We start from the raw sequence: 45,507 nt of genomic DNA on the forward strand, positions 1-45,507 counted from the left end.
CAGGTCGACGACGCTGCGGTGGGTCGGGCTCTCGGTGGCGGTGGTGACGGTGGCGGTGATGCCACGCTCCTTGGCCAGCGCCGGGGCGTTGACGAAGGTGACCTGGTCCTCGACCAGCGCCGAGAACACCCCGCGCAGCGCGGACAGCTCGAGCACGGCCACGTCCTGCGAAGACAGCTCGCCACGGACCTGCACCTCGACGCTGACGGGCAGCTCGCTGGCGATGGCGCCCAGCAGCGCGCCCTGCTTGCGCACGACGTCGAGCCAGGGGGCGACCTCGTCGTTCACGGCGCCACCGGTGACGTTCACGGCGCCGGGCACGAACTCACCGGCCAGTGCCAGCAGCACCGACTTGGCGACATCGGTGCCCGCGCGGTCCTGCGCCTCGGAGGTGGAGGCGCCCAGGTGCGGGGTCACCACGACCTGCGGCAGGTCGAACAGCGGCGAGTCGGTGCACGGCTCGGTCTCGAACACGTCAAGGCCCGCGGCCCGCACGTGGCCGGACTTGATCGCGTCGGCCAGGGCCTGCTCGTCGATCAGCCCACCGCGCGCGGCGTTGACGATGATGACGCCCGGCTTGGTCTTGGCCAGGGTCTCGGCGTTGAGCATGCCCTTGGTCTCGGGCGTCTTGGGCAGGTGGATCGAGAGGAAGTCGGCGCGCTCGAGCACCTCGTCCAGGCTCAGCAGCTCGATGCCCAGCTGGGCGGCGCGCGCGGGCGAGGTGTAGGGGTCGTAGGCGACGATCTTGGTCTCGAAGGCGGCGAGACGCTGCGCGAACAGCTGGCCGATGCGGCCGAGGCCGATCACGCCGACGGTCTTGCCGAGGATCTCGACACCGTTGAACTTGCTGCGCTGCCAGGTCTTCTCGCGCAGGGTCGCGTCGGCGGCCGGGATCTGCCGCGCGGCCGAGAGCAGCAGCGTGACGGCGTGCTCGGCGGCGGTGTGGATGTTGGAGGTCGGCGCGTTGACGACCATCACGCCACGCTCGGTGGCGGCGGGCACGTCGACGTTGTCGAGGCCGACGCCGGCGCGGGCGACGATCTGCAGCTTCTTGCCCGCCTCGAGCACCTCGGCGTCGACGGTGGTGGCGGAACGCACGAGAATCGCGTCGGCCTCGGGGACCGCGGCGAGCAGCGCCGGGCGGTCGGGACCGTCGACCCAGCGAACCTCGACACCGTCACCGAGTGCGTCGACGGTCGACTGGGCGAGCTTGTCGGCGATCAGAACTACAGGACGGCCTGCTTGGCTCACTGTGGGGTACTCCTGGGGAAGAAAGGGGGTCGGCAGTTACCGCCGCCCAGGATAGTCGCCGGACTTCGGTTGCCCTAACCCCCCCTGCCCGAAAACGGGGTGAACTCGGGTGGGTACCCCCTCTACGCTCACCCCATGTCCGTACGCGCTGTCCCCGACTCGATGGACCCGACCGTGGTCGCCGCCGTCGACGCCGAGCTCGACCGGGTGTCGAGCGAGCACACCGTCTCGATCCGCCTCGCGATCGAAAGCGGCAGTCGCGCATGGGGTTTCCCCTCCCCCGATTCCGATTACGACTGCCGTTTCGTCTATGTCGCGAGCCTGGAGACCTACCTGTCGCCCTGGCGCACCCGCGACGTGATCGAGACGCCGCTGATCGGCCTGCTCGACGTCAACGGCTGGGACCTGGCCAAGGCGCTGCGCCTGCTGGTGGCGGGCAACGCGGTGCTCGTGGAGTGGTTGATGTCGCCGATCGTCTACCGCGGCGACGAGGCGTTTCGCACCCGCCTGCGCGAGGTGGCGACCGAGGTGGCCGATCGCGACCGCATCGCCCGGCACTACCTGCACCTGGGCGCGCGCCAGTGGGCGTTGCAGGCCCAGAAGGGCGGGTTGAAGAAGGTGTTCTACTCGTTGCGTCCGGCGATGGCGTTGCGCTGGCTGCGCGAGCATCCCGGCGCCGCGGTGGCGCCGATGCACCTGCCGACCCTGATGTCGCAGTGCGAGCTGCCCGCCGACCTGGTCGCGTCGATCGCGGAGCTGACCGAGCTGAAGTCGCGGACCAGGGAGATGGGCACGGCCACCCCGCCCGCGCTGATCGCGGCCTTCATCGGTGCCGAGTTCGACCGCGCAGGCGTGGAATTCACCAAGCGCGGCCCGCGCGAGACCGCCTCGGCCCGTGCGGTCACCGACGAGTTCTTCCGCGCCGAGGCGCTGCGCTGACCTACCCCCGGATAGCAGAAACTCCGCACCATCAGGTGCGGAGCTTCACATTCATACGTTGGTCAACGCAGAACTAGATGACGCGAACGTCCTGAGCCTGCGGGCCCTTCTGACCCTGACCGACCTCGAACTCCACGCGCTGACCCTCTTCGAGGGACTTGAAGCCCGAGCCGCCGATGGCGGAGTAGTGAACGAAGACGTCCGGGCCGCCTCCGTCTTGGGCGATGAAGCCGAAGCCCTTTTCGCCGTTGAACCACTTAACAACACCCTGTGCCATTTCAAAAACCTTCTGTAGACGAGCTAGGCCCTAATAGTCCGGTCCTGGTCTCGATGTCCACCATGCCACGATCTTGCGAATTCCTCCACATCCCACTGTGCAAAGTGTGCGAACTGTGAGGAACGCAACCCTGCGATGGTGCCAGTTGGTGCTGTCGGGATCGTGACTCACGCCGCTTTCGACCCGATGCTGACGGTATGCCGCCGCAGTTGCTGGTCGGATGCCGAATTTTCCGGCGTGGCGAACCGAACCGATTGGCACGCTTCACCATAGAGAACTCCATCCGATAGTGACACGTCATCGTCAGCAGCCCTTTACATTTTCCCGGAATCCGGCACGGCAAATTCCCTACCAGCGTATTTTCCGTGAACGCGAGGGTTCGCACGCCTCGCGAAAATCCGCACGAGGGAGCAACGGTGCTCAATATCAACCATTTCACCTACGGCTGGGTGACCCCGCTGTTGGCGTATCTGATGTCGGTCCTCGGCTCGATGCTGGCGCTGCGTTGCATGGTTCGCTCGCGCGCGTCGGGAAGCCACGGCGGCTGGCTCACCGCCGCCGCGATCGCCCTGGGTGGAACCGGAATCTGGGTCATGCATTTCATCGCGATGCTCGGCTTTTCCGTGCACGGCGCGACCATCCGCTACAACGTGCCCGTCACCCTGTTCAGCGCGGCGGTCGCGATGGGGGTGGTGTGGCTGGGGCTGTCGATCGTCGTGCGCCGCGGCTGGGACAGCGCCGCGCTGCCGGTGGGCGGCACCATCACCGGCCTGGGCGTGGGCGCCATGCACTACTCGGGCATGTACGCGATGAAGACCGACATCGCGCTCGTCTACGAACCGATCGTGGTCGCCCTGTCGATGGTGATCGCCGTCGTCGCCTCCACCGCCGCACTGTGGTTCGCCCTGCACGTACACGGCTTCCTCGCCACCGTCGGCGCGGCCCTGCTGATGGGCGTCGCGGTGTGCGGCATGCACTACACCGGCATGTTCTCGATGAGCGCGCACACCACCGCGCACGCCGCCCACGCCACCGGCGCGACCGCCGCGCAGCTGCTCACCCCGCTGATCATCATCATCAGCATGATCACCATGATCCTGCTGGTGCAGGTCGGCATCACCGAGGCCGAGGACCCCACCCTCGCCCGCCCGACACACGGTCAGCGCGCGAGCCGGTTCTGGCCCAGCGGACAGAATTCCGGCTGAGCCCTACGCGGCGGACACGTCGTGGGCCTCGGGCCCACGCCGGGTCTGGGTGACCGAGTACTCCACGCGCTGCCCGTCGCGCAGCGTGCGAAAGCCCTCGCCGATGAGTTCGGTGTACTCGACGAACACCTCGGGGCCCCCGTCGTCGGGCGCGATGAACCCGAAGCCCTTGCCGCTGTCGAACCAGGTCACGATCCCGCTTGGCATCAACCGACCTTCCGATTCCTGTGTCTGCCGGCTAGAACCGCCAATTCTCCCACGCCCGCGCGTCTTTCGCGGCCCCCGCAGGCCGGATCTGCACCCATATCGATACACCGTCACCCCTCCTTACCGAATTTGCCCACCCGTAACCGCGAGACACCGACTGCCGCACCGGTTTCGGGGTACAACCTGTTCATGAGTTTCCCGGTTTCCTTCGGGTTCGCCCAGGCCGGCCTGCTGGCGCTGATCGTCCTCGCCCTCGCCCTGCTCGTCATGGCGGTCACCTCGCGTCGCCGTGGCGCCAAAGCTGTTCTCGGCCGGGCGGTTCCCGGTTTGGCGCTGCTGGTGGTCGCGGTAGTCCTGCTCTGGATCGCCACCCTGCTGCAGACCTATCTCGGCCTCACCGGCGAGATCAAGGCCGCCCACGTCGTCGCTAAACCCGTTGCGGGCCAACCGCACCACCTCGACCTCGAACTCACCGAGTTCGACGAGGACGGCACGGTGCACCGCTCCACCCATCGCATCGTCGGCGACCAGTGGACGTTGCAGGCCAACATCGTCGAGCTGGAACCGTGGGTCAACGCGCTGGGTTTCCACTCCGGCTACAAGATCAGCCGCCTCTACGGTCAGCGCACCGACGGCAAGGCCACCAACCAGGACCACGTCCTGCTCAACGGCGGCGACCGCGACTTCTTCGAGGACATGAACGAAGACCGCTGGTACACCTCGCCTTTCGTGCGCTCGGCCTACGGCAACGCCGTGATCGCCACGCCCGGTGAGTACGATGTGTTCATCTCCCGCGACGCGATCAAGGTCCGTCAGACGGACTGAGCGCCGATCGCCGGTCAGGGCGTCGCGAAGACCTGCACCCATTGCGGCCCCTGCGCACCGAACCCGACCCCGATCCCGGTGTCGACCAGCTGACAGTTCACGATAGTGGCCCGATGTCCCTCGCTACCCAGCCAGGAGGCGACGACATCGGCTCCCGCCGACTGCCCCGCGGCCAGATTCTCCGCGACCTGCGCGGGCACGTACCCCGCCGCCGCGACCCGATCGGCCGTCCCCGCGCCCTCCGGCGAACTGTGCCCGAAGTATCCGCGCGCCGCCATGTCGTCGGCGTGCGCCTGTGCCGCGGCCGCCAGGCGCGAGTCCTCCAGCAACGGCGCACAGCCCTGCTGCCCGCGCGCGGCGTTGACCGCCGCGAGCGCCTGCGCCCGCTCCGTGCCCACGTCGGGCGTCGGCGCCACCTGTGGCTGTGGCTGCTGTTGCGGTTGCTCGGCCGACCCCGGCGGAATCTGATCCGCCGACCCCGCCCCCGCTCCCGCCGATCCGGCCCCCGACGAACCCGCACCGGCCGAACCCGGCAGCAGCGGAATGAGCGGTAGCGGCAACGCGGCCGCCGTAGCGGCAGGTGCCACCAGCGCGGCCGAAAAAGCCGCGACGACAAGGGTTTTCCGAAGACGCTGCATAACTCTCAGTCCTAGTCCCGACCCAGGCTGACATTTCCGGCGATCTTGTGAGACCCGTCAACCAGGGTAGAAGCCCAGCACCACATCTCAACCAACCAATCGGTCACGATCACCCCCACCACCCCCGAGATCGTGACCTCCACGGCATTGACTCCCCACGTCCCCCCACCGCGGAAACCGCTCAGTCGAACAGCTCGCCCGCCCGCGTGGCAGTCACCGCTTGCAACAACCAGATATTGAGCTGATCCAGATCGTCGGTCGCGACCAGAAGCTCCCGCTGCGCGGCCGACAACTCGATTCCCCGCCCGGTCAACACAGTCAACACAGAGCGCGCCACCCCCTGCGCGACCCCTTCCTCGATCCCCTCCTCACGACCTTCCTCACGCCCCTGAGCCCGCAGTCTCCGCGCGGACTCCGACCGGAAGAACGACAGATCCGTATCCATGTGGTCCCTCCACAGTTGCGCAGCGTCGGTATGCGAAATTCCCTGTTCGATCAGTTCGGCATAGAACTCGGTCTCATCGTCGCACCCACGCCTGCGGAATGCCACGATGATCGACTCCAGTATCTCACCGATCTCCGGCTCGCGAGCGTGCGTTATCGCCGACAGCGCAGCCAACGGCAGGTCGGCGAGCACCTCGGTCGGGTCGGTGACGGCCGGGACGTTGTGCGGACCGAGGACCACCGGGTACAGCGCGAAGCTGGTCCATCCGCGATACGCGAGCTTCAAGGGCTGACTCGCCCAGGTCGCGGTCTCCTTGTCGTGGCAGACCACCACGAGCACGACCGGCAAGCCGTACTTGTTGTGTAGGAAGGTGACGTAGTACGACCAGGCTGCGAGCCTGGTGGCATCTCGACTCGACTGCGCCTCGACAACGAGCAGGAACTCGTCGTCGGCGGTCGTGACCCGCAGGATCGTGTCCGCACGACGTTCGACGGGCGTTGTCGAGGTGAGATCGACCGAAATCTGTTCCACCGCAACCGGGGTCGGGAACGGAAGGTCGAGAACCCGGAACGCGTGAGCTACGGCGGCGGCATTGTGTGTGAAGATCCCATGCATCGCCTCGTGCGATGAGCTGACCATGCGCGAAGGCTATCAATTCTCGAACAGGAGTTCGAATCAGGCAAATACCCCATAGTGCGCCGATGAGTTTCGCGCGCGGAGGAGGTCTACTCGAGTATGAGAAAACTGGTTTATGGGTTCGGTGTGACCGTTGACGGCTTCATCAATGATCGTGACGGCAAAATCGACTGGACCGATCCCGACGAGGAGCTGCATCAGTTCCACAACGACCGGTACCGCGAGATCGAGGTCTCGCTGCACGGTCGTAGGCTCTACGAGCTGATGGCCGACTACTGGCCGGACGTGCCGGCGGACGCACCGCCCATCATGCGCGAGTTCGCCGAGCTGTGGACCAGCAAGCCCAAGGTCGTCTTCTCCCGCACCCTCACGGAGGTGGGTTGGAACAGCACCCTGGTCAGCGACAACGCGGTCGAGGCGGTCCGCCGGCTCAAGTCCGAAGGTGACGGCATCATCGAAGTCGGCGGCGCGAACCTCGCCGCCTCCCTCATGCCCCACCACCTCATCGACGAGTACCAACTGTTCGTCTCCCCCATCGTCCTCGGCGGCGGCACCCCCATGTTCCCGCCGCTGCCCGCACCCATCCCCCTGCGCCTGGTCGAGACGAAACACTTCGCCCAGGTCGTCATGATGCGCTACCTCGCCGACTGATTCCGGACCCGACCCATCACCCGTTCTGCGGGACCCAGGGCCCGTCCCCCAACGGCAATTCCCCACCGCGCACCCCGAGGTCCGCGCGAGCACACTCGTAGAACGCATTGCGCTTGTGCCCCGCGGCCTCGTACGCGCGCAGGTACTCCTCATGACTCATCGGCGCGCCCAACGCCACGAGACTGAGCTCCCACACCGCCTTGTTCCACACCCGCGCCGCCGCAACAGCTTCAGACGATCCGAGCAACAACACCATCTCCCATTTCAGCGTCTTCACCGAATCGGCCTCAGCCAACATCGACGGCCCCTCCGCCGCGGAGATCGGCTGCGCCGCAGTCGGAAACCCCTTCTCCGCCGCCATCCGCTGCGACACCACCGCGAAATCCTTCAACGCGTGCGCGAACTCGCTGTACGCCACCAACCGCCGATCATCCCACCGACTCCCCTGCACCCGCCGCCACTTGGCCCGCTCCGTCAACGCGGCCCCCGCAAACGTAGCCCCCGCCCCGAGCAGAACCCCGACTACCGTAATCACCTGCTGCACAACGGCATTCATCCACCCATTGTGCCGCCGACACCGACCCGACGCCACGAACCCGAGAACGTCCCCGACGCCCCTCACCACACACGCGCCCGGCGGCACGCCCGGACACCGCCAGCTGATGAACACAGCCACTCCCATCCGCCGGTTCAGTGATAACAGACCCACGATTTGGTAGATTGACTACGAAATAGAGGTTTTATTCGCAAGGAGGCGGCTGATGCTCATCCGATTCGAGGTGGAGAACTTCCGCTCGATCCACGAGCCCGCCGAACTGTCGATGGTCGCCATCGACGACCGCGTGGAAGCCCGGTCCTTCCCGAAGTTCGCCGCGTCCCTCGTGCCGGTCGCGGGCATCTTCGGCCCCAACGCTTCAGGCAAATCGAACATGCTCGCCGCACTGGCCTGGCTCCGGTCAGCGGTTCAGAACTCGCTGCGGTCGTGGGACGACGAGATCCCGGTCGAGCCTTTCGCTTTCGGCGATGCCCGCGACCGCGATTCGTCGTTCGCACTCGAACTCGAGATCGACGGAATCCGCTTCGAATACCTGCTCGACGTCGGCAGGCACCGGGTCAGTTACGAGGCACTGTTCCACTATCCGGAAGGACGACGTCGACGGATTTTCGAACGTGAGGGCAACGACCTCACCCTGCAACGCGGCCTGGGCGCCGTCTCCGGCACGCGTGCGTTGTTGACCGACCGCTCGCTGGCCCTGTCGATCATGCGGCGCTTCGACGAGCCGACAACCTCCGCGTTCACGCAGGCCCTGCTTCGCACGAGCGCACTGGGCAAACCTCTGGACCGGTCCCGACGCTTCCCGATCACCCGGCTGCACTCGACCCTGCAACTCTTCGACGCCCCCGCCGAGGACGGCTTTCTCGATGCCGAGGACGGGCCGGTCGACGAGTCCGAGTGGAGAACTACCCGCCGTGAGGCGATGGCGCTACTCCGACTAGCCGATCTCGGTGTGGCCGATGTGGTGATCGAGGAAACCCGGATCGAATCCAGCCGGGGCGAGCCGGTGGTGCGCCGAACCCCGAAACTCGTCCATCTCGCCGACGCCGATCGGCTGCCCTTCGAGTACCACGACGAGTCCGCCGGGACACAGACATGGTTCGAACTCATCGGCCCCGTGCTGTCCGCCCTGCGCGACGGCAGCATCGTCCTGTTCGACGAACTCGACGCCAGCCTGCACCCGACACTCACCGCACAACTCATCAAACTCTTCACCCTGAACTCGTCCAACCCACACGGCGCCCAACTCCTGTTCACCTCCCACGACACCAACCTCCTGAACCACCTCAACCGCGACGAGGTGTGGTTGACCGAGAAGACCCCCGCCGGATCAACCCGCTTCGCCGCCCTGTCCGACTTCGCCGGCGAACGAGTACGCCGCTCCGCCAACCTCGAAAGCAGCTATCTCAGCGGCCGTTTCGGCGCTCTACCGGACGTCTCCCACCCGGAATTCCTGCGCGACCTCGGGCTGATCGGGTGAGCGCCAAGGATCGCGGTAAGAAGTCGAAGGCTCTCAAGCGAACAACGGCAACGAGACCGACTCGAACGACGTTCCGCGTGGGCACCGAACCGCGACTATGCACGATCCGGTGAACCGTCACCCTTCGTGCAGCGGCCCCGTCCCACGTGTTGTTCAGCCGGATGCCCGACTGGTCATGGCTGGGCGGCGGCTGTCCTGATCTCGGCGAGCACTCCATCGAGGAGTCCACGGACCTCCATTCCGCCCAGCACAAGTTGTCGATCAAGGAGGCGGTTCGCTGTCTCGCAAGAAGTCTCACTGACGAGCGAGCACCCGTGGCAAGCCGAGAGGTTCAGTTGGGACGAGCCTTGGCTGTCACTCTCGATACAGACTGGATCATTCGAGCAGAAGTCTGCATCTTCGAGCGCCGACACAAGCAGCGGGATAAACTTCTCGGGCTCACCAAGTCTGACAAGACCGCCAAGCGTTCCCTGCGCGTCGCCCGCGGCCGTGTAGATCAAGATGCCAGCGGTCTTGTCTGCGCGGTCGGTGCTCGCATATATGCGCTCTTGGAGGGCTGCAGACGCATACCCGCTCTCAAAAGCAAGCCGGCGGATAAGCAGGTGGGCGATCGTGTGTAAAGCAATGTAGCGGGGTTCTGGAACATCCAATCGATTCTTTGCCCATTCGAGGCCTGCACGACGCCGTTTGAGGATGCCCGCGCGAGCCTGAACATCAGGCAACGACTCCCAATCGGAAAGCCGCTGCTCATCGAACCGCAAGAAGATGCCTTCGCCGAACATCTCGATCGCCGGATAGGTCGGATAGCGATGCTCGTTCGGTCCGATATCTGCACGGATTAGCGCCGCATCGGCGTCGTATCGACGGAAACCTCTAAGTACCCGAACTTCTCGAACTCGACGGACCTGCCCCACGCCAGTGATGATGTCGAGGGTTCGGGGCCCATCCGTCTCCCGAAGCGAACGGCCGTCCACAACGAAGTCTTCACCGCTCGTATCTCGCCGGTTCGGCAGCTTCTTGAGGAACGCCGCCCACTCGCCGTCCTTGAGGTCGAGCAGTATCTCGTCGGCGGTTGAGCCTTCACCAGCGGCCAACGCAAGAACGGCTTCGGGAGCGACCCCGAACTCTTCAGCGATCCACCCAGCCACAATTTCGGCCTGAGGTCCACCATTGTCAGCGATGATCTTCGCGAAGTAGACGTGTCCTCGGATCTTTTCTGCGACCTCGGCTGACTGTGGTCGTTCCTCTGGGATGTCGAGTGCCGAAATTCGCTCCGCGATGTAGTTGCCGGTTGCTCCTCGCTGCACCCCGACAAGAGGGTGCGGACACGGCTTCCTGTCCACCGCGTTTTCGGGCTCCCATGGCTGGCGGCTGCTACACCGGATACCGTCACGACCGAGGGATCCCTTGCCGACAAGCTCGGCAAACGAACGAGAGTTTCCGCATCCATGACAGGTGACGATCAGCGATCCCAAGCCTTCACCATGTGAAGCAATCTTGCGGAACCGCAACTCCGTGTAGGCACGGCAGACCCGTATGGCTTCGTTCAACTCTGCCTCTCGCCCGCGGTGAACCCACTGGAACCAGGGAATGTCCTGGATGTGGCTGCCCTTCGCACAGATGGCGACGAACCTCATTGGAACAAGCAGTCCACCGCACTCGCAGTGGTTGTCCCACTTCCCTTTCTTACGCCCGGTGAGCTTCGAGAGCTTGCCGCATCGTTCGCAGAAGCGCCACGCCGGAAACCTCCAGTAAAGAAGTGAGGCCGTGTCCTTGCCTACACGTCCAGAATGTGTAGGAGGTTGTCTGAGGACACCTGCCCCAAGCCTTGCGATGAGGCGCTCACAGACAACTTCCTGCGCGAACCTGGTATCCCACCAGGATGTGTCAGGAGCCATGAGGGACTCCCCGCGGATATCAGTAATCGCTCCTACGCCGAACGGCGTGATCGTCTCAGAAAGTCTGAGATCATGCATGATCTTCTCCACGAAGCACCTCCTCTTGCGGTTCCTGAACCGCGACGGCCACATTCGGTTCGACAGACCGCATTGAGTCACCCACTAGCCAACCTTCCCCGGAATCCCCAAACCTCTTGAGTAAGGCGCCCGCCTCAGATTTTGAACGGTGCTCGTACTCGAGTCCCTTCTTCTCTTCCCGCGCTCGATCAGCCCGTCGGTCCCAGTCGCGCAGAAGTCTCCAGACCGTGTCTTCGGTCTCTTGGAGCTCGAGCGACTCGGATTTGCGTACGTAGGAAAGGAAGTTCCCCACAGACCGCTCCACCGCCTGGCGGAATCGGTTGTCCTCGAGGTCAAACCGGACGGCACCGTCGTTGGGAGCCAACGGAGGGATCGTTTGTCGCAGCAACGCGACCAAGGCTCCGGCGAGGGAACGGTCTCGTGAGGCCAACGACCATGGGGTCACGCTAGTCGGTTCAACGCTGCGGTAGAGCGCTTCGTGGTAGCCGCGGAAAGTTTCGAAGTGGGAGCGATCCCTCGCTCTGCTCGAACGGAACAACGTCACGACGACGCCACGGACATCGCCTCGTCCGACGCGGCTTGTGGCCTGGATGTACTCCGCTGTGGTTTTGGGTTGTCCAACCATCAACATCGCTGCCAGGCGCGGAATATCAATTCCCACAGAGAGCATATTCGAGGAAAGCACGACATCCACAGCATCGTCAGACTCGTCAACTCGCGTTCGCAATGCGCGGAGATCCTTGGGCAGTTCCTCCGCACCGCGCCTGCTGGTCAATTCGAGAACCTTGCCTGCCCTGACCTGCCGGAATGGAATGCCGAGCCGCTCGGCTCTCGGGTCGAGACGGCCATTGACGTCATCGACAACAAGGGTGCTGGTCCGTCCCAATTCCCGGAGGCTGTTGTGATACAGAACCACAGTCCAATAGGCGTCCATAGTGGGCGTCACTTCGCCGTTTCGCGCCAGCACATGAGGCAATTCGAACAATGGTGTGACTGCAGAAATTACCGCAGACGGTTGCGACACGGACTGCGGCATCAAACCGACGTACAGGCGCCCTTCTCCATTTGGAACAGGCCGAGAGAAGAACGTCCGGTCATCGTCGAGTCCAGACGGCGGGTAGAGAGCTACCTTTCGCCCGTACAGTCCTTGCACCTGGTCGTCGGAGGCTCTGATGGTGGCTGTCGAGGCAACGATCTTCGGAGTCGTACCGGAGCGGCTGAGCAGCACCTGGATTACCGCATCGAAGACGGCCACCGTCGTGCCGAGCGGGCCCGACAGAAGGTGCAGCTCATCCTGGATAATCATCGATGGTTGTTTAAAAGTCGTACCGATACCAAGGAGCCGCCCTGCTTCGGGCTTGAATTGGAGTCGCGCAAATTTGTCAACTGTCGCGAGCAGGATCGTCGGCGGATCGTCATAGATGGCCTCATCGACAACCTCAAGGGGAAGCCGGTCGTGGAACTCGCACTCCGCGTTCAGACAGTACAGAACTGTGCCATTACCCTCCCGCCGAACGCCATAGTCGGACGGTTTATTGCTCCGATGGTTTGGCACCAGAGAGGTTTGACACCAGGGACAGCTCTCGACTTGAAACTCGTTGGCCTCCTCAGGGCGCGCTGCCTTGGTCAGCCGATCGAGGGATGCCAGCGCATTTCGGCGGGTTCCCGGGGTCACTTCATTGCCCACCCACAGCCCGATCGAAAAGGGCGACATGCCATTCACACACGGATGATCTACACGCATGAGTTCCATGGCACAGACGAGGGCAGCAGCACGTTGGAACTGCTGCGACGTCAGCAGGCGAAGGGTATACCTGGTCAGGATAGCAGTACCGCCTCCAGCCAATCCGTGAACGAGCCGTCTACGGAAAATCTCGATTGATGCAAGACCCAGATACGCCTCGGTCTTGCCGCCACCGGTGGGGAACCAGATGAGGTCGACCAGGTCCCGGTCGTCGTGTTCAGGGTTGACAGTGGAGGCCAGCGCCACGAGTAGAAAGCCGAGTTGGAACGGACGCCAGTGAGGCTCGCGTGGATCCTGTCCGCGTGCCTTCTCCCCTTGGCGCATCTGGAGCCGCATGGCTGTCATACCAAGCGCAAAGGCGGTGCGCACCTGAACCTGTCGAGGATCCCTCAGAAGTTCGACGCCCTGCATCATTCGCACAGCAGCACGCTCGGACCGTTCGACGATACGACGTGCAACCGGGGCATCACGCCCGAATTCTTCTACCCGCCCGCTCTGCTCGTTGCTCCATTGTGCGAATGCTACGACAAATGCATCCAGCGAACCGAGCACGGCCTCAGGGCTTTCACCAATGGAAGCGAGAAACCGCAATTCCAGGGCTTGGGCTTCTACACTCGCCGCATCGAAGCCTGTCGTCTCGACCGCGGGGACAACAAAAGCCGGAACCGGATCGAGTGATACTCGGGTACAGCCCTCGTCACCGAGTTGCCAGTCGGCGGCCATACCGTGACCGACCGCGAACACCTTACGGTCCCGGTAGCGGACACGTAGTTCTGCGGCCTCGGGATCGGCATCGAACGCCCGAGATGTGTCGTACTCCAGGATGTGGCCCCGTGTCACGCACACTGAAAGGCCTGTTTGGAACACCATCAGTTGCACGTCGCGCTTCTCATCATCGGTTGCCCACGTCAGCACGCGGACATGCACCGTCACAAGCTGAACGCCCTTGAACTCTCGCCATCGAGCGCCGATCTCCATCGGCACGTCGCCAGCGCTGATCTGGTGTGGACCAGTCCCCTTCGAGAGCGCAAGATCAGCGAAGGCATGTGGGGTTCGCTGCCACCGTGGTGGACCGTCACTTTCGACCTTGGCATATGTCCCGCAGGCGAAGTCGACGCTCACCGTATCGGCATCAGTGATGAAAGAGATCGCTACCGACGACGGGCGCCAGTCCTCTGCGAGAGGAATAGCAGCTCCGGACTCTTCGACGTCTCCATCAATGACGTCTGCCTCAGTATCTTCAACTTCTTGTCCTCGCCCTTCGCCGCTGCTCGGTTTCCCTTCCCGCGGAAATAGCATGCCGACCGCATACTGTTTGTGCGGAAGATTGCGGACGATCTCATGAGCACCCGCCTCCGGCCCTACATAGGAGTCCCTGAGATGGTCGAGGGCGTCCTGTTGCGCTCCGGTGAGATTCATTTCCCGGCCCGCTTCCGGACAAGGCCTTGTAGTCGTTTCCTGTCCTCTGCGGAGACAAGTATGTGCAGAGTCACTCGCGCACGGGTCACTGACACATAGAAGGCTGCGATGCCTCGATCGTCGAGCTCCGGAAGGCCACATACCACGACGTGTTCAGCTTCGAGTCCCTTGGAGTGGCGCGGCGAGGTGACGACGAACTTTGCATCTCCCAACCGTGGTACTGCATCTGAGCAGACATCAATGATCCAGATGTCGTCCCGCCGTACCCCATCGCTGACCAATACTTTGGAAATGTTCTCTGCAGCCGTTACGTCAGCTTCTCCGTCAACGTTGTGCCAGTGCACTTTCTCGCCATTGACGATGCCCGGGTCCCCCACGTCAGCACCCAAGTATTCCTGCACAATGTGGACGATCGCGCGGGTGTTTCGTACGTTCTTCTTAAGATGGAGCTGAGTCGCCTCGATCTTGACCAGTTCGCACACGTCACGGTCGAACTCCCCATCGACGTGGGCTTGATTGTTCGGGTCCAGGAACATCCTCCAGCGCCCGCCTGCGCGTCCGCCTCGAATCACCTGGTCCAGTGCATCCATGCCGTCCGCATTCATGAGGTCTTGTGCCTCGTCAACGAAGACGACGTCGTACTGCTTACCGTTCGCGAGGTCTGCGAAAGGTATCAGGTCGATACCCCAACCTTCGATTAGAGGGCCGAAAAACCGAATCAGAGCTGGCGATCGGAAGGTAATCAGCACTGCGTTTCCCTCACCTGCCTCCTGCCTCGCCGCCTCGGCGAGAATGAGAGACTTACCGGTACCCGCTCCGCCGAAAACCAGCATGCGCGGGTTCATCGCGAGTGCTGAAAGCACCTGTGCCTGACCCTCGGTCGCCCGGTTCTGCTCCTCAATAAGAGCACCACGCTGAGCATCAATGGCAGGAAGACGACTGAACTCACCAAAGAGACGATCGCGCAGAGCATCCGAACTCGCAATCTTCTGCCGCGGTGGAGCCTTGCGCGCACCCTCGGCCACGGACTTGATTGCCGTTGTGATGCCAGCGACACTCATGGTTTCCTTCGCCCACCAGTGGCTGCTCTTCCACTCCACGGACAACGGAGGCGCGTCGATGTCAGGAGTGACAACGACAGCTTCGTGCGCAAACCAGCCGGCCTTCTCCTCGTCGAGAATGTCCCGCAGGGCGAATGTCGCAGTCTGTGCCTGCTGCATGGGCGACTCCCGAAGCTTGTGCCAATCGCCGCGGCGGTCGATGCTGTACCAGGTGCCCTCATATTTGCGCACGCCACCGCCCTTGACTTCCAAAACGATGATAACGCCATTCCACAACAGGACGAAATCAGCTTCTGCCTGTTGCTTAACCGAGTGACTACGAAGCTTGACGGAGTGAAATGCCACTGCGTCTCTGGGTCCCTCAACCTGCTGCAAGAGCCTCGCAACGAGGGTTTCTCCACGACTGGTGCTCGATGTCTCGATATCCCTGAGACTAGGAACCAGGATCACGCGTTCTGTTCCTTCCACAGATCCTCATACTCGCGGTAGCTGAGGAAGTCGTTGACCGCTCCGAAATTGTCTGCGACATCGACGATGAGGCACTCCTCCTTGCCGCCGTTCTCTGTGCCACGCAAACCACGTCCAGCCATTTGGATGTAGGAACCGGGGCTGAACGTGGGGCGCGCGATGTAGAGCGCGCGGACACCTGGAGCGTCGAAACCCTGGACCAGCAGGTCACAATTGGTAAGAATGCGAATCTCCCCGTCCTTGAACCGCTTGATCACGTCTCGCCTCTCCTGGCGTCCCGTCTGCCCACTGACTGCTGCAGCTTTGACCCCCCGGTACCGCAGTGTTGCTGCAAGCACCTGTGCGGAAAGGATACTCGGCATGAAGACCAAGATCGGCCAATCGTTGTCCTGCGACAGGATGTGATCGACCAGCACTCTCATTCGTGCCTGATCTCGACCGATACGTTCGAGGAGGGGTCGATCAACCTTGCGTTTGTCCTGGATCTCGCGCAGCTCTCCTTCGCTCAGCACGACCTCGACGCCAGGCAGCACCTCATGTTTGACCTTGGCGAGAACGCCAAGTTTCTGCAGCTGGCTATATGCATCGACTTCGAAGGCGACTAGCTTTTTGTTACCGAATCTACCGGCAAGCTCCTTGGTCTGCTGGCCGTCCTCGGCCCGACCTTTGAACGGCGTCGCTGACAGCCCGACGAGAGGACGCTCCCAGTTGTGTCCATCTACACCCAGCCAACTAAAGATCTGCCTGTACCGCTTGGAGCTTCCAGCTCGATGCGCTTCATCAACAAACACAGCTTGTACATGACGGAGCCATTGGTATTCGGGCTGGTGCAGAATCACCTCAAGCTTGGCATCCGTGGCGACGACAATGCTGACCTCGGTATCCGGTTCATGGATGGCGTTCCCCTCCCATAGACGTCCAATTGACAGTGGACGTTCATCAGCGAGGTAGCGCCAGACTGTGATGAAGGTCTGAACAGCCTGCTCGCACAGCTCGACGGATTGCGCGATCCACAGGACCGTCCCGCTCATGACCTCGTCCTGGAACAGTTTCAGCACCGTCTGTGTGGCTACGCGAGTCTTTCCTGCGCCGGTCGGAAGCTCGACCATGGCTTTCTGTGCCAGCCCCTTGTCGGAGCGTTGAGTGAGAACACTTCGAAGGTCCTCGCTGATCTGTTTCTGGTACTTGTGCAGGCCGTTCAACTTCACGGCACCCGGAACGATGAACTCTTCCGGCTGTCGCTCTTCTTTACGTCCCGCGTATTTGGTGCCGAACCCCATCTTACGAAGCCAGTCGATCGTCTTTCCACCTCCGGTCCACCCGGTCGGGACGTCCGGGTAGCCCTCGAGACGGAACTGTTCAGCTAGCTGTTTGACGGAGTCGCTGCCATACACGGTAAGGAAGAGCTCAGCGACCGACGATGAATTGTCGACAAGGTTCTGCGCCTCGAGCGCCTGCCACAGGCCACGCGGCAGGTTCTCCTTCAGAGTGTCTTCACCGAAGAAGACTTCGAGTCGCTCAGCATCATTTGTGGCCGCGCGCGCCTGCTGGCGCCCCTCTTCCAGTCGCTGGTCCAGAGCCACCTGTTCAACGTTGTTGAGGTCCGCGTTGGAAAGTCCGAGTTCAAAGGCTGTGTTGACCGTTTCGAGGACCTGACGCTCGCTCAGCTCATTGGGTACCACTAGAGTCAAACCATCGAGGTGCCAAGACAAAGGCCGATCCTCGACACCATCTTCGGTTGTCACTCGCTTTGCGATGTACAGCGCCCGGGCAACCATCGCGTGGACCAGCTTCCCGGAGTCGAAAAGCCATGATTCCTGTAGACCAGGGTAGAGATCGACAACTGGGTCAGCATCCTGTCGCCCCTCGACAATCGTGGAAAATGCAAAACTGTCTTCGAACCGCTTGCATCCGACAATCGCGACGAAATCGTCGACGTCCGTCTCCTCGACGCGAAGGTGGGGTTTCTGCTTCTGACTCAGTAGTAACTGCTGTTCGTTGTTGGTTGCCAGGTACACCATCCCAGGTCTACGACCCTCAACCGCACGACCGACCCGCGCAGGGATCTGATTCGGGTGGCCGTCAACATAAGCGATCCTGCTAGCTTTCAGGACGAACGATGCCAGGGCCACGTCTTTGACGCCCGGCTTGAAGATGTCCTGGCTCAGTGCCTCGCGAAGAACATCTGCAGGCACGTCGGCAATATCGCGTGGAAGGTCGAGCTTGTCCTCGACAGATCGAGAGCCCTGGTACAGCGGGAGAAAGTCCTGGAACTCCAGCAGCGAAGCCGAAACCACCTGTGACGGGGGCAGTGAGCCTTGCGATGAAATGACGAGCCCCGCCATGGTGACTGCCCAGCGCACCGGAGACGGAACCTTTCTCGGTCGCTGAGCGTCGATATCCTCGCAGGTCCAGACGGGATCCTCGTCTAGTTCGAGCAGTTTGCTTGTCCACTCGGCCCGTATTGATTCCGGCGCGCCTGATTTTGCCATCAGCAACAAAGCCGAGAACGGCCCTGCACCAAGGTACTGGTCGAACTCGATTCTCTCGACGGGACGTTCTCCAGAACCGAGCCTGCTGTTCAGATGAGCGAGCACGAAGTCGTGGTATTGATCTGCGCAGACCTCGTCCTCGAGCGGGTAATCGTGGGTTGGCTTGTGGATGACGCCTGCAGCACGCGCGACCTCAAAGACACATCGGTCGCGGTCCAGCCTTCGATTGCCGAGGCCAGCACTTAGACCGTCAATGTCGAAGACACTTCCAGGAGTAGCCCAGCCTCCGTCTACTGTCGGTACTTTGAGGTTGCCTTTGTCCTTCTGCTGCACGATTCGCGATGCTTCCTCCAGGCGAATGTCCAGCACAGCATCCCAGAACTTCTCATGGTCCTCGACACCCGCAGTCGGCGACAGCTTGTCGATCCGGGCATGGAGGATTGCCACTGGGTCAAGGTCACGAAATCCCTGCTCTCTAAGGATTTTCTCGATCCCACCGATAGCCAGGAATTCCGGAAGGACGAAACTCGATCCCTCGAACTCGATGTCGTCCACCCGTTTGAGGAAGACTTGCGCCCCGTCTCCCAACGCTTTGAGCCCATCAGTTGTCGGAATGATATTGGCCCGTCGGATTCCTTCGATGTTGGGATGTAGACGAACAAAGTCGAGCGCGCGAGCAGCCGAACGCACGTCTCCCGCAGCCCACTCCCGGAGCCACGACCGGATCCCCCGCACCTGCACTTGCTCGAGGGCCTTGTTCTCATCACGACTCTGAATTTCAACACGCTCAGGCTCCACGCTGAACGCGTACATCTGACGGAGTCGCGCGAAACGGCGAGGAGTCGAGTAACAGCGCCAATGAGGAACATCGTCGCCAGTGCATGGCGATTTGATCCAGGCCTCGTGATCCCGACTCGCGACATCCGGTACGAAGAAGCTCAACGGCACCAGTTCATCAGGTAGACAGAGCCGTCCCTTGCCGTCCGGCACCAGGCAAGACTGTGCCGCGAGCTTGGGAACGTGAGCCGAGAGCAGGTCGTCACCGAACGACAGAATCTCTCGTCCACGGGCAGGCATGTAGTCCAGGTGGGCTGCGGGATCATCGACCTGGACCACCCGAGGCAACAGGTCGACGAACATCTTCGAGAGCGTCAGCACGATCTCTCTGTTGTACTGGTTCTTCAGCAACGTAGTACGATCATCGTTCACGCTCCAAGGAGCATTGAAGAGCGCCGATGCAGTGGTCTCGTCTTGGAGAGGGAAGTAGGACCAGAACTCGCCGGTCTGGCGGTCGGCGTAGCGCTCAGGCATCGCGACTGTCACCTTGACCTTCTCACGTGAGACCGCTTCACCTACCTCACGCCGGGCTTCAACACTGGGTGAGTGCATTTCGCTTTCGACATGCCAAACAGTGTCCTTGCCGTCGGGCCTTTCGATCTGGAATTTTCCGTTGCCAAGTGTGCGCGAGATATGGCTGGTTGCGAATTCGTCGCCTGGGCCCACCACACGCAGGTGTACCTCACGAACGGCTTCGACGAACAGCAGGAACTCCGACCGGAACCCCTCGATCTCCTTACTTAGGCCAGCCAGCTTGCGTACATTCGGCAACTTGACCACCGTCGCCGCCCACTGTGAAAGCTCATTGAGAATCGGGTCCTTCGCGAATTCCCCATCGACATCCGGAATCTGGGTCGCAGTACGAAGAACGGGAAGCCTCTTCGCGACACTTCCGACACCCTCCAGTGCTCGGTTCGCCTCGATCGAGTTGAACTCGAACGAAACGGACCGGCTGAACACCTGCGGCTTGTCGGTCACTGCGAGGACCGACTTGAATCCGAGCCCGAAGCGGCCGATCTCATCGCCCCGCTTGCCGCTGAGATGCGCATGGGCAAGTGCCGTCAGGCCTGTACCAGAGAACGGGCGCCCCGCATTGGCGCAATAGAGCGTGCCGCTGTGTAGATCAAGAACGATCTCGACGCGACCGTCGGTGCTGGAAGCAGCATGCATCCCTGCCATGGCGTCAGCCGCATTCTGCACGAGCTCGAGCAGTGTCCGGTTCGCGTACCCGCCAACCCTGATCGACTCCTCATGGTTCGCATGCTCCGCAACCAGGTTCGGGTTCGCCCTATACGAGTCTATTGCCCGCGCGAACAGGCCCTCGAGCTCCGCAATGAGAGCACGGTCCGGCACCCACTCGCTCGTCGTCATTTCGACACCTCCCACTTGCGCACCACCCATCAGTCGGCGATAGGAGGTCTCACTCCCCCGCACGGGGTAACAGTATCGATTCCGCCTGAACATTCCGAACGGGAACGAAAGTTGTTACCTGGCCGATGTGTGTCATCGGCGGGCAGGACGGCTTCGCTACAGGTCAGACGAAGAGATGGTTCATGTGCTGGGAGTAGTCGAGGGGGGCTGAATCACGCGTATCCAGCCACGGGCGGTCTAGCACCTTCGTCGCCTCCTCGGGGTCCACGCTGAAACCCAACGCCGCCGAAAGCACATGCAGTGCCAACACGGGTGGAATGGCGTTGCCGATCTGCTGGGCGATGTCGCTGCCCGACCAGGGGTAGTCGAGCGGAAAGGTCTGTAGGCGGCCCGCCTCGGCCAGGCTGAACCGCGAGCAGGGGGAACCGGTGCTGTCGACGATCTGGTTGCGCGAGACCTTCCCGGTGATGGTTGCCGAGGGTTGCCGCGAACTCCGACGGCCGCGCAGTTTGGGGTCGCCACCCGTGCCGTAGTTGGAGATGACCTGGAAGTCGTAGCCGCGGTTCAGGGCATCGCCCATCGTCTCCCATGGCAACTGTGTCGCTTTGCCCTGCGTCCGGTCGACGCCCTTTCGATAGGGGCGATGCGTGGCGTCCGGCAACTCGGGATCGGATACGCGACTCGCGACGAGGATGGCGCGTTTGCGCGTTTGCGGAACGCCGTACTGCTCGGTGCGCAGGACGCGGGCGGTGGCCTCATAGCCGATCCCTGTCAGGACGTCGCGCATCCGTTGCCAAATAGGCAGCACGGCCGGAACCTGTTCCAGCACGATGAATTTGTACGGATCTCCGCGACGGTGCGCTTCCAGCGCCCACCTGAGCGGCTCCAGCACCAGCCCTGTTCGCTCATCCTCCAGCCCGGCCAGGTCTGCTCTCACGTCGTCGTTCGCGGCCATGCGGTCGACGAAGCCCAGCACCTCGTCCAGAGCTCTCCGTCCCGCGCCGGATCCCGCGACAGTGAAGGTCTGGCATGGCGGACCGCCCGCGAGAATCCAGGCGCCCGGCACATCCGCCGGGCCGAAGTCGCGCACGTCGTGCGGCTGATCGTTCAAGCCCGCGGCACCCCTGGTCATACAGGCGTTGCGGTCCCACTCGAACCCGTAGACATCCAAACCCAACCACCGCGCGGCCACGTCGAGCCCACCCGGTCCGGCGAACAGGTCGACCATGTCCGCTCGGCGTGGGAGCGTCGGCTCGTGGTCAGTGGGCATGACACGAGATCTTAGCCGGCGCGCGGGGCCCGTGACACCGGCAGTCAGCGGGCGGACAGGGCCGTCTTCAACGCCGCTCCCAGAGCGTGCGCGAACGGGGGCGGTGTGGCATTGCCGACCTGGCGATATCGCGCGGTCTTTCGTCCCTCGAAGGTCCAGTACGGCGGGAATCCCTGCAGGGCCGCGACCTGGTCGACGGTGAGTTTCAGCATGTGGTCGACACCCTGCGAGGGATTCCAGACGAAGTCGGCCGACGGCACCTCGTCGGCGAGCGCGCGACCGTTGACCCCGAACTTCGCCCATGCGCGGACCGAGCCCTGCGGACCCAGGTCACCGCCACCGCGATCCCATGAACCTCCGACGATCGTCGGCGAGATCCCGTCCGCCTGTGCTGCCCATTCGGTTGCCTGCGGCCAGCCGCGCGCACCCATCGAGCCACGCAGAACCGCGCCGACGGTCATGCCGAGCGCGGGCGGTGTCGGGCGCAGGTTCGTGGTGAAGTCCTCGACCCCGCCGTCACGGAAGGCGACCATGACCGCGTACTCGCGGTGCTGCGGGACGCCGAAGTCGCAGGCATCGACCAGCAACCAACAGCACTCGTACCCCGCGTCGTCGAGATACTTGGCCACGCGGGCCCGACTCGACTCGTACTCGTCCCGTTTCAGCAGGTCAGGAACATTTTCGAGCAGCAAGGCGCGTGGTCGCAATTCCGCCGTCAGCCGTGCGGTCGTCTCGAAGAGTTCGAGCTCCCAGCCGCTGCCCCTCGGCCGCGAGGCTGTCGCCGCCGATTTCACCCGCGGCAGCCCGGCGGCGAGAACGTCTATCTCGTGGTGCGCAGGCAGATCGGACCTGGGTTCGAACCGGAGCAGGTCTTTGTGCAGCACGTTCCAGCCGGGGCGGTTCGCTCGCAGCGTCTCGCACGCCACATCGCGGTTGTCGAGTAGAAGGACGGGGTCGAAGCCCGCCTGTTCCAATCCGAGCGCGAGTCCGCCCGCACCGGCGCACAATTCGAGCGAGGTGAGGCGCGTCGTTCGAATCAGGCTGTGCGGAGTGTGATCTGGTTCGATCCCCATCGCTGTAAGGATAGCGCCCAGGGCAAGGCCGCGTCGGCGTCACTGGGCACACTGGGGACCATGACCGATTGGGTGCCAACGCGATACGTGTCCCCGGAAGTGCTCGCCGCGAACCAGACGCCGAAGGGTGGGTTCACGATGTGCGCCCGGGCGAGTTGTGCGGGTGATGCGCCTTACTCGCGCAGTCGTCGCCCGTCAGAGCGGCCGCTGCAACCATTCCGATGACACAGGGTCGGCCGGTAAAGGCGGACTCGGACGGCCCCCACCGTAGGCTCCCCTGGGCGTTCCCGACCCTGTGCAGAATCCCAGTCCCGGCCCTGCCGAGTAATGCCCGGCGGGCGTGCATCACCGAAACGACCGTAGCGATGACCGACCGGCGGACCTCGCGTCATGGGTGCACCCGTGCCTCGCGGTACCGGGGTACCCCTGCACTCCCTTCGCCTCCCCCCTCCCAGCGGGTTGGACGAAGCCGCCTGTGAAATCCGAATTGGCAGTAGGACAACAACTTTCACGACAGCGATGAATCGCGAACGCCCTGTTGCGAGTGGTGATCGGCGGTGTAAGTTCGCTGGCACCGCGACATCGTCGCCACGCGAACAGTTCATCCGACACCGACATCAGGGGGACAGTTATGCACGGAGCCGACCACGACACTCTCGGGAAGATGTGGCAGGGCCACGCATTCGAACCCGCGATCCGCCACATCCGGTTCCCCCTGTTCAGAAACCTGTCCACGAACCTCACGATCGAGTTCAAACACCCCATCACCGCGATCACGGGGCCCAACGGGTCGAACAAGTCCGCGATCCTGCGGGCCCTGCAGGGCAGCCCACGGGGAAACGACCTCGGAAAGTACTGGTTCGGTACCGCCGTCGACGAGATCCCACCCGGCGAGCGGCACCGATTCATCTACGGGCGCTATTCGCCGAGCACCGACGGCATCGTGGAGGTCATCAAGACGCGCATCGGCCGTCGTCGCGATTCCAGAACGGGACCGGTCGCCGATCCCGACCTCTTCGAGCCGAGTCGTCCGCTGACAGGTGCGCCGGACAACATGGACCGATTCCTGCGAAGTGTCCCTACCAAGGATGGTGACGCGTCGAAGACCCGGTGGTCGACGATTTCGAAGGATGTCCTCTATCTGGACTTCCGAGCGCAGCTGTCCGCGTTCGACTGGGCTATGAATCACGCGGATGTACAGTTCGAGATCGGAACTCCACAAGAAGAATTGAACCTTGTCAACGCGCGGAAGCGATTGTTGCGCAGCAGGACCTCGCAACTGTCGAAAGCACTCACCGAGTCGCTGTCGTCGGACAATTGGTACAAGCTCGAACGAATAATGCACCCACTGCTGGACATGCCGGACAAGCAGCGAGAATGGGTCGAGCGGATCATCGGAAAGAAGTACTCACGGATTCGACTCATCCAACACCGCTACTTCGGGCGACCCGGCGGCTGGACAGTCATTCTCGAATCGAAGGAAGGCTTGAAATATTCGGAGGCTTTCGCGGGCAGCGGCGAATACGCGGTGGTCCTGCTCGTGCACCGGATCAGCGGAGCACAGGAGAAGTCGCTGATTCTGCTGGACGAGCCGGAGGTATCGCTGCATCCCTATGCCCAGCGCCAGGTGGTCAACTACCTCACCGACGTCGCGAAGCGGCACAAGCATCAGATCGTGTTCGCCACCCACTCGTCGGAGATGATTCGCGAGCTGCCGCCGACGGCGGTGAAGGTGCTGACCATGCGAGCCGCCGACGGCAAGGTCGATCTGCCGGTGCAGGACTCCGCACCGCAGTTCGCCTTCGACGCGATCGGGGCGCACTACGAGCACCCGACCATCGTCGTCGAGGATCGCCTCGCGGCCGAACTGGTCGAACAGGCCCTCGAAGGGCACCCTCGTCGCGATGCCGTTGAGGTCAAGTTCCTGCCGGGCGGGGCCTCCACACTGTGGACCTACTACGTGCCGATGTGGGCCCAGGAGAAGCGAACCGACCTGCTCTTGCTGCTGGACGGCGACCAGCGGATCGATTCCCCCCGACCGATCGAGCAGATCCCACCCGACGACCTCGAAGCCGAGATCTGCCAGACCTTCAAAGACCTCCCCCAACTGCCGTTCAGCGCCTCCGACCCGGGAAGCGCGATACACCGTGCCGATTCGGTGCGGTGCGTGTTGGAGTGGCGGCGCCGGTTCGTCGACTTCCTCCCGTGCTGGACACCCGAGAAGTTCCTCTGGGACTACCGGGTCAAGGTCCCGCAGCGACCAGCCCTGACCACCGCGTCGACGAACGGCAAGGACTCCTGGCGCGAGTACACCGACGCCCAGACAGGCCAGTCCGACGGCGACACAATCCACACGTTCCAGCTGCAGGCACTTCGACGCGTCGAGCCCGACTGTGCGACAATGACCGAAATCCGCAGCATCGTCGACGAGTTCATCGGGAGTTTGTAATGGATCCGAAAGACGTTTCGGTGATCGACTTCTTCTCGGGCTGCGGTGGAACAAGCCAGGGGTTCAAAGACGCGGGCATGAATATTGTGGCCGGAATCGATTTCGATCATGATTCCGCGGAGACGTTCCGGAACAATTTTCGCGGTGCCGCCTTCATCGAATCCGATATTCGGCAGGTCGATGTCGATCAGGTGCGAGAGTTGATGCCCGATGGGCCGACCCTGTTCGCCGGATGTGCGCCGTGTCAGCCGTTCTCACGCCAGAACAAGACCACGACCGCGCAGGATCCTCGACGAAATCTCCTCTATGAATTCAGTCGATTCGTGACGAAGTTGCGACCGGAGTTCGTGGTCGTCGAGAATGTGCCCGGGTTGCAGAACCCGAAGAAGGGTGGGCCGCTCGAGGACTTCATGAAGGCCCTCGCCAAGGCGGGCTACGCGGCGGAATTCGACATCGTGCGCGCACTCGAACTCGGTGTGCCGCAAGAGCGCAAGCGGTTGGTGATCGTCGCCTCGCGAGTCGGCGAGTCCGCGTTGCCCTCGGCCACCCACGATGTTGTCGGGGGCAAGCCCGCGAGCACCGTGCGGCAGGCGATCGGAATGCTGCCGCCGATCCGCGACGGTGAGGTGCACCCGGACGATCCTGATCACGCGACCATGCGCCTGTCGGAGATGAACAAGTTGCGGATCCGCTCCACACCGGAAGGCGGCGACCGTCGCAATTGGGCCAAGGAGTTGGTCCTGCCATGCCATACCGAACACGGCGGTCACACCGACACCTACGGCCGGATGTGGTGGGACCGTGCGGCGTCCGGACTGACGACCCGCTGCATCTCCTACTCCAACGGGCGGTTCGGGCACCCCGAGCAGCACCGCGCCATCAGCGTGCGCGAAGCCGCCTGCCTGCAAACCTTCCCTCCCGATTTCCGCTTCGCGGGGACGTTGACGTCGAAGGCACGACAGGTCGGAAACGCGGTGCCGCCACTGATGGCCAAGCGGATCGGCGAGGCGTTGACTGCCGCGGCGTGAGATCCGATCACGGTGAAGAGTCAAACAACCGAGTTCGCTATCTTTCGATTTCGCTTGTTTGACGCTCAGTCACATGTCCTGATAAAGAAGCGCCGATTACTCCTCCGAGTCGACGACCACGTTCTCGCTACCAGCGTCGACGGTGGTGAACCGTACCGTGCGGGAGTCTCGGCCGATGGCGGTTGATGGGGCGACGAAGCCGAAGGTGATGACCAGTTTTGCTGGGTCGATGGTGTTGTCGGGGCGTAGGTCGGACAGGTTGTGGGGTTCTATGACGGGGTGGAGGAGGACGGCTCCGCGGTGGGGGGTGGTGTGGGATTCGGTGTGGGGGTCGGCGGAGGTGGGGAGGGCGCCGGCCATGCGTAGGGCGATGGTGCGGTGCCAGTTGTAGGCGATGGCGCCGAAGAGGGGGTCGCGGCGGCGGGCTCGGTGCCAGCGGGGGAAGGTGTGGGCGCCCAGGCGGATTCGGTCGTCGTTGGTGGTGCGGGCGGGGGCGAGGATGGTCCAGTCGGTGACGGTGCGGTCGGCGGTGATGGAGCGTAGGTATTCGAGGTCGGGGGCGAATTGGCGGGGGGCGCGCCAGCGGAGGTTCTCCAGGAGGGCGAGGAAGGTGGGGGCGGACAGGGTGGTGTGGTGGGCGCGCAGCAGGTGGCTCTGCTGGCCGTCGGGGAAGTGGTAGGCGAATTCTGTTGTGGTGGTGGAGAGTTGGTCGAAGACGGGTTGCCAGGTGGCGACGTTGTGGCGCAGGTCGGCGGCCGCGGTGGGGTAGGCGGTGGGTTCGCGCCAGCGGCCGGGCGAGCGCAGTTCCACCAGGCGCGCGTTGTACATCTTGTTCTTGCTGGTCGGCGGGAGCAGGGGCAGGTGTTGGGAGACCAGGGGTGGGACCTGGGCGGGAGTCACCTGGGGTTCGCCGTCGATGGTTTCGGCGTACTGCTCGAGCTCCTCGCGGAAGGCGTCCTCGTCCTGGCAGGTGGCCTCGAAGGCGTGGTAGAGGTCGATGTCGCGGTTGCGTGGGCCGGTCTCCTCGCGGCCGATGTAGAGGCGGACCAGGTCGCGGTAGCCGCGGCGGAAGCCGAACCAGCGGCCCATCTGCATCAGCGCGGACATGTTGGTGGCGCGGCGGCGGAAGTAGGAGACGGTGAGGCCCTCGACGGTGAAACCGCGCGACAGTTTCTGGCCGCCGATCAGGATCTTCCAGATCGCGCGCTTGTCGAAGTCGGCCTCGCCGGTTTCCACGGCGGTGTCGCCGTTGACGACGATGATCGGTTTCTGGTCGCCGCCGATGCGGATGACGGCGGGGCTGATGTGAGGTCGCAGGTCATCGAAAGTGGCTGGTACGGGGTAACCTTCGGCGCGCTCGGCCGAGACCAGCGCGACATCGGTGTCGAACAAGTCGCGCAGACGGGCGTGGCCGGTGGGGCCGGAATAGTCGGCGTCCCACCAGACCTGGGTGACCCGGGCCAGCAGGTGGCGGTGGTCGTCGACCCAGCCGGACTCGTGAATGAGCATGGTGTGGTGCTGAAAGTAGCCGTCGCCCAAGCCGTTCGCCTCGCGGTAGACCTTCATGGCGGCGGCGAGGACGAACATGTCGACGGCCTTGCGCAGCGGTTCGGTGTCGTCCTCGTCGGCGACCACCACGTCGCGCACGTGCGCCTTCTCGTTGGAATTGCGGTAGGTGCGTTCAGCTTCGGGGATGTCGGAGTCGATGTCGTGGAAGTCGGCGGCGCCCATGTAGCCGGTGGGGCGGGCCAGCGACAGCAGGAAATCCCGGGGGAAGATGTCGGCGGCGTCGCTGGGGTCGATGAAGACATTGGCGTAGGGGGTGGCGGTGTAGCCGACGTACTGGGCGCGCGGGAGCATCGTCAGCAGGTCGGACAGGCACTGGTTGATGGCGGTGCGTTCGGCGTCGGCCTTGGGGCGGGTGGTGTTGATCGAGGCCTCGTCGGACTCGTCGTCGATGATCAGCACGGGGATCTCGGCCAGCGGGGTCTTGATCTTGCGCAGGTCCTTGACCAGCTTGGTCAGCACCGACTTGTTCTTCTTCACCACCATCAGCCGGGCGGCGGCGCGGTGCAGGTTCGCCGGGTCGTAGAGCGGCAGGGAGGGTTCGCGCTTCTCGAACTCGAGCGCGTAGATGCCCTGCTGCAAACTGCGATAGTCGTTGTCGCGGGTGGTCATTCGGTGAATGTCGATACCCTCCAGGAGGGAGGGCAGTTCGCCGAATTCGAGGAAGCGGCGCTGGATCCAGGCGGGGTCGTCGCTGTAGTCGGATTCGTGGTCGGCGGCGCCGCGCAGGATGTTCTCGCGGCCCACCAGTTCCATGTCGAGGCGGCGCTGGGTCTGGGCGCGCAGCAGGTTCAGGGTGCCGCTGAGCACGATCACCAGGCGGTAGCCCGCGTCGATCGACTTGGCGATCACGCCGGCGAAGTTGGCGGTCTTGCCGGACTGGACGTAGCCGACCACCAAACCCTTTGCCTGGTAGGCGATCTCGCTGGTGGGGTCGGCCAGACGCTCCACGACGTGATCGGTGGCGATGTCGAGATCGGCGATGGCCTCGGGCGACCAGTGCCGGGCGGGCAGGGCCAAACGGTAGTTGTTCCAATAGCCTTCGCGACTGTGCCGGGACGGTCGGCGCTCACGCAGGTGATACCAGGGCTCGAACTTGGTGCCGATCACGACCGGCTCGGGCAGGGTGGACACCGGGGCGCCTGCTTCCAGCAGTTTCGCCGTCGCGGGGTCCAATGCCAGCCGCGCGTACAGGTGGGCGCGGCGCTGCTCGGTGCGCGGCCGGGCATCCGACCACGGCGGGTCGACGGCGAAATCCCACTGGTAGAACTGGGCCCGCCACATCGCGACCAGCGGATCAGCCCGGCCCGCCATGAGCAGGGCCTCGCGGAAGTCCTCCTCGTTCGCGTACTCGTTCGCACCGGGAATCACCTCGGCCTGATATCGCATCGACCGCAGCAACCCGGTGGGCGCGGTGCCCGACATCTCGCCGAGCACCGCGCGATGCAGTGCGAGCCTGCCCGGTGCCTGAATCACGCGTCCACCTGGTCGAATTCGGCGCGGGCCGCGGCCGAGAGCACCGACTGCCACAGCACCAGGTTGTCCTTGGTGCGCGGGCCGCTGTACTCCTTGCCGAACACCTCGTGCAGCAGGAAATACATCAGCGCCTTCATCATCGGGGCGTCGTCGAGACTGCCGCGCCGACCGCCCAGGATCGCCGAGCGGTAGCGGCGGTTGAGCGCGATGGTGCGGGTGTCGCGGTCGATGTCGAAGAAGACCTCGTCGGAGAGCTTGCGCCATTCGATATTGATCGGCTCCTCCCCCGGCACCGACGGGAGCTCCTCGTCGACGGTCTCGCGCACGGTCGCCGCGAAACCGCGACCGGGCGGGATCACCGGTTTGCGGACCGCGCCCGCGCGCTGACGGGCCTCACGGTAGATCCGCTGGGCGTCGGCGAGGTAGTCGGCGAAGGTGCGGCCCTGGTCGTCGACCGCCTTCTCCACGGCGTCGAGGAAGTCCGGGGACACCTGCACGCCCTCCTTCTTCACCGTGAGCCGGAAGGTGTCGCCGAAATCGGCGGGCAGGTCGACATCGACGCGGGCCAGCGACAGGTGCTGTTCGGGCTGGCGCAGGTTGTTCCAGCCGCCCGCCTGCACGATCCGGCCGTGGCGGTAGAAGTAGAAACCCTGCCGTTCGAGCACGCTGCCGACGGCCTTGTACTCGCTGAGCGAGGACTTCGGCGGCCACAGGTGCGCGGTGAGGTCCATGCGGCCGAACCCGGCGAGGTCGGCGGTGAAGGTGCGCGGGTAGTCGCGGTGGCCCGAGACGGGGTAACCGAACGGATTCAGCGCCACCACACCGAAATTGGCGAAGACATCGCCGGTGCGGATGTCCTCGACGGCGATGGTGATGTTGAAATCGGGGCGCTCGAGGAAGCGGTGCAGCTGCAGACCGAGGTGCAGGCCGAGACGGGCGATGGTGCGGTCGAGGTAGCGGCCGGTCTGGCCGACGCCGACGTTCTGCGGGAAGTCCTTGACCCCGTCCCAGCGGATCACGGTGCCCTGCCAGGTGATCGGGCAGTCCTGGTAGCGGTCGATGAGCGACTGCGCGTAGCGGGGTTCGACGATGTCGCACTGAAAACCGGTGCGCGCCTTCTCCATTGCCCATCGGCGACCCGACGGGCGGCTCTTGCGGGTGCGGCTCACCACCGTCACCGACGACGCCTGGCTCAGCGACGCCGATTTCAGGCCGGTGCCGAACATGCCGAGCGAGTCGGGGGCGTAGTCGCGGCGACCACCCACGGTCATGGCGACGTCGAGTTCGTCCTCGGCCATGCCGCGACCGTCGTCGATGATCAGCAGGCTCACCAGGTCGTCGCCGTCGCGCAGGAAATGCACGACCACGTCCTTGGCGCCGGCGTCGAGGGAATTGTCGACCAGGTCGGCGACGGCGGCTTCGAACCCGTAGCCCTGACTGGTGAGGGCCTCCATGTAGCGGGCGTCCGGCGGTAGGTATTTGCTACCGCTGGTCGGAACGTCGAACTGCCACTCTGCCGTCATGTCCACCCGGGCCCGCCATCGGTCGTCGAAAGATCTCTCGCACAGGAATCGGGATGAAATTTACGCGAGGACGATGTCATTCGGAAACGTTTGCTGGAAAGTGGTACTTCGATTCACATGTAATTGTTCGGTGGTTTTCGTTGCTCGACACAGTGATTCGTCGAAGTTCTGGCGCCGGTGGGCGGAAAGGGAGGATGCTCGAGGTCAGGATCGCGCGATTTTCAGGAGCCAGATGACCGACCGAGGAGACCAGGACCGCGGGTTTCCGGTGACCCTGCCCGCGCTGGAACACCTGCCCGCGGATCAGGCGCGGGATCTGTTCGAGCTGATGCGCGCGGCGGCGACCTTCGAGGCCGCCACGCTGGACAGGTCGATCGACTCGATGGTCTCCGCGCTGCCGCGGCCGCTGCGTCGGATGACGAAGACGATCATGTTCGGCGGCAGATGACCGACCTGATCACCCGGGCCCAGGCGATCCTGCTGGCCCGCACCCTGCACGTGCATCCGCAGCGGCTCGAACACCTGCACTACCTCGGCGCCGAGCGGTTGCACGCACTGCACGAACAGATCTCGCGGGTGCTGTTCGACCAGCACGCGGACACGTTTCGACGGATCAACGCGGTGGTGCCGTTCGTGCCGTCCTCGATCGCGATTCCGTTGCTACAGAAGCTGGTTCCGCCGATGATGGCGGGTCGGGCGGCGGGGTCGCTGGGGCTCGAGCATCCGGGCAAGGCGGCGCAGACGGTGGCGATGCTCGACGCGGCCTACGCGGCCGATTGCGCGCCGTATCTGGACCCGCGGGCAGTGGTGGAACTGGCCGGGAAGATGGCGCCGGGACCGATCATCGCGATCGTGAACGAGTTGCTGCGCCGGTGCGATTACGTGACGGCGGGGCCGTTTCTGTCCTGTACGACACCGGAATTGATCGCGGCCATCGAAGGGCAGGTGCGCGACGACACAGGGTTGATCTTCTCCGGCGCCTACTCCTACGACAGCGAGGCGCTCAGCGCGGTGATCCGGCAGTTGCTCGACGGGCCCTATCGCCGGATTCCGGGCATCACCCGGACAGTCCTGTCGGGTCCGGCCGAGTTGCAGCACGCGGCGCTGTCGGTGTTCTCGCGGTGCGCGCCGGATGTGATCGGGCGGGTGGGTGAGTACCTGTTCGGCGAGGCCGAGCCCGCGGCGGTCGCGCGGCTGGTGCACCACGCGATCGAGCTGGGCGCGGTGCCCGAATTCCTCACCATGGCAGGCAATCTCACGCCGGTGGGGTTGGCGGGGCTGGTGGACAATCCGGTGTTCGCCGATCCCGATGTCGCGGTCGATCTGGTGGCACCGATGGACGGGCGCGCGGACGCGGGCAGTTGGCGCGGATTGTTCGCGGTGATGTCGCGGGTGCCCGAGGAGGTGCGGCGCGCGGTCGGCTACGCGCTGGCGCTGACCTCGGACCCGACGGTTGCCGCGCTGCCCGCCCGCGCCACCGAAACCGGTGGTTGGACAACGCTGTTGGATCTGGTGGCGGTGTCCGGGGAGCGCGGGCAGGCGCGATTCGGGGTGGTGTGGGCCGAGTTGGCGCCGGAGCGGCGAGCGTATCTGCATCGCAGCATCACCGAATTGGGCTACGACCTCGAGCTGGCCGAGATCACGGCCGTGGTCGCGCCGGTCGAGGTCGATCTGCTGTTCTTTCAGCGACGTCAGCAGGGACGCTATCGGAACGGGTGAGGTTCTCGATCAGGTCGCGTAAGGCGAGCACGTCACGGTCGAGGTTGCGTTGCAGCATCCGCGCCAGTAACCGGCCGAAGGGCCGTTGGACGCCGTGCGGGGTGACCGACAGGTCGAGTCGGACCAGGCAGCTCAGCGGCGATCGCGGGGTCACCGTGCGGGCGCCCGCGGCGTCGGCGCCCTCGGTGGTATGCCAGGTGAACTGGGCGCCGGGGGTGACAGCGTCGACCTCGCCGAGGTTGTGCCAGGTGCTGCCCGCGAAGCGGAGTTCCTCGGCGGTGTGGGCGCCGGGGGTGACCGGGCCGGGCGGGTCGACGGTCATCGACACCACGCCGGTGCGCCAGCGCGGGTCGTTGGCGTAGTCGGCCAGGACCGCCCACACCCGCGGGGCGGGGTGGTCGATGATGATCTCGGCGAACAGCGGATAGACGGTCACGGTGGGTCCTCACCTCGGCATCGGGAAACTTCGAGGTGAAGGGTCGCGCGGGGGTGTTTCAGTCCTGCTACAACGCCTCGAGCTCGCGTCGACCGGCGACCGTCGCGACCAGTTCGACCACCGCGGGCCAGCTCATCTCGGTCGGCGGTTCGGACGGGGCGGGCAGGTGGTCCACGCGCGCGCGGACGGCGGGGTGGGCGAACTGGGTGTAGCGGCGGGGGTCGGCGCCGATCCGGGCGGAATGGTGCAGGGCGGCGGCGCGCAGGCGCAGGGCCTGCTCGGGCGCGCCGCGCACGACCAGGGCGTAGGTGGCGGCGTAGACGGCGCCGAGGGCGTCGGCGATATTGGACTGGCGGGCGAAGACGGCCAGGGCGCGGTCGAGGGCGGTGAGGGCTTCGGTGGCGCCGTCGGTGTCGTGCGGGTCGGCCAGGATCGCCCAGGCCAGTGCCACCTCGGCCATGCCCTCGCACCACAGGTGACCGCAGTCGGCGCTGAGTCGGCGGGCGGCGCGCAACCAGTCCTGCGCGTCGCGGCGGTGGCCTTCCAGGAGCAGGACCGTGCCCTGACCGAACTGGGCGCAGCCGCGGATCCAGTCGGGGGTGGGGAGCCGGTCGACCTCGGCGAGGAGTTCGTCGACGGCGGTGCGCGCGGTGGCGGGGTCGCCGAGGGCGGTGAGGGCCAGGCCGCGATACATCAGGGCGTGCAGCCACAGTTCGCGCTCGGTCTCGGGGCCGCCGAGCAGGGTCATGGCCGACTCGGCGCAGGTCATGGCCTCGGTGGCGTCGCCGGCGTGGAACGAGACGATCGACAGGCCGAGCAGGCCGTGCGCGCGTTCGGCGGGGGTGGCCTCGGTCGCGGCGGCCAGGGCCGTGCGGGTGAGGGTGCGGCCGAAGGCGACGAGTCCGAGTACGCCCCAGGCGAATTGGAGCGCGGCGACGGTGCGCAGCGCCTCGACGGGGTGGTGTTCGAGGTCGTGGGCGATGCCCGCGCGCAGGTTCGGTAGGTCGGCGGCCAGTACGCGGTAGGCCCGGCCCGCGTGGTGGCCGGTGAGCAGCGCGGCCTGCTCGGCGGCGAAGGCGCGCACCCAGTGGGCGTGGGCGGCCAGGGTCGCGTCGGGGTCGGGGTCGGCGGCACGGCAGTAGGCGCGGACGGTTTCCAGCAGGCGGTAGCGGGTGCCCGAGGTGCGGTCGAGGGTGAGCACGGACCGGTCGACCAGGGCGGCGAGGCTCGCGAGCACGCCCGCGTCCCGGTGCTGCACGGCCGCGGCGGCCTGCCAGGTGAAGCCGCCCTCGAACGGCCACAGGCGCAGCAGCAGGGCGCGGTCGGGGGCGGCGAGGGTGTCGATGCTCCAACCGAGGGCGGCGTGCAGGTCGGCGTGGCGCGACAGGGAGCCGCGCGGGGTGGTGCCGAGGACGTCGCGGCGGTCGCGCAGGTGGGCGGTGATGCCGGCCAGGCCGAAGGCGCGTTCGCGGGCGGCGGCGAGTTCGATGGCCAGCGGGAGGCCGTCGAGGAGGACGCAGAGTTCTTGTGCGGCACCATGATCGGCGGGGGTCGGCTGCCAGCGGGGGTTGGTCGCGCGGACTCGGTCGAACAGCAGGCGCACCGCGGGGCCGTCCGGGTCGACGGGGAGGGGGTCGAGGGTGAAGACCTGTTCGCCGTCGACGCGCAGGGGTTGTCGGCTGGTGGCCAGGATGCGCAGGTCGGGGCAGGCGGCGAGCAGGGTCACCGCGAGGTGGGCGACGGGGTCGATGAGGTGTTCGCAATTGTCGAGGATGAGCAGGCCCGGCCGGGTGGACAGGGCCCGGCAGATCAGGGGTAGCGGGTCGCCGGAGTACTGGACCAGGCCGAGGGCGTTGGCGATGGCGGTCGTGGCCGTGTCGCCGTCGGCGACATCGCCGAGGCGGACGAACCAGCGCTCGGCGGCGGGGTGTTCGATCACGAGTCTGGTCTTGCCGACGCCGGCGGGTCCGACGACGGTGACCAGGCGATCGGTGGTGAGTAGGTCGCTCAGCAGGGCCGAGTCGTGCTCGCGGCCGAGGAAGGTCGACAGCGGTCTCGGGGGTGGTCGGCTCGAAACCTGTTGGGCGCCGGGGGTTTCCAGGAGCAGATCGGGGTCGTGGTCGAGCATGCGGCGTTCGAGGGCGCGCAGGCCGGGGCCGGGGTCCACGCCCAGTTCCTCGACCAGCAGCTCGCGCACGCGACGCAGTTCGGCCAGTGCCTGGACCTGGCGGCCGGTGCGGTACAGGCCAAGTGCCAGCAGTTCCCAGCGTCGCTCGCGGAAGGGCGCGGCGGTGACGGCCTCGCTCAGTTCGGCCACGGCGGTGGTGGGGTCGCCGGTGGCCAGGCGGGCGGCGGCGAGTTCCTCGACCGCGACCTCGCGCAACTCGGTGAGCCCGGTGCGCTCGGGAGCGGCTTCGCTGTCCAGTTCCGGCCACGGCTCGCCGCGCCACAGGGCCAGCGCGGCGTTCAGCGATCGCAATGATTCGGCGGGACCGCTCGCGGGATCGACCCCCTCCGCGACGAGAGCCTTGAACCGGCCGTAGTCGGTCTGCTCGGGAGCCACCGCGAGCACGAAACCGGAATCCCTGCGCTGCAACAGTTCTCGACCGTCGGGGCCGAGGGCGGTGCGCAGTCGCGAGGCCAGCACGCGCAGGGTCGCGCGCGCGCCGCGCGGTTGCCGCTCGCCCCACACCCGCTCGGCGAGGGCGTCGTCGGACAGCACGGTGGCGCCCGCCATGGACAGGGCCGCGAGGAACCGGCGCGGGACGGGGCCGCCGAGGTCGACGAGATCGCCGTCCACCTCGACCGTGATCGAGCCCAGTGCGCGCAGGAACAGCACGTCGAAAGCGTACCGGTTACCCCGGTACGGCGGTCGAGTCGAGGAACCTGGTCCCCCACTCCTGGAGTCGCTCGACCAGTTCCGGCGGGCCGAGGACGCGGAACTCGGCCTCGGCTTTGCCCAGCAGCAGCACCGGCCAGTCGAGGTTGTCGACCGACAACTCGATGTGGGTGCGGTCGGGCGACAGCGCGGTGATGGCGCACCAACGGCCCACCCTGGACCGGACGTGCTCGGCGGAGGCGACGATCTCGGCGGTGACGGCGTAGCCGGTGCGGTAGCCGCCGATGGCGGTGCGGACGAAGGTGGCGGCGTCGGCGGCGGGCAGGGCGCGCGGACGGAAACGGATGCCGGTGGTGGCCGATTCGGTGAGGCGGTCCACCCGGAAGGTGCGCCAGTCGTGGCGGGTGAGGTCGTAGGCGACCAGGTACCAGCGGCGGCCCACCGAGACCAGGCGGTGCGGTTCCACCTCGCGGGTGCTGGTGGCGGCGTCGGCGGCGGTGTAGGTGAAGGTGAGGCGTTCCTCGCGACGGCAGGTCAGCGCCAGGTCGGTGAGCACGGCGGGGTCGAGGTCGGAGACCGGGACGTCGGTCCAGGCGGCGGATTCGGTCATGGCGCGTAGGGCGTCGACGCGGCGGCGCAGGCGGGTGGGCAGGACGGTGACCAGCTTGCCGAGGGCGCGCACGGAGGGTTCGGCGAGGCCGTCGCCCGCCCCCTGGGAGCCCGCCTGCAGGCACACGGTGATGGCCACCGCCTCGTCGTCGTCGAGGACCAGCGGCGGCAGGGCGGCACCGGCCGCGAGTTGGTAGCCGCCGTCGACACCGGGGCGCGCGTCGACCGGGTAGCCCAACTCGCGAAGGCGGTCGATGTCGCGACGCAGAGTGCGGGCCGAAACCCGCAGGCGCGCGGCGAGTTCCGTCCCTGACCAGGACCGGTGGGTCTGTAGCAGGGACAGCAGTCGCAGGGTGCGCGCGCTCGTGTCGGCCATATTCCCAGTATCTCGCGATTGCGGACAGAAACTGACCGCAATGGGTTCTACCTTGGGTTATACACACCGACAAGCGAAGGGACCACCCCATGAGCACCATCACCTCGATCGACACCGAGCGCGCCGATATCCTCGAGATGCTGGCCAAGCACCGCCATTTCCTGCGCTTCACCGTCCGAGGGCTCACCGACGAGCAGGCCGGGCTGCGCACCACCGCCAGCGAACTGTGCCTGGGCGGGCTGATCAAGCATGTCGCCGCAGTGGAGGCGAACTGGGCCGGTTTCATCGTCGACGGGCCCGCGCAGGCCCCCGACTACGAGTCGATGACCGAGGAGCAGCTGGCCGAGTGGCGCGACGCGTTTCGCATGCTGCCCGGCGAGACCCTCGCCGGGCTACTGGCCGAATACGACCAGGTGGCGGCCCGCACCGATGAGCTCGTGCGCACCCTGCCGGACCTGAACGCGAGTCAGCCGCTGCCCGAGGCCCCGTGGTTCGAGCCGGGCGTGCGCTGGACCGCCCGCCGCACCCTCATGCACATCATGACCGAGACCGCGCAGCACTCCGGCCACGCCGACATCATCCGGGAATCCCTGGATGGGGCGAAGTCGATGGGTTGAGGTCGGTGGTCTCGGCCGCCGCGCGATGGTGGGCGGCGGCCGAGGGATCGGTGGCGTCGAGCAGGGCGGCGATGCCGTGGTGGGCTGTCGCCTCCTCGAATCGGCGACCGAGTCGCGGTGCGAGAGTGAGGGTTTCGCGGTAGAGGCGCATGGCCTCCTCGGGCAGCCCGGCCAGGCGGCAGGTCTCGGCGTAGCTGTTGAGGAAGTGGATCTTCCAGTGGTCCTCGAACAGGGCGTCGAGCAGGGCGAAGGCTTCGCGGTGGCTGGTCAGGGCCGCGTCGTAGCGGCCCATCTCGCGCAGGGCCACGCCGCGGCAGTTCAGGCACCAGGCTTCGTTGTGGTGGTGGCCGTCGGCGCGGGCCGTGGCCAGCGCGGTGTCGAGGTGGGTGAGGGCGTGGTCGGGGTCGTCGGCGGCGATCGCGACACCCAGGGTGATCCGGGCTTGCAGGGACGGGTGCGTGTCGAGGGCTTCGCGGGCGAGGCGGGCGGCCTCGGCGCGGTCGCCGAGTTGGAGTACGGCCCAGGCTTCCCCGGCGATGGCGTCGGCGGCGCTGGTCGGGCAACCGCTGGCCGTGTAGAGGTCGCGGGCCTGGCGGAACAGTTCGAGAGGTTCGGCGATATCGCCTTCGTCCCAGCGTAATTGGGCGCAGCGCATGGTCAGTTCGGCGCGGGGTAGCGGGTCGCCCGCCTCGGCGACGAGCGGTGCGGCGGCGGCGTAGGCGGCGGCGGCTTCGGCCATGCGGCCCGCGTTGTAGCGGGCGAAACCGAGGTCGCTGTGGGCTTCGGCGAGTTGGCGGGGGTCGCCGAGATGCTGTGCGGCGGTGAGAGATTGCTCGAACAGGGCGTTGAGGTGGGTGGTGCCGCAGCGGCGGGCGAAGAAGGTGCGCAGGAAGCGCGGTAGTTCGCAGACGTGGGTGTCGGCGCCGAGCTCGACCGCGGCGTAGAACACGGCCATCAGGTTGGTGTACTCGGCGACGAACCAGAAGAACGCGGCGTCGCGATCGGGGAAACGCGGCAGGTCGACGGGTGGGGTACCGGCCGAGACGGGGCGGGTGGGGGTCAGGAACGGCATGGCGGCGTCGGCGGCGGCCGCGGTGTGGACGTAGTAGTCCAGGACGCGGCGCAGGGCGCGGTCGCGGTCGGCGGGGGTGTCGTGGGCGAAGGTTTCCTGGCGGGCGTGGCGGCGGACCAGGTCGTGCAGGCGGTAGCGACCGGGGGCGGGCTGGTCGACCAGGTGCGCGTCGAGGAGATCCTCGAGCATGGTGCGCGCGCCGCGCAGCGGGACATCGGCGACGGCGGCGGCGACGTAGTCGGTGAAGGTGGAGCCGGGGATCAGGCCGAGCAGACGGAACAGGCGGCGTTGGTCGCGGTGGAGTTGGCGCACCGACATGCCGAAGGCGGTGTCGAATTCCGTGGCGCCCTCGGCCATGCGCTCCACGAGGATGCCGACCGACCAGCCCGGCCGGTGCCGCAGGCGGGCCGCGGCCAGGCGCAGTGCCAGGGGCAGGTTGCCGCACAGGCGCAGCACCTCGGCGGTCTGCTCGGGCTCCTTGGCGAGGCGACCGGTTCGCGCGTCGCCGCTGGCGCGCACCAGCAGTTCGGCGCTCTCCTGCGGGGTGAGGACGTCGAGGGTGACCGGGCCGACCTCGTCGAGTTCGAGCAGGCGGTTGCGGCTGGTGATGATGGCGACCGACTCGCCCGCGCCCGGCAGCAGGTGGGCGACCTGCGCGGCGTCGGCGACATTGTCGAGCACGACGACCGCGCGCAATCGGGCCAGCTCCGAGCGCCAACAGGCCGCGCGCAGTTCCACTCCCCCGTCCTGGGGCACCTTCTCCGAGGGGACCTGGAGGGCGGCCAGGAGGGCGCGCAGGGCGGCGTCGGGGTCGAGCGGGCGGCGGCCGTCGGTGAAGCCGTGCAGGTCCAGGTACAGCTGGGCGTCGGGGTAGTCGGTGGCGAGGCGGTGCGCGGCGTGCACGGCCAGGGAGGTCTTGCCGACACCGGCCATGCCGTCGATGGCGACCACACGGTCGGCGCGCACGGCGGCCACGACCTCCGCAAGAGCTGTTGCGCGGCCGGTGAAGTCGGGGATGTCGCGGGGCAGGTCGTTGCGCGGCGGCGGGTCGGCCGGTGGGGTCGGGGGCGCGATCTGGCGGCCGGTCTTCGGCGGGGCGGGCAGGGGGTTGGTGGCGCGCTCCCACAGGGGGCGCAGCGGGCGCGGGTCGCGTTTGACCAGGCGGCACAGTTCCACGACCGCGGGCCAGGGCGGCACGGTCTGACCGGACAGGTAGCGCGAGAGCGAGGACGAACTCAAGCCGGTGTCGCGGGCCAGCGCGCGCACGCCGCGACCGGACAGCTCCTGGATCAGGCGCAACCGCGCGGCGAGTTCGTCGCGCGGATACACCCGCTGTTGCACAACCACCGATGCCACTCCCGTTGTCCCGGCCGGGACCACCCGAATTCCGACCGTCGAGCCGGTGGTCAGGGCCGTTTTCCACTGTCCCACAGTGTCCCACGGCGATTCCGATCCGCCGCCGGACGGGCTGTGATGGAAACACACCGCAAGCGACGAAACAAGGAGAACGACATGCAGTCTCGGATGCAGAACCCGGCCATGGTCCTCACCGGCGCGATGGGACCGATCCAGCAGGTGCTCGAGGCCGTCGACAGCGGCGGAGTGGACAGCGAGATCCTCGAGCTGGTGCACCTGCGGGTCAGCCAGATCAACGGGTGCAGCGCCTGCGTGGACGGCGGCACCAAGACCGCGCGCAAGGCCGGCGTGAGCGAGGAACGCCTCGCGACCGTGGTGGCCTGGCGCGAGACGCCGTACTTCTCCGAGGAGGAACGCGCGGCACTGGCGTTGGCCGAGGCCGCGACCCGGCTGGCCGACCGTCCCGACGCGGTCACCGACGAGATCTGGGACAGCGCCGCGAGCTACTTCGACGAGCGGCAGCTGGCCGCGATCGTGCTGATGATCGGCGTGACCAACATGTTCAACCGGCTCAACGCGACCACCCGGCAGATCGCCGGGGCCTGGGGCTGAGCTCCACTCACCGAAAGGAATTCCGATCATGTCGACCAATCAGCAGGCGAGCCGGCGGCACAGCGGCTTCTCGCGGTGGATGCAGCACACGATGAACGCGCGGATGAACCGCAAGATCCGCAGCGGCAAAGGCACTTTCATGGGCATGGACGTGTTGATCCTGCACACGGTCGGGCGGGTGACGGGCACGCCCCGCGAGACGCCGATCAGCTGGTTTCCCGGCGAGGACGGCTCGTGGCTGCTCGTCGGCTCCGGCGGCAAGGACGGCGACCCGGACTGGTTGCGCAATCTGCTCGCCAACCCCGACCGGGCGACGGTTCAGCTACCCGGTAGCGAACCGGTCGCGGTCACCCCCGAGGTCCTCGGCGGCGCCGCGCGGGCGGCGGCCTGGGAACACATCGCCGCCGCTCAGCCGCGCTACGACAAGTACCAGGCCAAGGCGGGGCGGGAGTACTCGGTGGTGCGGCTGGCCGCGCGCGGCGCGTGACGGTTGGGCAACGAAAGGTCGAGGCCCTGGCCTGTCGTTTTAGACTGAACGACAGGCACGTCGGCCGAGCGCGTGGCACAGCACGGTTCGGCGCCACGAGTGCGGAGGTGAACGTGGGTTATCCAGGATATCCGGGGTATCCACCGAACGGACCGTATGCGCCACGGCCCTCACGGTGGCCGTGGGTGCTCGGAATTCTCGTGGTCGTCGCGGCCCTGGTGGTCGGCGTCATCGCCGCCGGCATCATCATCGTGCAACACGAGCGCAACTCGCGCTCGGCCGCCCCGCTGACCGCCGCGACCATCGCCGCCACCGGGCCCGAACTCCCCGGCACCGCCTACGTGCCGCCCGCGCCCACCGCACCCCCGGCGGCACCGGTCGACCCGCAGGTCGCGGCACTGAACTCGCTGCGCGGCCAAGCCGACGCCGACCAGCCCTACGTCAGCGCCAACCTGGCCGAACGGTGGGTGCCGCAGCTCTCGGCCAAGCAGAACGGCCTGGTCGCCGCCGATGTCGACGGGCGAATGGTGAACTGGACCAACAGCGAGATCCTCGCCCAGAACCAGCGGCTGCGCCAGCAGTACCCGGGCGCGCGCCTGGTCTCGAGCGACGACTGGAGCACCTTCGACCTGCAGGGCTGGTGGATCACCCTGGCCGGCGCCACCTTCACCGACCCCGACTCGGCCAACGCCTGGTGCGACGCGCAGGCGATCCCGGCCGACGAGTGCTTCGCCAAACTGGTGAGCAACTCGCGCGGGTCGGCCGGCAGTACCAAGTACCGCTGAGTCAGGCGGGCAGGAGTCTGCCGATGACCTCGGCCAGCTGACTCACGTTGCGGCATTCGTGCATGGTGACGATGTCGGTGTAGTCCTCGGCGGCCGAATCGCCGGTCGACCAGGACCGCGACGGTTCCGGGTTGAGCCAGTAGACGGCCTTGGCCCGTTCGGTAATGGTGTGCAGCGCAGCGAGATTCGGGTCGGTGCGGTTGGTGCGGGCATCGCCGAGGATCAGCACGCAGGTGCGCGGGCCCACGGCGTCGAGGTAGTGGTCGACGAACCCTTGCAGGACCTCGCCGTAATTGCTCGACCCGAAACGGGCCACACCGCCCTCGCGGACGATGTTCTGCGCGAAGCCGGGCGGCGGGGGTTCGCCGGGGGTGAAGTGGTGGGTGATCTCGGCGCAGGTGTCGACGAAACCGAAACTGCGCACCCTGCTGAACTGGTCCTGCAGCGCCTGCACCAATTGCAGGGTGAACTCGGCGAAACCGCTCACCGAGCCCGAGACATCCGCCAGCACAACGAGATCGGGGCGGCCGCGCTTGCGGGCGCGCAGGACGGGATCGACGGGAACACCCCCGGTGGCCATCGACCGACGCAGGGTGCGACGCAGGTCGATCTGGCCTCGGACGGCCTTCTTGCGACGAACCGCCAGGCGGGTGGCCAGCTTTCGCGCCAGCGGGTGCACGAGGCGGCGCATCTCGGCGAGGTCCTGTTCGCGGGCACCCAGGAAATCTGTTCGGTCCGAAGAGGTTTCGACGCCGCGGCGGGCGATGTAGTCGGTGCCGCGCAGTTCGGCCGAGCGCAGGCGGGCCTCGGTCTGCACATCGGTACGGAACCGGTCCACGCGGCGGCGAGCCTCGATCGTGCGCACGGCGGTGTCGAATTGGCCGGTGCCGCCCATGGTTTGGGCAACCTGTTCGGAGATCTCGTCCGGGCGAAGGGATTTCATCGTCAGGTAGGACGACCAGCCCGCGCCGGAGGCCTGGGTGACCCGGCCCGCGCTCTCGCCCGCACCGCCGTAGGCGCCGAAGGTGTTGAGGGCCTCGCGGGCGAGGGGGGCGGTGTCCTCACCCTGAACGAGGGTGGCGATCAGGCGCTCGCGCAGGGTGTCGGCGTCGGCGCTCGGGGTGGCGGCGGGCAGGTCGACACCGAGAAAGTACAGGTCGAAGAGCTGGTCGAAGACCTTGCGCTGGCCGTTGCGGCGCAGCAGACAGGCCGCCAGGCCCGAACGCAGGATGTTCGGGTCGGCGGTGCCGAGGGCGACGATGGCCGACGCGGCATCGATGGTTTCGCTGGGACCCGCGTGAATGTTGTGCTCGCGCAACAGGGTGACGAAATCCACCAGTCGCGCGCTCGCCGGGGGGTTCATCGCGGGGAGTCCTCGTCGAGGCCGAGTCGGTCGATGGCCACGCGATGGTCGGACTGGTATTTCAGCAGGACGCCGAGGGTCGAGCGGACCACACCGCCGGTCAGCGTCCGGGTGCCCAGGGCCACCAGAGTCCTTGCCCAGTCGACGGTTTCGGCGATCGAGGGGGCCTTGCGCAGCGAGAGCTGACGCAGCGCGCTCACCGTGGCCACCACCGGTTCGGCCAGCGCGGCATCGAGTTCGGGCACCCGCAGCGCCACGATCGACTTCTCCAACGCGGCGGTCGGATAGTCGATGTGCAGGTACAGGCAGCGGCGCTTCAACGCCTCGGACAGCTCGCGGTGCGCGTTCGAGGTGAGGATCACGAACGGCTTCCTGACGGCGGTGACGGTGCCGAGTTCGGGGATGCTCACCTGGAAATCGCCGAGCACCTCGAGCAGCAGGCCCTCGAGTTCCACATCGGCCTTGTCGAGTTCGTCGATGAGCAGGACCGTGGGGTCGGGATTGCGGATCGCGGCCAGCAGCGGGCGGGCCAGCAGGAACTCCTCGGTGAAGACATGATCGCGGGTGGCGTCCCAGTCCGTGCCGGCGGTGGCGGTGATCCGCAGCAGCTGCTTGGCGTGATTCCACTCGTAGAGCGCGCGGGCCTCGTCGACGCCCTCGTAGCACTGCAGGCGGATCAGTTCGGCGCTGGTCGCCGCGGCCACGGCCTTGGCCAGTTCGGTCTTGCCGACACCGGCGGGGCCCTCGATGAGCAGGGGCTTGCCAAGGCGGTCGGCGAGGAAGACCGCGGTCGCGATATCGAGCGACGGCAGGTAACCCGCGGCCGTCAGCCGGGCGCTCACCTCGTCCACCGAGGAAAATAACTTACTCATCGGTAACGAGTGTATCGAGTGCGACCGGGGCGCCGACCACGCACGCCCCGGTCACCCCCGATCAGTACGGGTTGTCCGCGACCGGCACCTGACCGTCCTCGATCGCGGCCATCAACAACCGGTAGTCGGCCATGGTCTGATCCGAATACGACATGGCGAAATCGCGCAGGGCCTTGTCGAACTTGTCGCTGCCGCCGATATAGGTCTCGATGGCGATCGGATCGCCGGAACGGCAGTGCGCGCGAGCCAGCACCGCACCGCACAGCCCGCCGTAGTTGGCGAGCTGATGGTGGGTCATGTCCTCGATATCGGCCGAGCCCTTCATATCGCGGAACTGGCGCCAGTAGAAGTTCACGCCCGCCGGACCGGTGGCCCAACCGAGGAAGATATCGCTGGCCGCCTGCATCAGGCGCTGACCGGCGACGACGCGATGGCCCTGATGCTGGTACTTGCTCGGCTTCTGATACGCCGCCAGCACCGAGATGTCGGCCTCCTTCACCTGCAGGAACAGCGGGGAGCCGGACTCCTTGTCCATCAGCAGCGCGATGAAACAGCGGGTGCCGACACTGCCGACGCCGACCACCTTCACCGCGGCGTCGACGAAGGTGTAGCGGCCCAGCAGCACCCGGACCTCGTCGGACAGGGTGCGGCGATACTCGGCGAGCACGGACTTGACCAGCTTCTCGTCCGGGCTCGAGATCGGCACCAGCAGCGGCGGCTGGCTCTTGATCCGCGGGATGCCGTCGGCGTCGGGCTCGGTGAGCTTGTTGAACGCCTGCAGACTGGTGCGCTTCTTGGCCGCGGCGATGGTCTTCTCGGCCTTCTTCTGGCCCTTCTTCTTCGGGATCAGGGCGAGCACCTGGTCGGCGTCGACCCGGTCGTACCAGATGTCGAGGCTGTCCTGCTGCACCATCATCTCGATGCCCTCGCGGTAGCCGCGCGCGGTGCGTTCGGCCGCGGTGGCCGCCTCGTGCTCGGAACAGCCGTTGTTGAGCGCGGCCACCGCGACACTGGCGACCAGGCGTTTGACGTCCCATTCGAACGGTCCCGGCAGGGTCTCGTCGAAGTCGTTGACGTCGAAGACGAGATTGCGTTCCGGGGTGCCGTACAGGCCGAAATTCGCCAGGTGCGCGTCACCGCAGAGCTGCACGGTGATTCCGGTATCGGGCTGACAGCCGAGGTCGTACGCCATCACCGCCGCCGCTCCCCGCAGAAACGTGAAGGGCGACACCGCCATTCGCGCCATCCGGATCGGCACCAGGCTCGGCACCCGCGACTGATTCTGCTTCACCAGAATCGCCACCGGATCCTCGCGCCCCGGCTCGGCCCGCCACTGTCCCAACTCCGAACGCGACACCCGCTTGCGGGCCTTCTTCCCGATTTCCGCCGCCTGCCGATCGAACTCCTCAACCGTGGTCATCGAGCAAGTCTCCCGCTACCGACCCCGCACAGCAAGAACCAGCGCATAACCATGCGGTGACAGCGCGCGTCGAACCCCCGG

General features: G+C 65.9%; 34 protein-coding genes (1 of these 34 only partly in view). 13 read left to right on the forward strand and 21 right to left on the reverse strand.

The window, feature by feature from the left end:
* Nucleotides 1-1,251, reverse strand: partial view of a phosphoglycerate dehydrogenase gene (serA, locus tag ACFP3H_RS17640; RefSeq protein WP_378607214.1) — the 5' portion only. 348 nt of this gene lie to the left of the window's left edge; only the first 1,251 of its 1,599 coding nucleotides appear in the window; its start codon is at nucleotides 1,249-1,251; the stop codon falls past the left edge of the window.
* Between the two features lie 135 nt (nucleotides 1,252-1,386).
* On the opposite strand from serA, the gene ACFP3H_RS17645 reads away from it, so the two are divergent.
* On the forward strand, nucleotides 1,387-2,190 hold the full coding sequence (locus tag ACFP3H_RS17645) for a nucleotidyltransferase domain-containing protein (protein WP_378607217.1): 804 nt from the start codon (nucleotides 1,387-1,389) through the stop codon (nucleotides 2,188-2,190).
* A 73-nt stretch (nucleotides 2,191-2,263) separates the two neighbouring features.
* On the opposite strand, the gene ACFP3H_RS17650 is transcribed toward ACFP3H_RS17645, so the two are convergent.
* A complete protein-coding gene (locus tag ACFP3H_RS17650; RefSeq protein WP_378607220.1) occupies nucleotides 2,264-2,467 on the reverse strand; it encodes a cold-shock protein in 204 nt (67 codons plus the stop codon).
* A 416-nt stretch (nucleotides 2,468-2,883) separates the two neighbouring features.
* Between ACFP3H_RS17650 and ACFP3H_RS17655 the strand changes: the two genes are divergently transcribed.
* Nucleotides 2,884-3,672: an MHYT domain-containing protein gene (locus ACFP3H_RS17655; RefSeq protein WP_378607223.1), complete on the forward strand. Its 789-nt coding sequence runs from the start codon at nucleotides 2,884-2,886 to the stop codon at nucleotides 3,670-3,672.
* 3 nt (nucleotides 3,673-3,675) lie between these two features.
* On the opposite strand, the gene ACFP3H_RS17660 is transcribed toward ACFP3H_RS17655, so the two are convergent.
* The gene (locus ACFP3H_RS17660; RefSeq protein ID WP_378607226.1) at nucleotides 3,676-3,879 is read right to left on the reverse strand and encodes a cold-shock protein; all 204 of its coding nucleotides are present in this window, start codon (nucleotides 3,877-3,879) and stop codon (nucleotides 3,676-3,678) included.
* Between the two features lie 189 nt (nucleotides 3,880-4,068).
* Here ACFP3H_RS17660 and ACFP3H_RS17665 point away from each other — a divergent pair, with 189 nt between their 5' ends.
* A complete protein-coding gene (locus tag ACFP3H_RS17665; protein ID WP_378607229.1) occupies nucleotides 4,069-4,704 on the forward strand; it encodes a hypothetical protein in 636 nt (211 codons plus the stop codon).
* A gap of 14 nt (nucleotides 4,705-4,718) precedes the next feature.
* On the opposite strand, the gene ACFP3H_RS17670 is transcribed toward ACFP3H_RS17665, so the two are convergent.
* Nucleotides 4,719-5,342 carry a CAP domain-containing protein gene (locus ACFP3H_RS17670; protein WP_378607232.1) on the reverse strand — a complete coding sequence of 208 codons (624 nt, stop codon included), beginning with the start codon at nucleotides 5,340-5,342 and terminating at the stop codon, nucleotides 4,719-4,721.
* Nucleotides 5,343-5,523: 181 nt separating this feature from the next.
* A complete protein-coding gene (locus ACFP3H_RS17675; protein WP_378607235.1) occupies nucleotides 5,524-6,426 on the reverse strand; it encodes a hypothetical protein in 903 nt (300 codons plus the stop codon).
* A gap of 96 nt (nucleotides 6,427-6,522) precedes the next feature.
* On the opposite strand from ACFP3H_RS17675, the gene ACFP3H_RS17680 reads away from it, so the two are divergent.
* Nucleotides 6,523-7,074, forward strand: coding sequence for a dihydrofolate reductase family protein (locus tag ACFP3H_RS17680; protein ID WP_378607237.1), 552 nt, complete (start codon nucleotides 6,523-6,525; stop codon nucleotides 7,072-7,074).
* A gap of 16 nt (nucleotides 7,075-7,090) precedes the next feature.
* Here the strand turns inward: ACFP3H_RS17680 and ACFP3H_RS17685 are convergent, their stop codons facing one another.
* A complete protein-coding gene (locus ACFP3H_RS17685; RefSeq protein WP_378607240.1) occupies nucleotides 7,091-7,630 on the reverse strand; it encodes a hypothetical protein in 540 nt (179 codons plus the stop codon).
* 205 nt (nucleotides 7,631-7,835) lie between these two features.
* On the opposite strand from ACFP3H_RS17685, the gene ACFP3H_RS17690 reads away from it, so the two are divergent.
* Entirely contained in the window at nucleotides 7,836-9,110 is a 1,275-nt protein-coding gene (locus tag ACFP3H_RS17690; protein ID WP_378607243.1) for an AAA family ATPase, read from the forward strand.
* Between the two features lie 173 nt (nucleotides 9,111-9,283).
* Here the strand turns inward: ACFP3H_RS17690 and drmB are convergent, their stop codons facing one another.
* From drmB to ACFP3H_RS17720, 6 genes are all read right to left on the reverse strand, one after another.
* Nucleotides 9,284-11,098 carry a DrmB family protein gene (drmB, locus tag ACFP3H_RS17695; RefSeq protein ID WP_378607246.1) on the reverse strand — a complete coding sequence of 605 codons (1,815 nt, stop codon included), beginning with the start codon at nucleotides 11,096-11,098 and terminating at the stop codon, nucleotides 9,284-9,286.
* A complete protein-coding gene (locus ACFP3H_RS17700) occupies nucleotides 11,079-14,249 on the reverse strand; it encodes a helicase-related protein (RefSeq protein ID WP_378607249.1) in 3,171 nt (1,056 codons plus the stop codon). The genes drmB and ACFP3H_RS17700 overlap by 20 nt, the downstream gene beginning before the upstream one ends.
* Nucleotides 14,246-15,760, reverse strand: a complete 1,515-nt coding sequence (locus ACFP3H_RS17705) for a nuclease-related domain-containing DEAD/DEAH box helicase (RefSeq protein WP_378607252.1) — start codon at nucleotides 15,758-15,760, stop codon at nucleotides 14,246-14,248. Before ACFP3H_RS17705 ends, ACFP3H_RS17700 begins: the two co-directional genes overlap by 4 nt.
* Entirely contained in the window at nucleotides 15,757-20,478 is a 4,722-nt protein-coding gene (locus tag ACFP3H_RS17710; RefSeq protein ID WP_378607255.1) for a sacsin N-terminal ATP-binding-like domain-containing protein, read from the reverse strand. The genes ACFP3H_RS17705 and ACFP3H_RS17710 overlap by 4 nt, the downstream gene beginning before the upstream one ends.
* Nucleotides 20,479-20,641: 163 nt before the next feature.
* Nucleotides 20,642-21,706, reverse strand: coding sequence for a DNA cytosine methyltransferase (locus tag ACFP3H_RS17715; RefSeq protein ID WP_378607258.1), 1,065 nt, complete (start codon nucleotides 21,704-21,706; stop codon nucleotides 20,642-20,644).
* Nucleotides 21,707-21,792: 86 nt separating this feature from the next.
* On the reverse strand, nucleotides 21,793-22,821 hold the full coding sequence (locus ACFP3H_RS17720) for a DNA cytosine methyltransferase (RefSeq protein ID WP_378607261.1): 1,029 nt from the start codon (nucleotides 22,819-22,821) through the stop codon (nucleotides 21,793-21,795).
* A 631-nt stretch (nucleotides 22,822-23,452) separates the two neighbouring features.
* Between ACFP3H_RS17720 and ACFP3H_RS17725 the strand changes: the two genes are divergently transcribed.
* On the forward strand, nucleotides 23,453-25,270 hold the full coding sequence (locus ACFP3H_RS17725) for an ATP-dependent nuclease (RefSeq protein ID WP_378607264.1): 1,818 nt from the start codon (nucleotides 23,453-23,455) through the stop codon (nucleotides 25,268-25,270).
* The gene (locus tag ACFP3H_RS17730; RefSeq protein WP_378607267.1) at nucleotides 25,270-26,298 is read left to right on the forward strand and encodes a DNA cytosine methyltransferase; all 1,029 of its coding nucleotides are present in this window, start codon (nucleotides 25,270-25,272) and stop codon (nucleotides 26,296-26,298) included. The genes ACFP3H_RS17725 and ACFP3H_RS17730 overlap by 1 nt, the downstream gene beginning before the upstream one ends.
* Nucleotides 26,299-26,394: 96 nt before the next feature.
* On the opposite strand, the gene ACFP3H_RS17735 is transcribed toward ACFP3H_RS17730, so the two are convergent.
* A complete protein-coding gene (locus ACFP3H_RS17735) occupies nucleotides 26,395-29,340 on the reverse strand; it encodes a Z1 domain-containing protein (protein ID WP_378607270.1) in 2,946 nt (981 codons plus the stop codon).
* A complete protein-coding gene (locus tag ACFP3H_RS17740; protein ID WP_378607273.1) occupies nucleotides 29,337-30,863 on the reverse strand; it encodes an ATP-binding protein in 1,527 nt (508 codons plus the stop codon). Before ACFP3H_RS17740 ends, ACFP3H_RS17735 begins: the two co-directional genes overlap by 4 nt.
* Nucleotides 30,864-31,095: 232 nt before the next feature.
* Here ACFP3H_RS17740 and ACFP3H_RS17745 point away from each other — a divergent pair, with 232 nt between their 5' ends.
* Both ACFP3H_RS17745 and ACFP3H_RS17750 read left to right on the forward strand, forming a co-directional pair.
* A complete protein-coding gene (locus ACFP3H_RS17745) occupies nucleotides 31,096-31,311 on the forward strand; it encodes a hypothetical protein (RefSeq protein ID WP_378607276.1) in 216 nt (71 codons plus the stop codon).
* Nucleotides 31,308-32,582 carry a hypothetical protein gene (locus ACFP3H_RS17750; RefSeq protein WP_378607279.1) on the forward strand — a complete coding sequence of 425 codons (1,275 nt, stop codon included), beginning with the start codon at nucleotides 31,308-31,310 and terminating at the stop codon, nucleotides 32,580-32,582. The genes ACFP3H_RS17745 and ACFP3H_RS17750 overlap by 4 nt, the downstream gene beginning before the upstream one ends.
* Here ACFP3H_RS17750 and ACFP3H_RS17755 read toward each other — a convergent pair.
* The 3 genes from ACFP3H_RS17755 to ACFP3H_RS17765 all read right to left on the reverse strand — a co-directional run bounded on the left by ACFP3H_RS17755 (nucleotide 32,503) and on the right by ACFP3H_RS17765 (nucleotide 36,842).
* On the reverse strand, nucleotides 32,503-33,018 hold the full coding sequence (locus tag ACFP3H_RS17755) for an SRPBCC family protein (RefSeq protein ID WP_378607282.1): 516 nt from the start codon (nucleotides 33,016-33,018) through the stop codon (nucleotides 32,503-32,505). The genes ACFP3H_RS17750 and ACFP3H_RS17755 overlap by 80 nt on opposite strands.
* A gap of 67 nt (nucleotides 33,019-33,085) precedes the next feature.
* Nucleotides 33,086-35,857, reverse strand: a complete 2,772-nt coding sequence (locus tag ACFP3H_RS17760) for an AfsR/SARP family transcriptional regulator (protein ID WP_378607285.1) — start codon at nucleotides 35,855-35,857, stop codon at nucleotides 33,086-33,088.
* 16 nt (nucleotides 35,858-35,873) lie between these two features.
* The gene (locus ACFP3H_RS17765) at nucleotides 35,874-36,842 is read right to left on the reverse strand and encodes a helix-turn-helix transcriptional regulator (protein ID WP_378607288.1); all 969 of its coding nucleotides are present in this window, start codon (nucleotides 36,840-36,842) and stop codon (nucleotides 35,874-35,876) included.
* A gap of 89 nt (nucleotides 36,843-36,931) precedes the next feature.
* Here ACFP3H_RS17765 and ACFP3H_RS17770 point away from each other — a divergent pair, with 89 nt between their 5' ends.
* The gene (locus tag ACFP3H_RS17770; RefSeq protein ID WP_378607291.1) at nucleotides 36,932-37,459 is read left to right on the forward strand and encodes a DinB family protein; all 528 of its coding nucleotides are present in this window, start codon (nucleotides 36,932-36,934) and stop codon (nucleotides 37,457-37,459) included.
* Here the strand turns inward: ACFP3H_RS17770 and ACFP3H_RS17775 are convergent.
* Nucleotides 37,419-39,878, reverse strand: a complete 2,460-nt coding sequence (locus ACFP3H_RS17775) for a tetratricopeptide repeat protein (RefSeq protein WP_378607294.1) — start codon at nucleotides 39,876-39,878, stop codon at nucleotides 37,419-37,421. The two genes, ACFP3H_RS17770 and ACFP3H_RS17775, sit on opposite strands and share 41 nt — an antisense overlap.
* A 165-nt stretch (nucleotides 39,879-40,043) precedes the next feature.
* Between ACFP3H_RS17775 and ACFP3H_RS17780 the strand changes: the two genes are divergently transcribed.
* The 3 genes from ACFP3H_RS17780 (at nucleotide 40,044) to ACFP3H_RS17790 (ending at nucleotide 41,771) form a co-directional block, all read left to right on the forward strand.
* On the forward strand, nucleotides 40,044-40,499 hold the full coding sequence (locus ACFP3H_RS17780) for a carboxymuconolactone decarboxylase family protein (RefSeq protein ID WP_378607297.1): 456 nt from the start codon (nucleotides 40,044-40,046) through the stop codon (nucleotides 40,497-40,499).
* Nucleotides 40,500-40,527: 28 nt separating this feature from the next.
* On the forward strand, nucleotides 40,528-40,986 hold the full coding sequence (locus ACFP3H_RS17785) for a nitroreductase family deazaflavin-dependent oxidoreductase (RefSeq protein WP_378607300.1): 459 nt from the start codon (nucleotides 40,528-40,530) through the stop codon (nucleotides 40,984-40,986).
* A 185-nt stretch (nucleotides 40,987-41,171) separates the two neighbouring features.
* Nucleotides 41,172-41,771: a hypothetical protein gene (locus ACFP3H_RS17790; RefSeq protein WP_378607303.1), complete on the forward strand. Its 600-nt coding sequence runs from the start codon at nucleotides 41,172-41,174 to the stop codon at nucleotides 41,769-41,771.
* 1 nt (nucleotide 41,772) lies between these two features.
* Here the strand turns inward: ACFP3H_RS17790 and ACFP3H_RS17795 are convergent, their stop codons facing one another.
* From ACFP3H_RS17795 to ACFP3H_RS17805, 3 genes are all read right to left on the reverse strand, one after another.
* Nucleotides 41,773-43,134 (reverse strand): vWA domain-containing protein, encoded by a 1,362-nt coding sequence (locus tag ACFP3H_RS17795; RefSeq protein WP_378607306.1) that lies wholly within the window; start codon nucleotides 43,132-43,134, stop codon nucleotides 41,773-41,775.
* Complete coding sequence (locus tag ACFP3H_RS17800; protein ID WP_378607309.1) at nucleotides 43,131-44,006, reverse strand: AAA family ATPase; 876 nt, start codon at nucleotides 44,004-44,006, stop codon at nucleotides 43,131-43,133. Before ACFP3H_RS17800 ends, ACFP3H_RS17795 begins: the two co-directional genes overlap by 4 nt.
* A gap of 61 nt (nucleotides 44,007-44,067) precedes the next feature.
* A complete protein-coding gene (locus ACFP3H_RS17805; protein ID WP_378607311.1) occupies nucleotides 44,068-45,426 on the reverse strand; it encodes a DUF2252 domain-containing protein in 1,359 nt (452 codons plus the stop codon).
* Nucleotides 45,427-45,507 lie beyond the last annotated feature (81 nt).

The sequence above is a fragment of the Nocardia lasii genome (genome assembly GCF_042658545.1).
GTDB classification, from domain to species: domain Bacteria; phylum Actinomycetota; class Actinomycetes; order Mycobacteriales; family Mycobacteriaceae; genus Nocardia; species Nocardia lasii.

Excerpts from the sequence above, each read along its gene's own strand:
- ACFP3H_RS17645 (WP_378607217.1), top strand. The coding sequence starts at position 1,387 with ATGTCCGTACGCGCTGTCCCCGACTCGATGGACCCGACCGTGGTCGCC.
- ACFP3H_RS17650 (WP_378607220.1), bottom strand. The coding sequence starts at position 2,467 with ATGGCACAGGGTGTTGTTAAGTGGTTCAACGGCGAAAAGGGCTTCGGC.
- ACFP3H_RS17660 (WP_378607226.1), bottom strand. The coding sequence starts at position 3,879 with ATGCCAAGCGGGATCGTGACCTGGTTCGACAGCGGCAAGGGCTTCGGG.
- ACFP3H_RS17665 (WP_378607229.1), top strand. The coding sequence starts at position 4,069 with ATGAGTTTCCCGGTTTCCTTCGGGTTCGCCCAGGCCGGCCTGCTGGCG.
- ACFP3H_RS17670 (WP_378607232.1), bottom strand. The coding sequence starts at position 5,342 with ATGCAGCGTCTTCGGAAAACCCTTGTCGTCGCGGCTTTTTCGGCCGCG.
- ACFP3H_RS17675 (WP_378607235.1), bottom strand. The coding sequence starts at position 6,426 with ATGGTCAGCTCATCGCACGAGGCGATGCATGGGATCTTCACACACAAT.
- ACFP3H_RS17680 (WP_378607237.1), top strand. The coding sequence starts at position 6,523 with ATGAGAAAACTGGTTTATGGGTTCGGTGTGACCGTTGACGGCTTCATC.
- ACFP3H_RS17685 (WP_378607240.1), bottom strand. The coding sequence starts at position 7,630 with ATGAATGCCGTTGTGCAGCAGGTGATTACGGTAGTCGGGGTTCTGCTC.
- ACFP3H_RS17690 (WP_378607243.1), top strand. The coding sequence starts at position 7,836 with ATGCTCATCCGATTCGAGGTGGAGAACTTCCGCTCGATCCACGAGCCC.
- ACFP3H_RS17700 (WP_378607249.1), bottom strand. The coding sequence starts at position 14,249 with ATGAATCTCACCGGAGCGCAACAGGACGCCCTCGACCATCTCAGGGAC.
- ACFP3H_RS17710 (WP_378607255.1), bottom strand. The coding sequence starts at position 20,478 with ATGACGACGAGCGAGTGGGTGCCGGACCGTGCTCTCATTGCGGAGCTC.
- ACFP3H_RS17715 (WP_378607258.1), bottom strand. The coding sequence starts at position 21,706 with ATGGTCGACCTGTTCGCCGGACCGGGTGGGCTCGACGTGGCCGCGCGG.
- ACFP3H_RS17720 (WP_378607261.1), bottom strand. The coding sequence starts at position 22,821 with ATGGGGATCGAACCAGATCACACTCCGCACAGCCTGATTCGAACGACG.
- ACFP3H_RS17725 (WP_378607264.1), top strand. The coding sequence starts at position 23,453 with ATGCACGGAGCCGACCACGACACTCTCGGGAAGATGTGGCAGGGCCAC.
- ACFP3H_RS17730 (WP_378607267.1), top strand. The coding sequence starts at position 25,270 with ATGGATCCGAAAGACGTTTCGGTGATCGACTTCTTCTCGGGCTGCGGT.
- ACFP3H_RS17740 (WP_378607273.1), bottom strand. The coding sequence starts at position 30,863 with ATGACGGCAGAGTGGCAGTTCGACGTTCCGACCAGCGGTAGCAAATAC.
- ACFP3H_RS17745 (WP_378607276.1), top strand. The coding sequence starts at position 31,096 with ATGACCGACCGAGGAGACCAGGACCGCGGGTTTCCGGTGACCCTGCCC.
- ACFP3H_RS17750 (WP_378607279.1), top strand. The coding sequence starts at position 31,308 with ATGACCGACCTGATCACCCGGGCCCAGGCGATCCTGCTGGCCCGCACC.
- ACFP3H_RS17765 (WP_378607288.1), bottom strand. The coding sequence starts at position 36,842 with ATGGCCGACACGAGCGCGCGCACCCTGCGACTGCTGTCCCTGCTACAG.
- ACFP3H_RS17770 (WP_378607291.1), top strand. The coding sequence starts at position 36,932 with ATGAGCACCATCACCTCGATCGACACCGAGCGCGCCGATATCCTCGAG.
- ACFP3H_RS17780 (WP_378607297.1), top strand. The coding sequence starts at position 40,044 with ATGCAGTCTCGGATGCAGAACCCGGCCATGGTCCTCACCGGCGCGATG.
- ACFP3H_RS17785 (WP_378607300.1), top strand. The coding sequence starts at position 40,528 with ATGTCGACCAATCAGCAGGCGAGCCGGCGGCACAGCGGCTTCTCGCGG.
- ACFP3H_RS17795 (WP_378607306.1), bottom strand. The coding sequence starts at position 43,134 with ATGAACCCCCCGGCGAGCGCGCGACTGGTGGATTTCGTCACCCTGTTG.
- ACFP3H_RS17800 (WP_378607309.1), bottom strand. The coding sequence starts at position 44,006 with ATGAGTAAGTTATTTTCCTCGGTGGACGAGGTGAGCGCCCGGCTGACG.
- ACFP3H_RS17805 (WP_378607311.1), bottom strand. The coding sequence starts at position 45,426 with ATGACCACGGTTGAGGAGTTCGATCGGCAGGCGGCGGAAATCGGGAAG.